The sequence below is a fragment of the Levilactobacillus fujinensis genome (genome assembly GCF_003946335.1).
Taxonomy (GTDB): domain Bacteria; phylum Bacillota; class Bacilli; order Lactobacillales; family Lactobacillaceae; genus Levilactobacillus; species Levilactobacillus fujinensis.
Window position 1 is genome coordinate 1 of sequence record NZ_RHNX01000001.1, and the last position, 57671, is coordinate 57671.

The following is a 57671-nucleotide window of genomic DNA, read 5'->3' on the forward strand; positions in this document are numbered from 1 at the left end:
AACTTTCACTTAGTTCAAATGGCTCTCCGGTCTTTAAATCAGACCCGGGTTCAACTGATGCGCCGGTTCCCCCAAAATACACGTGAATATCGCATTCTTAAGCATTATTGGCGTCTTTACTTGAAGAGCTATAAAGACCTTGAGAAGAACAAAAAGCAGTGGTATTCACACCTTAAGGACCACCTCACGCAAGAACAGCTCGTCCTGGACGGTTTGGATCTTAGCGAAGAATTCGCGAACACTTATTATTCAGCACACGCATTGGTAGAGGCCATCCGAAGCCGTGACTACGACGCCTTTATCGAGGCCTTAGGTGAAGTTGAGAACGTCAGTCCTCAACTTCTAACGACCATCAAAACCTTCATTCAGAAAAAGCAGTTCATTGAGAACATGACTAAGTGTTCAATATCCAATGGGCCTATTGAAGGTATCAATCGTAAAATCAAGCAAATCAAACGTACTGCTTACGGTTATCGAAACTGGATCAACTTCTGTTACAGAATACAAATTGAATTCAACATCAGGGTACAAAAAAGAGGCCCAATTCGTAAATGAATTGAACCTCCGAAATTCCCTCCATCAACACCGGTTGACAAAGAGCCTTTGTTATATTAGCCAGTAACCATATCTGCTGGCGATCTGTTCACTCGTGTTGGTAAAGGTGACGCCCAAAACTAGCCGTTGACCTTCGCAATGGTTTTCGCAATCAGCGACGTGAAGTACTGGTTCCCAGTGTTGTTCGGGTGAACGTGATCGCTCACAAACCAGGTTGGATGGGCCTTCGCCGTCGTGTACCAATCGATCACGTGAACGTTCTTGTACTTGTCCGCCGTCTTTTGAATCCGGTTGTTGACGGAGTTTTGCCACTCACGTGTTGGCACATGGGCCGTGACCCAGAAAATTTGATGGTTCGAGCCAATGGCGTGAATGATTTGATCGGATTGGGCCGGCGTGATGTACCCATTGGTTCCAATATTGATCAAGACATTTTTTGCCAACTGACCGCGTTGGGCCATGCTAGAAATGACACCGGGAACATCTGCAGCTTGCCGACCAACGGCCCCATTGACGATGGCTCCTGGGAACACATCCTGCAAATCACCAGAATCATCCAGTAGCACGGAATCCCCGATGGCCGTCAGTGCCGTTTGCTTGCTGGACTGTAGCTCATCGGCTGTCAAGAAGTAGAATTTCGCCGTCTTCTGATCAGCCGCAGACATCTTGGAGAATGCCACAGCCTTGGCGTGATTCTTCTTTTTCTGCGATGCGGCCTTGGCTAACGCCTTTTGCTTCTTAACGGCCGCCTCGTTTTTCTTCTTCGCCGCAGCCGAACGCGCAGTAATCGTCTTTTGCAACGCCGTTGGTTTTGCAGCGGCCGGCTGTTGGACAAAACCTACAGCCGTTAAACCAAACAACAATGCCGCAACCACGCCCAAGGTGTTCGCGAGTCGGTGCGCCCGTGGTTGACGCAAGTAACGTACCACGTCGTTAGTCAACTGACCATAGTGGTAATGCCGCATTGGATTTTCGATCCAGCGGTAACTGGCTTCCGTGACCAACATGATCAAAACCACTTCTACTAAGGAGTTCAACAACGGATGGTTCCCAATGTTGACCCGTGACTCGTAGAAGATCATGACCGGAAATTGGTATAGGTAGATGCCATAACTGCGTTTACCGACATAGGTGAAGGCCCGGTTCGTTAAAATCCGGTTCATATCACTCCCCGGATGGGCCACCGTTCCGACCAACACGGCGGACAGGGCCGTGAACCAGAACATGCCGCCGCGATATGTGCTGGCTGCCTGACCATTCATGGTAAAGAACATATGAATCAACAAGAGCAGGGACACGATTCCCACCGCATCTAACGTTAGGCGATGGGCACGCGACACATCGGCATTTAGCTTATGTGCCGGCCAAACAAACGCCATGCTGGCCCCCAGTAAAATTGCAAACATCCGGGTGTCAGTTCCGTAGTAGACCCGGTTAGTATTCGCGGGGTCATACATCAGCGCCATCCCTAGCGCCGACAGAACGGCAACCGTTAACAGAATGGTTAAGATCCGTGACCGTTTACGAATAAATAATAACAGTAAGATGACGACGACCGGCCAAACCAAGTAGAATTGGCCTTCGATCGATAGTGACCATAAGTGGGTAAACGGCGACTCCCCGCTGAACCGATTAAAGTACGACTGGCCGTGATTAATTTCAAACCAGTTATAACCATAGATGAGGTTAGTCATCACCGTTGAACGGATATTGACCAACAAGTCACGCTGGAACAACGTGATGTAGGCGGTCGTCCCCAGCAACATGGTGACGAGGGCCGGATATAGTCGCTTGAGCCGGCGCCCGTAGAACCCGAGAACATCAATTGAGTTCTTGGTATCCCACTCTTGAATCAAGAGATAGGTGATCAGGTATCCAGAAACGACGAAGAAAATTGGGACCCCCAGATAGCCCCCCTGTAGCGTTGACGGTGCCAAATGATAGATAATGACCCCTAAAACGGCCAGCGTCCGAATACCATCGAATCCGCTGATATACCGCCGTTTCCCCGCGCGCTGGTTACGCAACAGGGTCCGCGTAAGCCGCGTGTTTGTTTGATTCATATGAATTGCTCCTTCTCTTTAAAAACCAGTAACGCGACTAACTGGTGATACTCCCCCAACGGTTGTACGCCTAGTTATTTAAGTTGTGTTCATAAACCGTACGATATTATTAAATCAGCCGGTCAGTGCCAAGCTGCGTTGCCATTAATTTTTAATGAATCATAGATGACTGATAGTTGGTGGTCTTGATATTCACTATGTTAATCCACCTGACGTAGGAAAACGTCAGCCCAAGCAGACTGCCCCGAATCTCAACGTCAAACCGTCTAATGATTAGACCTATCATATAATGTTTAGCCCCACGAAACAACGTTTTTCACCTAAGTTTCTCATTTGTAAAATTTGCAATCAGAATGTCAAATCCACGCCGGCTAGTTTAGCGGCATTGTAAGGGATTTCAGTCATTTACTGAATGGGATTAATTAGTTTAATTAACATTTATAAACGGTAAGCGCGAAATCATTTCCTATTTATTGCTAACCCCTGGCAAACCGCTGTCAACCTTAACTGATAATGCTAGTGGATTCAGTTGGTTAATTTAGCATTTTAAGACTAGTCGGTAAGCGTTTTCATGATATACTGTAAGGAAGTTATTGAAGGAGGAGTTCAGCAATGTCCCAAGTTAAACCTTTTACCGAAACCGCAGTTCGTCACTATCCCAAGGTTGAATTACACTGTCACTTGGATGGATCCATCTCGCTTGCCGCCCTACGCAAAATGGCGGCAGTCACTGGTGCGACATTGCCGGCAGACGACGCCGATTTACGTCAGCTGGTCACAGCCCCACTAGACACCGTTAGCCTGATCGATTACTTAAAACGATTCCAAGTGGTGACCGACCTCATGCAGACGCCGGAACAACTACGAATCGCCGGCTATGACATGGTCCAGACTGCTGCGGAAGACGGCATCATTTACTTAGAAACCCGCTTTGCCCCAGCCATTTTCACTGAAAAGGGGTTATCGATCAAGGAAGCCCTCGCCGCTACGTTGGCAGGCCTGCATGAAGGAACCAAACATTTTGGTATCCCCGTAAATGCCATTGTCTGTGCCATGCGTGACCGTCCACTAGCCGAATGCATCGAGGTCTTCCAAACGGCCGCAGAGTTCGCCGACCAAGGTGTGGTGGGCTTAGACTTTGCCGGCGATGAGTTCAACCACCCCGCGCTCGAATTAGCTGACGCGGTTAAGGCGGGCCTCGCTACCGGGTTACCATTTACCCTGCACGCAGGTGAAGCCGGTCCCGTCGACAACGTGGCCGTTTCTCTGACCATGGGTGCCAAGCGAATCGGCCACGGCGTCCACATGAGCGGCTTCCCGGCCACCATTCAACAAGCCAAGCGCGCCGGTGCCACTATCGAAATGTGCCCGACCAGCAACGTGCAGACCAAGGCCGTAAACGGTTATGAAAACTTTCCTCTATCCGAGTTTCTCAGTGCCGGCTTAAAAGTGACCATCAACACTGATGATCGGACCGTGTCCAACGTGACGCTGACCGATGAGTTTGTGACGCTCCACGAGAAGTTCGGCCTGAACTGGTCGCTGATGGAACAGCTCACCTTAAACGCCATCGATGGTGCCTTCATTGATGATGCGGCTAAAGCCAAGTTGCGCGAAAAGGTTCATGCTGCCAGCGTGGGAACGAACTAACTTTGTTGGCGTGTTTTAGCTCTCGACGTTTAGTTAATAACTGAGGTTGAAAGTTCCAAAACACACATTACGACTGTTGTCACAACGATACTGGGTCTAAAATTAGGTAACGTTATCCAACCATCGCCTTACCGGCCGGCAGATATGGGCTGAATCGGTGCGAACACGCCTGAACCCATATCTCTGCCGACCTCTCGACTGACGTAGTTGGTCTGAGGCAACACAGATTATGCCTACAGAAACGTTATTGTTTTATGCTTAAACCCTGACAACCACCTGGGATTCAATGATTGGAATTGACGGACACAATCAGATCCGGAGGCGGTCAGGGATGCAGCTAGCCGTGTCGACGATGTTAGTTGGCGGCTTTCAGGCGAGCTGGAAGCCCGTCCTTTGGCTGGAAGCGTTCCCCACAGCAAGCGGAATTCCTGGCAGCCGGAGTGCGGCTGTTTTCACTAATTTAGCCGTGATAATTCCTACTGTCACAAGAGTAACGCAAATATTTTGGCTTTCAATCTTTAGTTAATAACATCTTATCTTAGAGGACGGCTGTTTAGTCAGTTGGCCTCTTATTTTTGGTTGCCTCTTGCTAATCGCCACGAATTTCACCTGCTGTACTCCAACTATCACTGTCAGCCAAAACAATTGACCTGGCTTGCTTAACCCCCAAAACCTGGTGTAAGCGGCTTAACCAGCAGCCCTTGGCACGTTTGGTATAATGAAAGTAGTTATCCGTTACTTAATAGAAAGGAGGCCCCCCATGCCACAACTCGACTATCCCTATCAAGACGCCTTCAACCGCCAGTTGACCGATCGCAGTATGGCCGCCGCCACACGCGACGAGTATACGGCTACGCTCAAGGACTTTTTCAAATACCTTGAGAACTTTAATCCGACCTACCAACGTGACCACCGCGTTAATCAGCTACAGACGACCGATGTGCAGCAATATCTGGCCATGCTGGTCGACGCACGACAGATTCAAAATCAAACTTACAATAAAATTCTGTCGCACCTGAACATCTATTTTAAGTTTCTCTTTTCCCACAATTGGACACCCTACCTGCCCACACTGGACTTGAAAAGTAAACCCAAGCAAGCCGCCCAACCAATCAACTATCGATGGGTCGACCATCTAAGTGACCTGTTGGCAAATCAGCGACTACACTACTATACGCGACTGACCCTCTTACTCATCTCACAAGGCTATCCCGTGCAGGTCTTCCTTCAGCCCCACTTCACGGCTAACTTGACTACCACCGATTGGTCCACAGACGCACAGAAGTTTCTCGTTGCGTTCCGCCAATTTGTTATACCACTACAAGACCGTTTTCAATGTGGCGATTGGTTCTTGAAGCAGCGATCCGCCGCCGATCCACATTTGACCTTACCTGGCCTCCACAAATATTTAAAGCCGGACGAAGCCATCGCGGTATTTGCATTGAGTCCGACCATTTTGTACCAAGGTTACTTAGTTAACTATCTCCGGCGACACCCACAAAAGACCGACAGAGAGGTCATTGCGACCCTTCACTTGGAACCAGATTCCATCGATTACTACCGGCGACTTGCGCAACGGGCGGACTAAATCCACTTAATCCCCTATACTAATAGATGAAATTAATCTATTGGGGGGATTATCATGCTCAAAAAATGGCGGCTCTGGGGGAGCTGTCTGCTGTTAGTCGCACTGATCATGGGCGCAGTGGTGTGGACACAAAGTCGGCCGAGTCGCGTTCAAACGACCCCGGCAACGACCAACCATGTTGCGCAGAGTCCTCAGCACGATTCGGCAACGACCACCCTCGCCGAAAAACCGTGGACCAAACTCAAGCACCCGTTAAAGCTCCCCATCCTGATGTATCACAGCATCTCGACTGGTAACCAGCTCCGCGTGCCCTTGCAACAATTTGACCGAGAAATGACCTATCTGAAGCGACACCATTACCGAACGCTGACTACGGACGAAGCGATTCGCGCACTGACGACGAATACGGTGCCACAAAAGAAGGTCGTCTGGATCACGCTGGACGATGCTTACCGGGATAATCTGAAAATTTTGCCAATTCTCCGAAAAAATCATCAGCACGTGACCATCAACGCCATTACTGGATTTACCACTAAACGTAATCACTTATCGTTGGCCGCCATGCGTCGAATGCGTGATACCGGCCGCGTGGACTTTGACAGTCACACGACCAACCACCTCGACTTGACGACCCTCTCTGCAAAACAGCAACGTACAGAACTAGCCGACTCCAAAAATTGGTTGGACACAAAATTCGACCAAGACACGCGCCTATTGTGCTATCCAGCCGGCCGTAATAACGCCACGACCCGTCACTTAGCGAAAAAAACGGGATACACGCTGGCGTTGACGACACGTGAGGGGGTGGCCCAACTGAGCCAGGGACGCTATAGTTTGGAGCGACTGCGAATTGCGCCGGGAATGAGTCTGGCAGCATTTGCTAGCGTGGTGAATGTCAAAAATAACTAAAGTTGGAATCGGACCCCATTTTTGTAAGCGGTTCCTATTGCTTCACGTCAACCTTCGCCGTACAATAGAGATAGTTAAAACGGTCACAAGGAGGTCTTTCAAATGGGGAGCATTGCAACGCTAGCCACCTGGTCGTTCATGTTGATTTTGATTGGTGCGGAAATTGTCCGGGGAATCTTTATGTTCAGAGGCTGAAATTGAGCTGGACTGCGACTAGTTGCGCAGTCCTTTTTTGTACAAAAATATGTTTTAATCAGAACTGATTAATAGAGAGCTTCATTGCCAGTGTTGACAGTTGTCCTTTTGCCTCATAGAATTAGGACATACCTATGAGGAGGAACCTACTTGAAAACTGTAAACCGTTATCTCACATCACTACTGGTCATTCTCGGCATCGCTACCGGTCTAACCATTACCATCCCCGGTACATCCGTCACAGCCAAGGCCACGGCCACGCCAGCCTGGAAACTTCCCTCGCAAAAAAAGGCCTACCCCAACTTAAAGCGATACAAGCACGCCTACATAAAAGTTTCTATTGCGAAACAACACGTCTACATTATGACTGGCAAAAAGGTTCTTTACACCATGACCGCCTCGACGGGAACGAAATCTTCGCCGACGCCTAAGGGCACCTTCCACATTCAAAATCGGGGGACCCATTTCTACAACTCAGCTTCCGGGGAAGGCGCCAACTACTGGACATCTTTTAAGGACTGGGGGACCTACCTCTTTCACTCCGTTCCGGTCAACGCCAAGGGTAAATACATCGTTAGTGAAGCCCATAAACTTGGCAAACGTGCCAGCCACGGTTGTGTCCGCCTAAGTGTTGCTGACGCCCACTGGATATACAGTCACGTCCCTTCCGGCATGACCGTCAAGATTCACTAAGTATTAATGTTGCATAGCGAGAACGACACTACTTTTTATATGACTAAAACGGGTGACAGAAAGGGGCAACTAACCACCTTCTGTCACCCGTTTTAGTTGTCATCACCATTACGGGTCATCATTTATCGTGTTCCCCTATCCCCTCACGTCTAACTAGGGTAAACTAGAGGAAGTAACCGTTTCTAGTCAGACGCTGACTAGTTGAAGCATGGCTGAGCACCAGCTGACTAGTCCCTCATATAGCCGTCACTGTTTCCATACATAAAAGGAGTTTAGTAATCTATGCTTTTAGTTGCGTTATTCGGAACCCTCACCGCACTAGGAATGACCATCCTGGCTTGCATCCAGCGGCCAAATCGTTGGCAATTACTGGTCGGTACCTACGTTATCTTCTATTTAGTGGCGCTGGTCATTGACTTTGTCAGCCTACCTAGCAAGGCCCTCTACAGTCTAATTACAATGAACCTGATCTATGGTGTCTGCTACCTACCACTGTTGGTCATTAGCAGTCCGCAAGCCAAGGTGGAGGTCGAGCGCAAGTCGAATTCACCATTCAACATTCGTCTCCCCCGCTTAAACTTTGGGACCAAAATTGCGGCGTTGGTTCTGGCAATTCTAGTTGTCCTCGGCCTTTTTGGGTCGCTGCAAACCCGCTTTGGCGTCAAAGCCGTCTATGATTCCCTAAAGGTCAAGACAGTCAAGACCGCGCCTCTGTTGGATAAATCGGCAACGCCCATCGCCATTGCCCCCGAGACCGTTCGAAACAAGATGAACAAGGCGATGAGTACCGTGCCAAACACGTCCTATTACAAATTAGGTGCGCTCCAAACGCAAGTCGTTAAGGGCAAGACTGTCTACATTGCCCCGGTTGAATTTGACGGTTTCTGGCGTTGGCAGCGAGCCCGCAACACCCCCGGTTACTTCATCATCGACGCTACGAACGTCAATGCTGAACCCCATTTTGTGAAGCAATCCATGAAATACACACCGAGTGCCTATCTCTTCGACGACGCCCAGCGGGTCATTTACAACCGCTTTCCGAGTTGGGTCCAAGAAGGTCAGCCGCAGTTGGAAGTCAATGACCAAGGCGAACCTTACTTCATCCAAACCGTCTACAAGGCCCGCGGTGTCTCCAAGCGAATCAATTATCGCAGTCTCCATGTCGTCGTGTTAAATGCTAAGACCGGGACCACTAAACTCTACACGGCCGCTGGTGCACCAGCATTTATCAATGAATCGATTGCCTCATCGACCGCTGCTGAAATGAATGAAATCTTCGGCCGTTATGGCAATGGTTTCTTCAACGCCTACTTCAACAAGACCGGCGTTAAACTACCTAACAGCAACGGGACCGAAGATGGGGTCACACCGGTCGCTGACAAGCATGGCAACATCTCCTACTTTAACGACTTCACATCGCCAAAGACTAGTGCTGACTCGACCATGGGGTACTCCATGATCAATGCTCGGACTGGAACCCTGACCTACTACACCGGTAAGAATATCGGGGTCATGGACAGTGACGGCGCCAAGAAGATTGCCGAGAAGGAATACGTTGCGCAGAAATGGTCGGCGACGATGCCCATCATGTACAACATTGACGGCACACCAACCTGGGTCGTTTCCCTGCTCGACTCCACGGGGGCCTTCCGGAGTTACGCCTACATCAAGGCGGCCGACCAAAGTGTCAAGGCCTATGCCACAACGGCTGCACAGGCCCTCGACCAATACCGGGTACAACTCGCGGCGGCCGGTTCCACTGCAAGTTCAACGGCAACGAAGCTGACTAAGGTCAGTGGGACCGTTTCGCGGGTCGCCATCGTTCCTAATGGCAGCACCCAGAGTGTCCTCTTTACTTTGAAAGGCAACGACGTCCTTTGGTCAGTCGGTACTGGCGACTACCCGAAGGCCGCACTCCTAGAATCCGGTGACAAGGTTAAAATGACCGCCAACGTGAATAAACAAGCGAAGACCGGCGCAGTCCAGTCGTTTACGAATGAATCGTTTAAGTAATTAGAATGGCGAGTGGGCCTAAATTAGGCAACGTTGTCCAACCATCGCCTTACCGGCCGGCAGATATGGGCTGGAACGGTGCGAACACAACTTGAAGCCTCGAAAGGACCGAGTCTCCAAGCTTGGTTTTCTACTAAGCCAGTGGGAAATTCACCCACTAACTAAGTAGAACGACGCGCCTGAGCCCATATTTACCGACCTCTCGGCTGACGTAGTTGGTTTGGGGCGACATGGATCATGCTGCTAGGAATGCTGTTGAATTATGCTTAAACTTTAGCAACCATTTGGGATTCAGTGATTAGAATTGACGAGCACAATCAGAGTCGGAGGCGGTCAGGGATGTAACTAGCCGTGTCGCGTTCTTTCCGGCTTACCTCGTGGGAGGCCCTGAGCTGGAAGCCCGTCCTTTGGCTGGAAGCGTTCCCCAGCAAGCGGAATTCCTGGCAGCCGGAGTACGACCAGTACCACTAATTTAGCGGTGACAATTCCTACGGTTGCAAGAGCAGAATAAGCATTTTGACTTTCAACCTTCAGTTATCAGTTTTAAGCGGAGTCAGCCGCCTTTTGTCCCACGTTTCAGCTATGTAAATTCGAAGATACCAAAGGACTCTGGGGATTTGTGGAGCTGCTGAAAAACTAAATTGCTATTTAAAGATACCCCACTCGAACTTTAAAATAACCAGCAAAGCGGATAAGGTTTCCCACTTTGCTGGTTATTTGACGACATATTCTAGGACTTCATTTTTAAAAATCTTGAATTTCTGACTTTTTCAGTATCCCCGGGCCTGTCCCAAGCTCTTGTTTGACCGAAACATCAAAAGATAGCTAGTTTCGTTTAGAGCGGCGCAACCACCGGAGATTCCGTGTTTGAAGCTGACCTGCACAATCAGAACCGACGTGTGGCCAGCACCCCTAAATTAGTGGAAATGATATTAGCAACCTTTCTTTTCGTCAAAAAAGCACCACCCATCGACTCAGGTGATGCCCCACTGATCCTATTATTAACCGGCTACAACGACTTTACCCTTTAAACACCAAGCCGCCCCGCTGGACCAACGTATCGCCAAATAGTCGTGTTGACCTGGTCTGCGCAACCAGTGTCTGACTATCGGTTTGATATTGCTTGCCTGCCGCCGACTGACCGTGTGCTTGTTCAGCCGCTGCATCCTGAAAGACAGCGAAGATGACCCACTTCTGCGAATCGGTTGCCTCGTGGCCAATCTTAAGTGTTAATGTTCCTGGTTCCGTCGCCAAGACGGCTTGCATGGTGCGCATGATTACTTGCCGATAGGCTGCGGCTTTGCCCGGTTTAACAGACACCTCCAGCAACCACACCACTTGTTCAGCGTTTGTACTGATCCGTAGTGGCTGCGGCTGTTCCAGTAACAGAACCGGCGTTAAATTCACCACTTCTTGTTGGACAACGGCCTGTTTGGCGATTGCCTTGAACGCCGCAAACTGCGGTGAGTTCGCGTGGATATCATAGCTCGGCGCATCGCGATAAACTTCGACAACGTCATTTTCCACGCCCAATTCATCCGCATGTGTTGCGTACATCGCGAGTGTCCCGGGTTCGTTAGCAAGCGACGTCAACAGATTCTGACGGCCCGCCGCGAGAAAATTAGCACGTTGGTCGGCCGTAATTTTTAACTTGAACAGTCGAAAGAGTGGCACTGCTTGTTTTGAATTCATCATCATACCCACCTGCTCTAGTCTAACGGTGCCAACGGCTTGATGACACGTGCCGGCACCCCCGCGACGACCGTATTATCAGGAACATCCTTGGTCACGACCGCCCCGGCACCAACGACCACATTATTTCCAATGTGGACGCCACCAATAATAGTCACGTTGCCACCGATCCAAACGTCATTTCCAATAGCGATTGGCTTGGTCGTGGTGATCAAGTAACGCGTTCCATCTGGCCGTGTACCAAAACGTTGGGTCGCGTCCAGAGAATGGCCGCCGCAATACAATTTCACATCTGGCGCAATAATGACCCGGTTACCCAGCGTAATTCGATTGGAATCTTGAAAGGTACAATTGCCGTTGATAAAGACATCGTCACCGACCAGAATATGGGCGCCATAAACCGCGCTAAACGTCCCGTTGATCGTCAAACGCTGGCCGACACGACCGAAGAGCTGCTGAATAGCTGTGGAACGCTGGCCAACATCCTGCGTGGTATTAATCACCGTCAGCAATTTTTTCCCTTGTGAAATCATTTTTTGTAGCTCGGGGTCCCGGTAATCGTAATCCTGACCCGCCAATAATTTTTCATGTTCCGTCATCATTTGGCTTGACACGCTCCTTTACCATTTCCCGATTAACTGGCTACTTTCGGCCACTTTCGGTCAACAATGCTATACTTGCGAACAGATAGTTTAAATCTGAAAGGAAGACTTTCATGGCGGTATTCACTACTGATCTTAATAATGCACAGAAAAACTTGATTGCGCTGACCGACAACATCGTTGCTCACGACGACCACATCATTGTCCGGAAACCCGGCAACAAAAACGTGGTTATCATGAGTGAAGCCGAATTTAACTCCTGGCAAGAAAGGGTCCGTTCGCTGACTACTGCGGTTAATCGTGAAGTCCTAACGCCGCACTTCGCACAAGTCAGCCATCATCAGACGCCCCTGAGGCCAGCAGAGCGGGCCCACTCGCAGGCTAAGGACTAGCCTAGGCTCGCCAACAATCGTTGCCAATTGCCACTCAAAATTGCCTGTTTTTGTTCCGCCGTCACCGTCATATCGCTGACGGCCTGTTCGATCACCGCCGTTGGCCCAATTGGTGGAATACCAAATGGTGAATCGGTCCCGAACAGGACGTGCTCGCTGCCAAAGAAATCGGCGGCGAGGTCCAGCGCTAACGGATTCCCCAAAATGGCCGTGTCCACGTAGAACTTTTTAAAGTCCGCGTAGTCCTCCGGCGTTTGAATGTACTTGATGCGCTGGCTAAAGTACGGCACCATTGCGCCGGCATGATGGACAATGACCTTTAATTCAGGATACTTTCGGAAATAGTGTGCCGCAACAATTCCCGTCATGGCCTGCGTCAGCTCGTATTCCCAACTGAAAGTCAGGTTGTTATCTGGCTTGCGCGTGTCAAATACGGGATGCAGCCAGATGGGGGTGTTGATCGCTGCCATCTTTGCAAAAATCGGCTCATATGCCGCGGCCGTAATGGGTTCGCCCATGGCCTGCGTGAAGAGCTGGATTCCCACCAACGCATCGCTGCCAGCGACTTGCTCGGCGATGATCTCTAACGCGGCCGGGACATTGTTCATGGGCACCATCGCCACGCCAGCCGGGAAAACATCGCGGTTGGCACGGACCATGGCCGCAATCTCATCATTAGCGGCCCGGCAAAGTACGGCGGCTTGTTTTGGGTCCACAAAATCTTCGGGGTTTAAATTGACCGCCGAAATAATCTGTTGATGATCAGCCGGTAACGACGCACGGTGTTCTGCGACGTCTGTTAACAGCTGATTTTTCATGTACGGAAATTTTGCCAAAATGGCCGGGTGAATCGCATCCATCCGGGCCAAAAATTCCGGTGGTAACACGTGAGCAAAAACATCAACAACTGTCATCGTGTCGCCCCCTTAAAACCAGCTTGGTTGGTCACCAGCGGTCCCCGCTTTATCCAAACCGACGCTAGTATTTTGGAAAGTGGCGGGCGCCTGAATGACGTTGAAAGCAAAGTCCGCGACACTCTGCCGAGAAACTTCAGTCCCCTTAAATCCCTCAGCCACCGTCAATGTCTCGTAATCGACCTCATCGTTATTCGTCAACCAGGCCGGTCGAATTTCGGTATATGTCAAACCGGACTTGGCAACCAGGTCCGCTGTTCTGCGGAATGCTGGTAAATAAGCGCCAATCATCCGTTCATTCCATTCACCAAAGTTACCACCGACTTCGTTCTGGGCACCGAGCGAACTGATGTAAAGGAGCCGTTGCTTCCCCGTCTGACGCATGGCATCGACCACACTCTGTGTCTGGGCGTCGAGGTCCTGACCACCCAAGTTGGAGTAGACGATGTCCGCATCAGCCATCGCCTTTGCGACTACAGCCGTATCATGCACGTCACCATCGACCAAGGTCACACGGTCGTTGTCGTCGTATTGACTCAGGCGGGCAGCATCCCGTAGAAATAAGGTCAAAGTTACATCCGTTTCGTTTAATAAGCGGTCCGTTAGAATACGGGCCATGGCGCCATGGGCACCGAGAATCATAATTTTAGTCATTTTATAAAATCCTTCCATATTTGCTTACTTTAAAAATCACTTTATTGCTATTATCATACTGGTAGTCAATAACACTGTAAAATATTTAGTTCCAACAGTTTGCTATCCGATTTGTGAACACCTTGATGATTGTCTCTACCTTGATTGAAATGCTTGCACTCCGACTGTCAGAGATTCCGCTTGCTGTGAGGAACGCATTCCTATACAGACCACATTCTTTATTTACCTCTGACCGTTCACCTGCAAAGTCTGCGTTGGTAGCCGGGTAATCTTCGTTTCCAATCGTTCCAGGGAATCCTGCAGCTGCGCAATCTGGGCGCGTAATTCGGCGGCCTGCGTCGTTAGGATTTGGCATTGACCCGCGACCGAGTTTTCCGCTTGGAGTTGCTTGATTTCATCAATCGTCACGCCACAGTCACGCAAGTCTAAGATAGTCTTGATTTGGGCAATATCGGTGGCGGTGTAGTCGCGCATGCCACTCGTTCTCGCTACTGGCGCCATAATACCGACCTGTTCATAATAGCGTAGCGTCCACGCGCTGGTGCGTAACTGTTTAGCGGCTTCGTTGATTTTCATTTGGATTCCCCTTCACTTTCTATAATGGCAAAATTTCCACGGTGGCTGACTGTGGTCCCGCTTGGAGCATGGGGTGGACGTAGGCACTATTCACATATTTTTGGCGATAAGCGGTATCAATTCTAGCAGTCAATTTCGGGTCCCCTTGCACTGGGCTAAATCTAACTTTAAAATTACGCCCATCCAAGTGAATTCGACCGGCACATTGGCTGATCGCCGCTTGGTACCACGACGAACGCTGACCATTCCAAGCGCGAACGTACAGGTGGTCACCGACGACCACAGACCAGATCCAGGTCGGCGTGCCATAAGTCTTACCGTCACTGTAAAATGGTGAGACGCGTAGATCATCGGCCGTGGCAAAGGCCCGTAGTCGTTGTGCTGTCCACGTTTTCATGTGACCCCTTCCCTTCTGTTAAACGCTACAAGTCCCATCTTATGGCTTGACTTTTAATATGTCGAATGCTTAGATTAAATTAAATGGTATACAAATTAGCTATAGGAGATGATGACGGTGGAATTACGCGTATTACGTTACTTTTTAATGGTCGTTCAGGAAAAAAATATTAGTAAGGCCTCCGACCGCCTTCACGTCTCGCAACCCACTGTTTCCCGTCAGTTGAAGGAACTGGAGCTCGAACTGGGAACCGTCCTCTTTGAACGGGGTAATCGGACCATTCAGCTCACGCCAGATGGTGAATACTTTGCCAACCAGGCCAAACAAATCTTGTCTTTGACCGACAAAACGCTGGCTAACATTCACCAAGAACAGGAGATCAGCGGGTCCGTCTTCGTGGGAAGTGCCGAAGCGCGTAGCATGTTAACCGTCGCACAGGCCATCGGTCACCTGAATCAAGAACATCCCCACGTTCAAATCAACCTCGTCAGCACCGATGCCAGTGAGATTCATCAGCAGTTAAGCTCGGGCGTCTTCGACTTCGGCGTCGTCATGGAACCCACCGACAAGACCGACTACAACTTCTTACGGTTACCTGGTGAAAGTCGCTGGGGATTACTGGTCCAGGCTCACTCACCGTTAGCACAACAGGCCACGGTAAGCCTTGAAGATGTCGCTCACGCCAAGCTCATTTTGCCGCAACAAGGTGGCAGTCGCCGTATCCACGATCTCTTTGGCCTGGCATGGGATGACCTGAATGTGACCGCAACCTACAATCTACTGTATAATGCGTCCCTACTGGTCTCGGCCGGTGTCGGCAACGCACTGGGGTTAGACGGGATCATCAACACCAACCAATCTGATCTGGCCTTCGTCCCCCTCGAGCCACGGACCTCGTCTGGCTCAAGTCTGGTCTGGTTGCAAGGTCAACGCCTGTCGGTCGCTGCCCAAGCCCTCTTAGAACAAATTCGCGCTGAGTTAACGCCAACTGAAAATTAAAGGAGACGCATGATTTTGGCGGTCTGCAGGCCAGATGGAAGCCCGTTCTTTGGCCGGCGGCGTTTCACCAATGTAAATTCGGAGATACAAAAGAGCCCGAGGTTTTGTCATCTCAGGCTCTTTTGTATCTCCCAGTAGCCGCTTGCATCTAGTTCCGGTACAAATCTACTCTATTCTGCTGAAATTTTGACCACAAATGGGTTGTGCTGTTGGCGGATAATTTTGATGGCTCGTTGGCGCTGATCAAAATGACCGAGCACATGAATTCCCGCATAGTAATCGACGTCTCCCCAGTAAAAGACGAGTCGCGGTTGTGGCGACCAATAGGCAATGTCTCCCGGACGTGGATTCGCGCCATTTGGTGTTTGCTGATAACGTAACGCCTGCTTTAGGTCACTCGTTCGCTCAGGATTACCAGCCCCCATTCCGTTAAATCGAAAGGTAGCTGGTAGGCGTTGCCCTAGTTGCCGTGCGGGTTGACTTTGATTGAAGTGCGCCGTTAAGCGCTGACCAGCAATGGTGACTTGAACACGGTTTGTAGTAGCACGTTTCGACTTGACTGTTGTGTTTGCGGCTGGTTTCGTGGACTTAACTGTTGTTTGTGGTGCCGCACACCCTGCCACTCCTACAACCACTGTCCCCACTAATACCCATATTTTAAGCATCACCTTTGGAGCCTCCCTTCACACGTCGCAGGACCTTGGCCGGTGACCCCACGACGATAACGTTAGCTGGCACGTCTTTAGTCACGATGGCTCCGGCCCCCACGATGGCATTTTCACCAACCGTCACGCCCGGAAGCACCAGCGCGTTGGCACCGATCCAAGCATTCTTTTCAATGTGAACGGCCTGTGCGTACACGTCACGGCGGTGTGCGGGATCTTCAACATGATTGACCGTGATCAGTGAAGCACCAGGACCAATCAACGCCCCATCCGCCAGATAAATACCGCCCAAGTCCACAAACATTACCCCCTGATTGACGTAGACGTTCTCGCCAATAAAAATATGTGGGCCAAAGTCACTGTGTATCGGTGCATTCACCTCAGTCGACTCGGGAACACTGTAGCCCACGACTTGACTGAGCGTCGCACGTCGTTGTGCATTGGTCTGATCACTATGATTGAATTTTTTGAGTAGCTCCTGCGTCCGTTGAACAGTTTGACTAATGCGTTGAAAGTCCGCACCCGTGAAATCTAATGGTTTTCCGGACAAGGCCCGTTGGAAAATTGCTGGTTCGATCATCGCTGTTGCCTCCTTTTACTTATAGTCGTCAGTATAGAAAGCTAGCTCAAATATATCAAATACTTAAATTAAATCATTACCTATAACTATGACGTATAGTAGATTGTCGTGAAACACCCGACTGCATCATCTAAATCGGCCAATATTCACGAAAAAAGGCCAACCGAGACGGGGGAATGTCGGTTGGCCTTTTTCGTGATAGGTAATCCTGTAAGTTCGATTGTTTTTGACTCGTTACTAAATCCTGTTTCTAAGCTTTCATTTAACGTTGAAAATTCGTGTCATCTGAAACTAGCGGCCCGACCAATTCATGTGGCAGGTAAGGTTCTTCCAGGTACTGAACGTCTTCGGAACTGAGCGTCAGGTCCAGCGCCTTTACAGCACCTAGCAAGTGAGAAATCTTCGTTGCCCCAATGATCTGCGCCGTCACAGTCTGCTTTTGCAGCAGCCAAGCCAACGCAACCTGAACGCGATCAACGCCGTGCTTGTCCGCAATCTCACCAACCCGTTGAATGATCGGGAGGTCTAACTGCTTACTGTCATCATATTTCGAACGAGCAACCTTATCCGTGGCGTAACGCTTGGTCTCGCCCGCCCAATCACGGGTCAACCGGCCGGAAGCCAACGGACTATATGGCGTAACTGCAATGCCTTGATCGGCGCACAATGGCAGCATTTCCCGTTCTTCTTCCCGGTACAATAGGTTCAAATGGTTCTGCATGGATACAAACTTCGCCCACCCATGTGCTTCGGCGACGGCCTGGGCCTTTTCAAACTGCCAAGCAAACATCGCGGACGCCCCAATGTAGCGAACCTTACCGGACTTAACCACGTCGTTTAAGGCTTCCATGGTCTCCTCGATCGGCGTGTTGTAATCCCACCGATGAATGATATAAAGGTCGACGTAGTCCGTCTGCAGGCGCTGCAAACTCTGATCGATCTGGGAAAAAATGGCCTTACGTGAGAGACCGGCAACGTTGGGCGCTTTGTTCGGCGTAAAGAACACCTTGGTGGCCAACACAATTTCATCACGGTTAGCTAATTTCTTTAGGGCTTGACCCACAAATCGTTCGCTATCTCCGTGTGAATAAATATTTGCGGTATCAAAGAAGTTGATGCCGAGATCCAAGGCCTTGTGAATAACCTCTTCACTGTGTTCTTCATCGACGGCCCAGGGGAACATCCCCGTAGACGCGTTACCAAACCCCATTGTTCCTAGACACAGGCGCGAGACGTCTAATCCCGTGTGTCCTAATTTCACGTAATCCATCATACTTGGTGCTTCCTTTCTAATCGCCTACCGGATGCCAACCGTTCGCATCACTCAACCGGTTCAAGAATGCCATGTCCTTGTCGTTGATTTCGAAATCGAGTTGGGCATTGGCTTCGACGTGAGCCATCGCCCGGGCCTTAGGTAGTGGTGCAACACCATTTTGGATAACGAACCGTAGTGCAAGTTGTGGAATGGAAACGCCATAATTGCCAGCGACCCGTTCCAGCTCAGGACTATCGACTAAGCCACCGGTTGCCAGTGGCGAGTAAGCTTGAACGACGATCTTATTGGCCTCGGCAGTCTTCACGATGGAAGCTTGCGTGTGCCCAACGTAGTACTGAATCTGGTCGACCGCGGGGGTCACCGTTAGCCCATCCCAAGTTAACAGGTTTTCCAAGTCATGTGAGTTGAAGTTGGAAACCCCAACCGCCTTGGCCCGGCCACTGTTGTAAATGTCTTGCATGGCCCGCCAAACGTCACGGTTTTCGGCATCATGGTTGGACCCCATCTGTGCCCAAGGCCATGGCGCATGAATGATGTAGGAATCGACATAGTCTAGGTCTAATGCGGCTAAACTACTGTCAAAGTCAGCCATGGCTTCATCGTAAGTCTTCGATTCGGCGGGCAGCTTCGTTTGCACAAAGATGTCTTCGCGAGCAACGTCGCTAGCAGCAATGGCTTCGCCGACACTTTGCTCGTTTTGATAGGCCTTAGCGGTATCGATAAACCGGTATCCGGCCTTTAAGGCGTTGCTGACGGCGTCGTAAGTTTCCTTACCAGGGCGCGTCTGCCAGGTCCCAAACCCGACCTTAGGCATCTTTAATCCGTTATTTAAGTCAAACGTTTCTGTAATTGTTGGCATGTGTTCATCCTCCTTAATTGCTTATGTGTCTGAGTATAATACCTTCGTGTAGGACGAAGGCAAGGGGAAAATTTAATTTTTTTTGACTATTTTAGCCGCGTGTCGGCTTACCACACTTTAACTACCAGAAATTATGTCGGCTCAGGACAACCTCGTCAGCGGAGCGGTTGGCAGATATGGAATCCGTGCGTGTCGTTCTACTAGGTCAGCGGGTGTTTCCCCACTGGTTTATTTAGTAGAAAACAAAGCTTGGAAACTCGGTACTTCGCGGCTTCGAGTTGTGTTCGCCCCGCTTCAGCCCATGCCTGCCGGTCAGTAAGACGATGATTGGACAACATCGCCTAATTTTAGCCACAATATCACTGCTGCAACAGATATAAGTGGTATTTTGAAGCTTTTAGTCTTTAACTGAGATTAATTAAGTCTTGTGGTCGCACTTCCCTATAGAGCGAAAATGCACCATCCAAATTCACGACATTGAAGCCCCTTTGCCGCAGAATTCGCTCAGCAATGTAGCTGCGTTGGCCGCTGAAACAACTGACCACGTATGCTTGCTGCGGATTCAACTCATCTAGTCGGTCACGCAACTGGTCTAATGGGATATTCAGACTATCCGGGAACCGGCCATCATCTTTTAACTCATCTGGGTTTCGTACATCCAATAACTGTTTGCCCGCCGCCAACGCCGCCGGTAACTCATGCCACTGAATGGACTTACTCAGGCCCAATGCCAGATTTTCCGCGACGTAGCCTAACATATTCACGGGGTCTTTGGCCGACCCAAACGGTGGCGCATAGGTCAATTCCAGTTCCGGTAGGTCATCAATCGTTAAGCCACCCTTGATGGCGGTCGCCAACACATCAATGCGTTTGTCAACACCCTGGGCGCCCACACCTTGAGCCCCATAGAGTTGCCCCGTCTGCGGATTAAAGACCAACTTGAGCGTCATCGGCGTCCCGTTTGGAAAGTAGCTGGCATGGTTCTGCCCCCGCACGTGGACAACTTGATAAGTAAGTTGCTGTTGCCGAACTTGTCGCTCACTGAGGCCCGTCATCGCCGCCGTTAGGCCAAACGTCCGCACGATGGCAGTTCCCAGACTACCGCGGTTCGGATGAGCGATACCCATCACGTTATCGGCGACCTGTCGCCCCTGTCGATTTGCTGGTGACGCCAGCGGAATTAGCGTGGGGTCTCCGGTTAGCTGTTGTTTGACCAAAATGGCATCCCCGACTGCATAAATATTCGGGTCACTGGTTCGATAATGGGTGTCGACTACGAGGCCACCATGCCAACCTAATTCTAGCCCAGCCGCCTTGGCCAATTCATTGGCCGGTCGCACGCCAACCGCTAAGATCGTCAAATCCGTAGTCACCCGTGTACCATCATGTAAGACTGCCACGTGGCCATCCGCTTTAAATGCTTCAATGGCCTGGTTGGTCAAGACTTGAACGTTGTGACGGGTCAACTCATTTTGAACCATCGCTGCCATTTCTTCGTCTAATGGTGGTAGCAAGTGTGACGTCCGCTCAACGATGGTCACGGCCAAGCCACGTTGCCGCAAACTTTCAGCAACCTCCAACCCAATGAAGCCACCACCAATCAGCAGTGCCCGTTTAGTCGTCGGCGCATTGACCGATGCCATGATGCGATCAAGGTCGGGAATGGTGTGTAGGGTAAACACCGACTTAGCCGTTGCCAACCCAGGGAGTTCGGGCACAATCGGGCGTGACCCCGGCGCCAGAATCAATCGGTCGTAATGAGCGGTCAGAACCTCTCCCGCATGACGGACAACCACGGCCTTTTCAGCTGGGTGGATCGCGATAACCTCATGATTTGGCTGAACGTTTAGGTTAAACCGTTGCTGCAACTTGCCTGCACTCTGGACAATCAAATCATTTCGGTCCGCAATCTCACCAGAAAGATGAAACGGTAGCCCACAGTTCGCAAACGACACGTATGGTCCCTTTTCGTAAACGGTAATCTCGGCTTGCTCGTCTAACCGTCGTAACCGTGTCGCCGCCGACATGCCACCGGCAACACCACCAATAATGATAATTTTCATCTTCACGTTCCTCCTCAATGCCCCCATAGGTATTCACACGGTCAGTATACCAATTTTCATTTCCTAATCGCCATTATTTTCCCAATACCAAGACATCAGCCCAGAATAGGTGGTAACCCGTGCCCCAGCAAGCACCGTTAGCCATCAGTTTTGGATAAATGCGACTGATATTCGGATAATAACTAGCAGATTAGTCATAATGGGTATATTCATTAATAACCTATAGGAATATACTTACAAATCGTAAGTGATAGGTGAGATTTATTTCTCGCCAAGCAAAATGACCGTCAGGAACCCATAAATGGAGGACGTAACCATGGATCAAACCTTAACACAATGGACACCAGAACAATTAAACCTATTTTTAAACGATAAAACGCTAACCATGAAGCCTTATAAGGCCGACATGACGACCTTTGAAGAGGAATCTCCGGTTTGGGAAGTCGTCGTGGACGGCAATGTTTACTCCCGTGGCTGGAACGGGCAGAAGACTAACTGGTACATGGCTGCTGTGGCCCAATGCGCCGGCGAAATTAGCGTGAGCGACCACGACTTTGCTGCTCGCTTTGAGCCTGCCGACCGAACGACAGAGTTAGATGCCAAGATTACCGCCGCCTACCGCGCAAAGTACGACGGTCAACGGTCCCTACCGAAGATGACATCGGCAGATCCAACCACGGCGACGCTTCACGTTTTACCTGCTATTCAAGCTTAATCCGACTCAAAGCTAGCACGTCAATTTGGCGGTGCTAGTTTTTTTCTATTATCCTGTAACCGGTTTCCGTTGTGTTTCCCAGTCCAGCCGTCTACAATTAATGTAAGACTTGGGGCTGATTGGACGCCCCACCACAGAACAGGAGCACACAAATGGCTTACATAGAAGTTAAAAACGAAACCCGTAAATTCGTTCAGGGTGATCAGGAAACCATCGCCAATCACGACATTTCCTTTAGCGTCGAACAGGGGCAGGTCGTCACCATTCTCGGTCCCAGTGGTGCCGGAAAATCTACACTACTCAACATTCTCGGTGGGATGGACAGTCCCACCAGCGGCCAAGTCCTGATTGATGGCAAGGATATCGCACAGCACAATGCCAAGCAGCTGACTACGTATCGTCGACAAGAAGTCGGTTTCGTCTTTCAATTTTATAATTTAGTCCCCAACTTAACGGCCAAGGAAAATGTGGAACTGGCCTCACAAATTACCAGTGATGCGCGTGACGTCGATGAAACGCTAGCGCTGGTTGGCTTGGACCAACGAGCTGGCAACTTCCCCGCGCAACTCTCCGGCGGTGAACAGCAACGGGTCGCTATTGCCAGAGCCATTGCGAAGAACCCCAAACTTCTTTTGTGCGACGAACCCACTGGTGCGCTAGATTACCAAACGGGAAAGCAAGTGTTGCAGGTCATCCAGGATGGCGCGCGACAAACCAACATGACCGTTATCATTGTGACCCACAATGGCGCGATTGCTAAGATGGGCGATCAGATTATTCATATCAACGACGCCCGGGTCCAGTCGATTCAACAGAACCTGCACCCCACGCCAATCGCTGAGATTGAATGGTAGGCGGCTCTTATGACAAATTCATTTTGGAAAGTCCTTTTTCGTGAAATCGGCCACTCTAAGGCCCGTTTTTTCTCGATCATGTTGATCATTTTTCTCGGTGTCGCCTTTTATACCGGGATTCGTGCGACCGGCCCGGACATGTCTCAGGCCGCAACCGACTACTATGCGAAACAAAAATTGGCGACTAACAGCGTTCAGTCCACGGCTGGCTTGACCAAGAGCGACCTCGCCGCTTTACATCAACACCGTCGCCAGATCACCTATCAAACCGTCAACTACTTAGACATTAATCAATTAAATAATAATCAAGTTGTTCGGGTCGCCGAGCTTCCGACGACCCAAAAGCTCAACCGGGTGGCCCTCGTTAGTGGCCGGCTCCCTCACAAGGCTGACGAAATCGTTTTAGATCAGCAAGCGCGCACGCTCCAACCTAAGCTCAAGCTAGGCGCAACTTATCGCATTGCTACGACGCGTCAGCTCAACCGGCAATTCAGACACCGCACATTTAAAATTGTTGGCTTCGTCAATTCACCACGCTACGTGGAAACGACCGACCGTGGGGTGACTAACGTCGGTAAAGGCACATTAGACTACTTTGCCCTCGTCAAACCTGGTACCCTGACCACTAAGGTAGCCAGCCGAATCGATATCGGCTTTAAAAACCTGCGGCACGTGACCCCCTATACGGCCAAATATAATCGGATCAATCGCGCCAACACAACCAAACTGAAGCGTTGGTTGAAACCCCAAGCTGCAAAACGGCAGACTCAGTTGCAAAGACAAGCCAAGGCCCAAGTAGCTCCTCAAGTAATCAAGGTCCAGCAACTGGCGCAACAATTACCAGCTAGCTCACCCATTCTTCAAAAAGCTCAAGCCCAAATCAAACAAGCGCAGGCTAAAATCAGCGCAATCGCCCAACCGACTTACCTCTATACTAGTCGGGTAGCCAATCCTGGCTACAGCGAATATCATGAGAACACGCAGCGCGTCGTGGCCTTATCCACGGTCTTTCCCCTCTTTTTCATTGCGATTGCCGCGTTGATCTGTTTGACGACCATGACCCGGATGGTGGCTGAACTCCGAATTCAGATGGGGACGTTGAAAGCTCTAGGTTATAGCAATACCGTTATCGGGAGTGAATTCTTACTTTATGGTGGGCTGGCAAGTCTACTCGGGACCTTAGTCGGTGTCGGCTTTGGTGTCAATTTCTTCCCCCGCTTCATCGCACAGGCCTACGGGACCATGTACAACCTTCCCCCCATCTCCGCGCAATATATCTGGACGGATATCCTAATTGCGCTAGCCATTGCGTTGATCTGCACCATGGGCAGTGCCCTCATCGTTTTGCGGGTCGACCTGCACAGCTCACCTGCAACCTTGATGCTGCCAAAGGCACCTAAGGCTGGTAAGACGCTATGGTTGGAACACTGGCATGGCCTCTGGAATCGCCTAAATTTCAATCACAAGGTTACGCTCCGGAACCTCTTTCGCTACAAGCAACGCCTGTTGATGACGGTACTGGGCATTGCCGGGTGTATGGCCATGATGATCACTGGCTTTGGCCTGAAGGATTCCATTGGTGACATTAGTCTCAAACAGTTTAATCAACTTTGGCGCTACGACGCTATCGTCGTGCGTAATGGCTCACAGACCGCTAAGCAGCGGCAGGCTCTCCACTCGGAAAAGCTCTATCATAACGATTTGGTGCTTAAACAAGCTCAGGTTACCGTTGAGGAGTCCGGGGTTGCCGACCAAACCGCTACCCTGAGCGTTCCGCAACATCCACAACAGCTGAAGAAGTTTGTCGTCCTGCGTGACCGCCAGACTCATCGCGCCTATCACCTTGGGAATCACGGTGCGATTATTGATGAAAAACTGGCTAAGCTTTACCACGTTAAGGTCGGCGATCAGCTCCCTATCAAATTGGGAAATCGACCTGCTAAAAACGTTCGGGTTGCAGCCATCGCCGAGAATTACATGGCACATTTCATCTACCTTTCGCCGACCTACTATCGGCAGCTGTTTGGCCAACACCTGGTCTACAATGGCAATTTGGTGCAGTTCACCGCCCATCATCAGAAACAGGAGAATACGTTTGCCAATAATCTGCTCAAACATACGGGCATGTTGAACGTCACCCTCCTCAGCACCCAGAAGAAAACTAGTTCCCAAATGCTAGATAGTATGAACCTCGTCGTTTTGATTTTCGTCGTCGCAGCTGGTGCTTTAGCACTCGTTGTGCTTTACAACCTGACCAACATCAACGTTTCCGAGAGAATTCGGGAGTTATCGACGATCAAGGTCCTCGGCTTCTATGACGGTGAGGTCACCATGTATATCTTCCGTGAGAATCTGATTCTAACCGTCATGGGAATCGTTGTCGGTTGCTTCTTTGGCGATTGGCTCCATACCTACATTCTCCAAACGGCTGAAACCAATAACCTCATGTTCTCACCGGGAATTCATCCCTTAAGTTACGTCTACGCAGCAGTCCTGACCTTGGCCTTTAGCCTATTCGTCATGTTCTTCATGCACCGTAAACTGAAACGAATCAACATGCTCGATGCCTTACAATCGGTTGATTGAGCTCCCATTTACTTAAAAAATGGCGTTATCTGGTCTTCTTTTGAAAACGAGATAACGCTTTTCTGTTGCCCTGACACTGCCTAAATTGGTGGAATCAAAATTAACTGCACCACAATCACCAATTTGTGGTTAAATAGTTATGTAAGCCATTTCAAATTACATATTTCGGAGGGGAATCATTAATCATGAGGAAAGCAGCATTATTAACGGCTTTCGCCGCAGCTGCCCTGTTTGTCGGGGGAACCACCACGTTGGCTCAGGCCAAAACGTACACGCAACACGGTAGCGCACTAACTAACTATAACGTGAATAAGTACAAGACTGTTAAGAACCAGAACATGTTTGTCCCACGTTACACTTTCAAACAAAGCTACAGTTATATTTTCCAAACGACACCGACAAGTATTAGCAGTACCAAGGGGAAAAAGGTCACGTTTAAGTCAAACGTCTTCCTTCCAGTCACCTACAAGACCTCTGCTGACTGGGGCAACCCCCAAAGCGAAGTGCTATCTAAAGATGGCAACACGCTCTACGAATTGATTACGACGAGCAGCCAGAGCACCCGTGGCTGGATTGTCCGCTATAACCTTGGTGCACTGCGCAGTAAGTTTGGTATCAGTACCAGTCATATGGATGCCCTACGCCGCGCGACATACGACCACGCCGTTGGCAAGATGACCAGCACTGACAAGGCCATTATGGCTAATGTTAAGATTGGGCCAACGTTCAATACCGGTCATGGTCAATCCCTGACCTTGAACCCAAAGAACGGCCAGCTCTGGTTCATCGGCAAACCCGTTGCCGTAAAGACGAACGTGCAACAGGTCTCCACAAGTTCTCTAAAACCCGTTAAGCAGATCAACTTCACCTTGAAGAGCACGGTCACCATGGGCTCCAATCTGACCTTTGATAAAAACGGCAACGCCTACTTCTTCACCTACTCCAACGGTGGCTGGTCACCTAAGGGCGCCGTTAAGATCTACAAAGGCAAGATCAATAGCAAGTCTGTCAAGTTCCACTTAGTCATGCAAGGACTGCGTTACCGTCCCGGGACAAAACCGCAATCCATGGCCTACAACCAGAAACGTAATCGGTTATACTTCGCCTCTGACAGTAGCATTTCCTCCGTACCCGTTTCCAAGTTGGGCAAGTTGACGCCTAGTCAAGTCGAGGCTACGAATCTTAGTGGTCAACGCGAATTCGAAGGTATTCAGTTCACTTCTAATGGCGCTGGTTACTTACTCGTTAACAAGGGTGCCGAACTTATGCAAACGACTAGCAACAATTTCTAAGATTTTTTCACAAGACGCTATTCCCGTTAAACTGCGGGCTGGCGCCTTTTTTTACCGAATTTTGCTGTCGAAAAACTGCTCAATTGACCAGCACAATGTTATACTTGCCCCGAGGCGAGCTAGAACCCGTCTGAGAAACACACCATAACTCAATCTCCAACAAGGGGAACGCGAATACCGGTCGTGCGGTAGGAACGTTCCCCTTGCTAACGTTTTAAGCGTCAATCACCTATAATTGCACACAGCGAATCTCCCCCAAACGCAAACGCCGGTAGTGCCCGGACACTAACCGTAGAATAATTTGGTCGTCATTGATTCCGCAAACGATGCCATCCACTAGCTTAAGAACTTGATCATCATCCATCACGTTCAGCTGAAGATGCACCGCTTTTTTAGTGTGCCATGCATTTGCTAATTTTCGACTAACTTCAGCAATGTCTTGTTCTGGCAGTGGGGCCTCCACTTGCTCTGCTGCATGCATCTTCGCCAGTGCACTGGTATGGTCAGACAGATAAAACCCTCCCCACTTCAGCATGCCCCGATCTTGATAATCGTGCTGAAAAAAGATTGTTGCCATCTTGTCATCTGGTAGTCGTTTTAAGTGCATCGACTGTCACTTCCTTACCGAATCCACCGCTGACTTTCTGGCCAGCGCACATGGCCAAAATCAACAAAGTTTAGCGTCAACTCCGTCTGTTGCCGCACGCCATTGACAACCTGCTCCAATACCGTCAAGTCCGTCGTCTGTAGACTATGCAAGGGAATCGATCGCTCACGGTGATTCTTTCGCTGAATATCCAAAAAGAAGTTGAACTCCAATCCATATACATTATTGACCACGTCGATTCGGTAGCGACAATGCCACTGCGGTGTGAAATACGCTTGTAACCGACTTCCAATCAGCTTGGCTTCCTGCTCAGAATCAATCAAAACTATTCCCCCCATTGTGTCCGCCAACTAGCGCTGCACGACGTAACATCGTCCCACCGGGCATTAAACTGCTGGCAGGAATGACCGCCGTCTTGCCGAACCGGTCCCGTAACTCATCAATGACCCGATCAAATTGATCATTTTTTATCTGGCGCTGTGGGTCCTGAAACAGGTCTAATTGCAATTGGCGGCTCGCACTTAATCGTGACAGTCCTACCCCAATATTGCGGACTGGCTGGCCATCCCAGTGCTCACGAAACAAGGCTAGCAGCGTGGCAACAATCGTCTGCGCGTTATCTGTCGGGTCAATGCGTCGCGTGTGATTCATCCCACTACGACCATCTCCGGCTTTACCATCCCAAGCAAACCCGATACCTAAACTGACACACGCTGCCTGTTGCCGATGATGCCGCATTCGCGACGTGACCTGTTGACCAATCTCGCGAATAACCAATTCAATCTCACTTTGAACGCTATAATTGCGCGGCAGTACCTGTGAATTGCTCCAACTTTTCTCCTTTGCCGGCCGCAGCTGGTGTAACTGGCTACGGTCGATTCCCCAGGCCAATGCAAATAGTTGATCGCCAATGATTCCCATCTCCTGATGCAACTCGTAGGGATTAATCTTCGCGAGATCTGCCATGCTGTGAATGCCCAACCGCTGTAAATGTGCAGCCGTCCGGTGACCAATACTCCAGACTTTCTCTAAGTTAGTGATGGGCCAAATTCTATCCGGAAAATTCTCATAGGTCAGCCGGCCAATTAAATCGTGATCATGCTTGGCCTGTAAGTCTAACGCCAACTTGGCTTGCACCGGATTTTCACCAATACCGACCGTCGTGTAGAGCCCTAATTCGTGACGAATCCGTAGCTGAATCGTCCGTGCAACGGCTTCCGGCGTCTCTCCAAACAGCCGCCAAGAATGGGTCATGTCTAAGATGGATTCATCGATTGAATACGGAAAACAGTCCGCATCCGCCACAAATTGACGAAAAATGCGATTGACGGCTAAGTTCATTTGAATATAGTGATTCATCCGTGGTGGCACCACTAAAATTCGGGGGTCATCAGGCACTTCATACTGCCGTGATACATTACTAATGCCAAACAGCTTTTTCGCCATGGGTGAAGCTGCCAAAACCAGGCCACTCCCGGTATTATCAGCCTCAGACATCACAACAATCACCGATCTCAGTGGGTTCAATCCCCGCGTCACGCTCTCAACACTGGCATAGAATGACTTGTTATCGATCATGAAAAAAAGTCCATGCGGTTCTTGACGATAATCCATCTTGATGACCTCCTTTCTGTCGTTATTTACATTATACGAACACTTGTTCGATATTGCAAGACAATTTTTAATTTAAATTTTGCCTACAGATTTCAAAAAACAAGTCTCTTATTTTGCCGTTATTTACATTTTTTAATTCACCGGCAAAACCCGTCACTCTTTAAACTAACCGCCCCTTGGGTATTGGTTGATATCACACGTTATTCATTAGGTAAACGCCTAGCGTAACAAAACGATTAGGTTCGCTTTTAACCACGTTACGTGTTAGAATGTATTTGTGAAGTTAGCCCTAGTCAACTAGCTTCCTCAACTTAGAACATCAGAACCAGCCCGACCGTCACTTAAACGCGGTCGAGCTGGTTTTGTCTTTTATCGCTAATTTCAGCTGAAATTATTAAGGTTACAGGCAACTCAATTTGTTACAATTTTACAACTTACATATTTTAACGATTCAGCCCTGAAATCGAAGTCACATAAAAAACCTGAACCGTAATGGCTCAGGTTTTTTGGTTTAATTTGGAGGAGAAATGTTAAAACTTAGTTTGCACCCAAGAAGACTTTCCGGTCCAATTTTGGTGCTTGAACTGGTGTCCCAGCGGCCGTCATGTCCTTGATGTAATTGACGAACGTATCGGTATCAGTCCCAATGGAAGAAACGATCTTGGTATCCTTGAAGGCTGCGAAGTCATCCCCACCACCATGCAAGAAGTCATTGATGACAACGTTGTAAGTGGCATCCATTTCGACTGGATCGCCGTTGGCCTTGGTCACTTGTTCAACCTTGTAAGGCGTGTCGGCCCCACCAGCTGGATTGTTGGTGTAGGTGTACTTCAAACCTGAAATTTGCAGGTAGTACTGTTGCTTTTGGTCGTACTGCTGATTCAATGCGTCCTTGATTTGTTGTCCGGTCATGGAAACGACTTGTAAGATGTTCCCGAACGGTTGAACGGCTGTTGCAGCACCCCAAGTGATGGACTTGTCCGGTTGTACCACGAGGTCTGAACGAACCCCACCGTTATTAGTCATCGCAAAGTCTGCCTTACTACCAACCTTATTGGCTTCGTAAAGTTGACCATCAACGACCAATTCACCGGCTGCATTTTCCATGGTCTTCGAGTTGTTCAAACGACCCGTAATGGTTTCGGCAGTAGCCGCCTTCCCAATCACGGCGTTAACTTGTGGGGCAACCCGCTTGTCAGCGTCAGCTACGATTGCTGAAACCTTAGCGTTATCCTTAACCTTTGGTGCTAAAGTCTTCGGCAGAACAGGGTAAACGTGCGAAACGAGCCGCATAAACTTACCCGTCTTCGGGTTGATGTATCCCTGCGTGTTGTTATAGGCTTTCCCAGTGTAGACGGCTTGAACGACGTGCGTCTTGCCGACCGTTGCGTTCGCGTACTGGTGAGAATGCCCCGCCACGTACAGGCCAATGTTGTTCTTAGGATCGGTCTGGTTGACCTTCTTCAAGATATCGACGGCCGTCCCAGTGGTCTGTTTGCCGTAAGTTGAAACCCCAGTATGGGCTAAGACAACAACCGCCTTAACGCCCTTCTTGTTCAAAATACGATCGTACTTTTTGATGGTCTTGGCTTCGTCCAAAATCTTATAGTCTTGGTAATTTTGGAGTAACGTCAACGTTGGTAAATCAGTCGTTTCAATTCCGATAAATCCAACCTTGGCCGTCTTGCCGTGGGCCTTCACCGTCTTAATAACGTATGGCTTGTACCCATAAGGCCGCTTGTTATCACTCTTCTTAACCACATTGGCAACAACTAATTTAATATTAGAATTTTGATGTGGGTAATCTTTGATCAATTGTGATGCCGTGGCAGCTGGTTTTTGCCCCGTCAGGATGCGGTTAAATTCACCCAGACCGTGGTCAAATTCATGGTTCCCTAACGTCCCAATTTGAAACTTCATGGCGCGTAGTGCGTGCATGGTCGATTCATGAGCCAGTAACGTTGAATTGGCTGGTGATGCACCAACCATGTCTCCGGCTTCCACTCTAAACGTGTTGTTCGAGTGTTGAACTGTCTTGAACTGGTGCTGTGCTTGGTCCAAACCAGCTGCTAGCCGGTTGACCGTCCCAACACCCTGATAAGTGCTCGAGCCAATATTTACATAACCGGTCGTTTCCAAGCCCCCGTGAAGGTCGTTGATCCCTAACACTTGAACTGGAATGGCCGTTTTGTACTTCTTTGGAACCGTCTTGTAGCCTGGTTGTTCCGTTGGCATGGTGTAGTTATCCGACTTGGTCGTAACCTTTGCCGTACTGGCATTGGCCGATAAATCAACCCCACCTGCGATTAGTGCGGGAACTAGAACCGTTCCCATAAGTATATGACGCCAATAATGTTTCCCCATAACTAAAATGCCTCCCTGGAAGATAAGATTATGCACAATCCCAGCGTAGCAATGAAAGCTGTTACAAGCAATCGCTTTTTTTGATTAAATTTGGGTGCCCATTTCAAGACGGCCACCAGTGGGGTTGGTGCCCGTGAAAAACTAATTCAGGGGGTGTTTGACAAGTCAACGAATGAACCGGCAGTAGGGCTTTCACATGGATCGCTATGTTTTGGGTTGAACGTTTTACTTTCATAACTTTTCGATTATATCCTCATTTTTCCCGAAAAAAAAAACGCGACTAACCCATCCGCGTTTTTCGACTTACCGGTGAAGCGCGACCTTTAACGGCCGTTTAAAAATCAATTGGGCGACACCTAACCGGTTGGCGAGCCAAACGTACAGTCCCAACGTCAGCAAGCCGAGCACCCCTACGTATCCCATCGTTAATAGCTTACCGGTAAAGAACACGTGACCTAACAGCCATTGACAACCGTCGACCAGCACCGTAGCCGCCATTGCAAAAACTAAGTTAAGCTTGATAATCGGTAAGATAGCGTCTAATTTGACCGCATAGCTTCGCCGAATCAAACGCCAACTCGCAATCGTAATCCAACCAAAGGCAATTGCCGTGGTCAGCAACGCCCCGTAACCTTGGAACACATAGACTAATGGCAATTGTAGAACGATTTTAATGCCCAGACCAATCAGTAAGTACGTTGTGGCCTTTTTGCTCATCCGGAGCGCCTGCAAGACCGTTAAAAAGTCCAATGCCAATCCTAAGACCAGACTCTGCCACACATTTGCCACCAAATACGTTGCTCCAGCACCATCAAAGTTGAAGAAGATTCCATAAGTCGGGTAGGCAAAAGCGCTGACCATGATGACCAAAGGCAGAAGGACAAACGTTAATAATTGAAAGTTATTCGTTAACAACGCACCGATCTGCGTCCGATTGGCCTTGATATCACTCAGTTTACCGGCCAATAGGGGTAGCGACGTCTCCGCCACCGCCATAGCCAACGACACAATCACCGTGGTGATCTTATTGGGATTAGCCGAGAAGATCGTAAACACGTATTGCGTTATCGCCGCCGACTGGTGCAACAATCCCTGCATGATCTGCTTGAAAAATAACTGATCCACCAATTGGCTCAGTGTAATTCCAGACCCAACGATCACAAACGGAATCGATTCATAACCAATCATTTTCAACAAGTGACTCGCTGCATGTTGCTTGCCAACCTGGCTCTTAGCCGTTAAACGGCGATACTCACCCCGCTGGCGCCACAAGTGACCCAACAGGTACAAGTAGCTCGCAATGGCCCCCACAAAGGCAGCAGCCACACTCACGAAGACCGCCTGCACGTAACCTTGATGGCCAACTTCAATCAGCCAATAGGTGCCGCCCAAAATTACAATGATGCGGATAAACTGTTCCCATAGCTGAGAAATTCCAAACGGCTTCAGGTCCCCATTTCCCTGAAACCAGCCCCGTAAGATACTCATCGACGGTAAAATGACGATAGCTGGTACCAAGCATCGAATCGCAATCGTCGCGTTCGCCACCGAGCTAACGGGACTATTTGCCGCCAAAACTGGTGCTAGTCCGTAAAGTAAGGCGCCACATATAACGCCAGAAACAACCATAAAGCCGAACCCGGCGGCCGCAATGTGTTTTGAATTCATAAAACTGTCTTCACCATTAAAGAACGCGACTCGCCGAGCAATGGCGGACGGAAAGCCCGCAGTCCCCAGCGCAATGAATAACGCGTACGGCGTATAAGCCGTGTTAAATAAGGCTTGCGCCACGGTTTGATGCTGCGGCGATCCAATCATCGCCAACCACGGAATCAGGTAAACTACCCCTAAAATCCGTGAAAAAATGCTCCCAAATGAGAGCCAAAATGATCCTGAAATAATTTTTTTATCCATAAATTGCACTCACATTTCTAGTCTAGTGCGTTAGGCACCACTAGTTAGGATACGCCACTCCTTAGCCGCTGTACATAACCAATGCATCCGTTTGGCGTAACCCCCCTTCCGGCCGCCAAAATTCGACGCTGAAAATAACCGTGTCGACAAACATAAACACGTGCTTAGAGATACCGGCAGATATGCGCTCAGGCATGTCATTTTGCTTAGAGAGTGGAAAGGCAATTAGCCAGCGAGCATTAAGGGCGATAACCGAATAATCTCGGGCTTAGATTATTTAGTTATTAGCCTTAATCGGCGTCAGCTGCCTTTTGTCCCCGCTTTAGCAATGTAAATCCGGAGATACCAAAGGCGTCTGGGGTCCGTCCCAGACTGTTTAAATCTGAGATCTGAAGGTTGAAAGTCCCAAAACACACATTATGACTGTTGTCACAACGATACTGGGTCTAAAACTAGGCAACGTTGTCCAACTATCGCCTTACCGGCCAGCAGATATGGGCTGGATCGGTGCGAACACAACTTGAAGCCTCGAAAGTACCGAGTCTCCAAGCTTGGTTTTCTACTAAGCCAGCAGGGAACCCACCTGCCGACTAAGTAGAACGACGCGCCTGAGCCCATATCCGCCGACCTCTCGGCTACCGTAGTTGGTCTGAGGCGGCATGGATCATGCCGTTTGAAACGCTATTGAATTATGCTTAAATTTTAGCAATCATTTGGGATTCAGTGGTTGGACTTGACGCGCACAATCAGAGCCGGAGACAGCCAGGGATGGAGCTAGCCGTGTCGACGATGTTAGTCGGCGTTTTCCGGCTTACATCGTGGGACGACCTGGGAGACGCCTGATTTTGGCGGCTTTCAGGCGAGCCGGAAGCCCGTCCTTGGGCTGGAAGCGTTCCCCACAGCAAGCGGAATCCCTGGCAGCCGGAGTGCAGCTGTTTCCACTAATTTAGTCGTGATAATTCCTACTGTCACAAGAGTAATGCAAACATTTTGGCTTTCAACCTTTAGCTGAGATCAAGAACTCTTTGACACCAAAAAAGAACCGACTTTTTCAAGTCGATTCCACTTTAGTTTAAAATCAATTTTATATCAACCGCTTAACTGCCGACTAAGATTCGTCTGAATGCGACAATTTCCGCTCATCATTCATAAGCCAATGCCTCGATTGGATCTAGCTTAGCGGCCTGTCCTGCTGGTGCTAAGGCTGCTAGCAAGCTAATGATGACCGCAACGACGATTCCGAAGATCATATAATTGCTGGTAATTTCAATAATCGTGTAACCAATATACTTATTGGCAACGTTATTGGCCAGCAACGCGACAATTTCAGTAAAGATCAACGCTAGCACACTGGAGAATAACCCCAGGAAGAAGGCTTCCGACAAGAACAGGTGCCGAACGTCTTTACGCCGAACACCGAGTGCTCGCAAAATCCCGATTTCCTTGGTTCGCTCGGAAACGCTGATGTAGAGCACCACGATAATCATGATGGCCGATACCAACAGCGAGATACCAGCGATGGCGGCCAAGACGTAGAACGCCAACTGAATGTAGGTGTTCAGCGTTGACACCATGGCCCCCGCCCCGGTCAACTGGTACTGCTTCTTGCCGTTGTCTGTCTTGAGCGCCTTGATCTTATCCTGAACACTGGTCACATTCTTCAGTGAGTCGATCATGACCGTCGCAAAGTTCGCCCTGAAGGTCAACTTTTTACTGCTGTACATGTTGCGAATCGTTTGTAAATTAGTCTGCAGTTGACCCGAACTGTCATCGGTAATCCCACTAACCGTCAGCGACTTTGTCATCACAACGGGTAAGTGCTTACTATTCATGCCCGTAATGGACACCTTGACCTTCTTACCAATCAACTGGTACGGATGTTGCTTATTAAATTTCTTGGCAAAGGCCTTGGATAACATGACCTCACCCGTCTTGGCCTTGGTCCCCTTCTTCACACTCTTTGCCAACATTTGGTCAGTCGTTGTTTGGAAGATAGAAGACGTCGCTGAAGTCCCGCTGCGTTGCACTTGAACACCTTGCCCGTAGTAACCGAGCTCAACCTTCTTCACATGACTGATTTTCTTGATGCGGGCCACATCGGACTGCCCCATCTCGAGTTTTTTCGCATCTTGACCATCCGTGTTCTGCGCTACTTGGACCGCAGTTGGCTTGATCTGCGAGTAAATTTCATGATTGATGTACCCCTTAACACCGCGACCAAGACCCAGCATTAGAATCACACTGAAAATTCCAATTGAGGCCCCAAAGATGATCAACAGGTTGCGTTTCAGGTTGTAGCGCATATGTTTCAGCGCCATCTTGACCATCGCCGTGAAACTCAGATGCTTAGACGGCAACACACTGTGGTCCTTCACTGGAAAAGCGGGTTTGAGCTGCGTATCGTGGTCAATGACTCCGTCTTCCATATGCACGATTCGGGTGCCGTGGTCGGCGACCTCTTGGGAGTGGGTCACACAGATGACCAATTTGCCATCGGCCGCAATCTCATCCATCAGTGCCAAAATTTCCTTGGTGTTCTGCGAATCCAACGCCCCAGTTGGCTCGTCGGCAATAATAATGTCAGGATCAGAAGCCAGCGCCCTGGCGATTGCAACCCGTTGTTTTTGCCCACCGGACAATTGGTTGGGATGCTTGTGGATGTGTTCCTTTAAGCCCACTTGCTCCAGTAATTTTACGGCCCGGTCATGCTGTTCCTTATGACTCAGCCCGGTCATCTGTAACGAAACCAACACGTTGTCCAGGATGCTCAGATGGCTGATCAAGTTGAAGTTTTGGAAAATAAAACCAATCGTCTGCCGACGAAAGGCGTCAAGTTTCTTTGCCGAAATGTTACGGACGGACTCCCCATTCAGAAGCACATCGCCCTCGTACTGGGCGTCTAGGCCACCGATAATGTTCATCAGCGTGGTCTTCCCGCCACCAGATTCCCCCAAAATAGAAACGAACTCACCACGTTCAAACTTCAGGTCAATTCCCTTTAACACGGGGAATGCCGTCTTATTCATGTAGTAAGACTTATGAATATCCCTTAACTCTAAAAAGCTCATAGACTTCCTCCTCATAACTGGTATGCCTTGAACAATACCCCTTTTATAGCTAGGGGACAAGTTCTTCACCCCATAAATTCTTCGTTATTTTAGCGAACTGGTTTGCCTCACCTTGCAAAATTAAGTCGCAGTGAACTTGACGTTTTTCACGCCAAAGAGAGGGGGACAAAAGGCGTTTAGCTGGCGAGCATTAAGGCTGATAACCGAATAATCCTGGGTTTGAATTATTTGGTTATCAGTTTTAAGCGGAGTCAGCTGCCTTTTGTCCCACATTTCAGCAACGTAAATTCGGAGATACCAAAAGTGTCTGGGGTTTTGTCCCAGATGCAACTTTTATTTACACCACGTGCCGAAACGTGGGACATCAGGCAGTCTATTGCGCTTAACCCGCTAGCAAAAATCATGCCAGAATCAGGCATAATTCCTACTATCACGTTAATGTTCGCACACGAACCGCTTGATGTCCCACACGCTCAAACTTCTTTAATTTTTCTGAAATGCCCGCCGCATTGCCGTAACGTCTGCTACAGGTTGCGTGCTGTTGGTCAGTAATGTAATCACCGCTACACCCGCCGCGCCTGCCTGTGCAATCGCTGGCAACGATGCTACGGTCACACCACCAATGGCCACGATAGGCACATTGGCTTGGTCAACTAACCTTGCCAGGCCTGCCGTCCCAATCACGGGGTCAGCATCATCCTTGGACGTGGTCGGGTAAATGGGACCACTGCCCAAGTAGTCGATACCACTAACTTGATTGGCTGCCGAAACTTCTTCAGCCATCGAACAGGATAACCCCACGAAAAGATTTTGCCCAGCAACCGCATCGATCACCCGTTGCACGCCTGCGTCACTTTGACCTACATGGATTCCATCAGCGTGTAAGGCCAACGCCATCTCCACGTCGTCGTCCACGATGAATGGCACGCTGGCCGCACGACATTGTTCACGCAAATCGCGGCCCAGTGCCAGCCGTTCGTCGGCGGTCAACTGACTTGCACCCTTGTCACGGAACTGATACGCCGTGATGCCAGCTTTTAACATGGTTGCCAACACGTCACGTAGATCTCTACCGGGAACGTCTTGACTCCCCGCAACGAAATATGCGCGTAGTAATCCGGATTCAAATGTTACTGACATTATTCAGCGCCTCCTTGACGATAAGCCCAATGGTTCAAGGGTCCATGACCGTGACCGACCGCGATTGGATTGGCAATTGCCGCCGTCACATAATCTTTGGCCACGCGAATGGCAGACTCAAAGTCCGCTCCCTTCGCCAATTCGGCCGTGATACATGAGGATAGCGTGTCCCCCGTCCCGTGTGTCCGCACCGTGTCGACCCGTGGTGCCGTCAGCCAAAACGACCGGCCATCGGCCAACAAGACAAAGTCACTGGCTTGGTCTGGCGTCGCCTCGTGGCCCCCTTTGATGACCACGTTACTGGCCCCTAAGTCTTGCAGGGCTACGGCCGCTTGTTCCATACCGACCGCGGACGTAATCTCCTGGCTCGTTAATCGCTCTGCCTCAGGTAAGTTGGGTGTCAATACATCCGCTAGGGGTACCAGTTCATTACGTACTGTTTCCACGGCATCATCCGCTAGCAGAGCCGCGCCACCCTTGGCAATCATTACGGGATCGACCGTTAACGGGCCGAAATCATAACGTTTTAAATTCTCCACGACCCCGTGCACGTGCTCGGCATCCGCCAACATTCCGGTCTTGCACGCCCGAACTTTTAAATCGGCCGCTAATGACGCGAATTGTTCATCGATCAGTTTCTGCGGCAGAGCCATAAAGTCCTGCACACCGAGCGTATTTTGTGCGGTAACTGCGACGATGACCGCCGTGCCGAAAACATTACGTTCCTGCATGGTTTTTAAGTCCGCCATGACGCCGGCGCCACCACCACTATCGGTCCCCGCTATCGTTAAGGTCTGTGGAAATTCATTTGCCATATTGTCTCATCCCTTCTACCTACTGATACGCTGCCACCGTTTTAATCTCGTCGACCGTGGTCAGTTGTAAGCCGTCCAATAGCTGCACTGTAAAACTCCCCGCAGCTAGATTCGGCGTTTTTTTAGTAATCAGTTCACCAATGGCCGCAAAGACCAGGCAAGCTGTTTGAGCTGCTTCAAAATAGTCGTCTTCAACCGCGCAAAATGCCGCGACGATACTCGACAACATGTCACCGGAACCCACGTGAACTTGAAAGAGCGGCGTGCCGTTCATGACCTTGACCGTCCGCGTGCCATCGGTAATAACGTCAGTTGGGCCGGACAGAATGACCGTGCAAGCTAATTTCTGCGCGCAGGCCTGAGCAATTGCAACCAAGTCGCCGTCGCCCTCACCAGCGTCGATGCCCTTCGCCTGCCAAGACACGTCGGCTAACGCAGCGATTTCACCAGCATTTCCGCGAATCACATCCGGATGAAATTCCTGCAGTAGCTTCGTGGCGACTTGCTTTCTGTAGGCAACGGCCCCCACCGCTACCGGATCGATCACAAGTGGCCGATGCTGCTCGTTAGCCAGTTTACCGACCGTTTCGATCTGTTCGACCTGCCGCTGCGTAAAGGCCCCCAGATTCAGACAAACGGCACTCGCCAGTCCGACCATTTCATCGGCTTCAGCCACCTCTTCAGACATGATCGGTGACGCGCCCAACGCATTCAATCCGTTGGCAACATCCTGAACCGTAACGAAGTTGGAAATGTTAAAGACGATTGGATTTTGCTGCCGTAACTCATTCAACAGAGCTAATTTCATGGTGAATCCCCCTTATGATTGCCGATTTCTCAGCATTTCCCAAGTCACTAAAAAACGGGCCGTCAGTTCACGATAGAACTAGCGACCCGAGATGGGTGCCACGACACGTTCCCTTCGCAAGTCTGAACTTGACAGGTTCCAAGGGATCGCGATTGCTCGCATCTCAGCCCGGTCACGGACACCCCTAGTGTTCTTGGTTACTTCAAGCATAACAGGTTTTCCACCAACGTCAACGACTCTTAGATTACTCAATAATCCGTTGAGCAACTTCACCAATTAGCCGCCAGCCCCGATCAATGGTCTTGTCGGACAAGAACCGCCGAAGATAGAGAACTTGGCTCCCGGAACCGGCGTGATACCGGGTCTTTGGTCGGCGCGAAAGGGCAGCCCGGTCGACTAATCGCGCAATCACCTGTGGCCTACTGGAAAACTGCTTAACGGCCTTCAAAATGGCCGTAGCTCGGTCGGCAGTTTCCTGGTAAGGCCCCTTGGCAGAGGTTGCTTGCAAGTGTTTAGCCGCAATATCGGCCCACTCGGACTGGATACCACCGGGTTCAATAACGACTGCATCGATGCCAAGCGGTTGGAGTTCCAGTCGCAGTGAATCGGACAACCCTTCTAAGGCAAATTTAGACGCAACGTACCAGCTAGCCATTGGCTGAGCGATTTTACCATCAACAGAGGTAATATTGATGATCCGCCCAGCGTGCTGTTGGCGCATCATAGGCAGGACGGATTGAATCAGCCGTGCCGCACCAAATAAGTTCACGTCAAATTGATCCTGTGCCTGAGTCAACGGCACGTCCTCCAACGCGCCCATCAACCCATAACCGGCGTTGTTGACTAGAATGTCGATACGACCGGTCTCACTGACGATGCGGTCGACGACGCGCTCCACACTATCCGGGTCTGTCACGTCCAAAGGCAACGTGGTAATGCCCAGATCGTCGAGGTCGTTCATCCGACTGACCCGCCGTGCCCCAGCGTAAACGGTGACACCATTACGATGTAGACTCCGTGCAATAGCGTTTCCAATTCCGGATGACGCCCCAGTAACCAACGCAACTTTTCGATGAGCCATAAGTATTTTCCTCCTTGAATTATCTGTTTATTTCGAGTATTTCAAACCCGGTTCATGTAAAATTATCACACTTTGGCTTCAGCCATCCCTTCCTGGACAAATAAGCCTAAGCTACCACAGGCGAAGGGCCAGCTAAATCGTCAACTGCTTGCGCTCGTTGTAGAAGCCACGGTAGGCCCAGTAACAGGCGAGGACGGAACCGATGCTGGTCGCTGACATTAGCATAAAGGTCACCATGATCTGATATTTAATCGCGCGCACAGGGTCGACACCGGCAAAGATCAAACCGGACATCATCCCTGGTAAGCTCACGATACCCACGGTCTTCGCGGAATCAATCGTCGGCTGCATACCGGTTTTGATGCTATCGCGCACAATTTCTCGTGAGGCATCCTTCAGGTCGGCACCCAACGCTAATTTTTCCAAAACGGCCTGCCGCTCTTGCTTGAATTGCGCGTTTAAATTGCGGTAACACAGACCAATAGCGACCATCGAATTAGACGCGATCATCCCCGAAATTGGAATCATCTGGGCCGGAATAAACTTGATGGCGCCCGCCAACATCAGGACCCCTAACGTGACGCCCGTGCTAATTAGAATAGCCCCGATAGAAATTGGCAAGGCGCGTGGAATCCCATCACTACGCTGCTTAGCATTATACCCAGCGTTGAAAATAATGATTAAAATCAAAACAGCCGTTAGCCAACCGCTGTTGAGCCGGAACACATATTTCAATAGGTACCCGACCACAAATAGCTGAATTACCGCGCGGATGACGCCGATGATCATGTCGCGGTCAATACTTAATTTTTCGTGCCAGCCAATGGCTAACGCAATCATGACTAACCCCAATGCGAACACCAATGACTGATTATTTACGGCAAGATTCATACGTTTCCTCCCACAAGTCGACCATTTTCAATAGTGATCAGCCGTTTAGCCGCGTCAATTTCCTCTTGATCATGCGTAATGGCGATGATCGTCAGACCGTCATCCTGATTAAAATGCTGGATCATAGACCAGACAAACGCCTTATTCTCGGCATCCAAACCAGCCGTGACCTCATCTAGAATCAGCACTTCCGGATAGATCATGACGTTGCGTAGTAAGGCGACCCGCTGGCGTTGCCCACCAGACAGGTCGTTCACAGCCTTATGCAGGTCACTTTCGGTGAGACCCACATACTCCAGGCCAGTGACAGCCCGTTGTTCGTCAAATGCCAATTGCCGAATTTCATAAGGGAACGCAAGATTGTCACGAACCGTATTCCCGAACAAGGTCGGTTGCTGAAAACTATATGAGACTCGCCGCCGATAAATGATGGGGTCGTAACTCTCGATCGGTTGACCGTCAAAAATCAGCTCACCACTAGTTTTGCTCAGCAATGACGCGACAATCCGCACCAACGTTGACTTCCCACTACCGGAGGGTCCCGCAATCGTCACCCACTCACGCGCGTCGACCGCTAAGTTGATGTCAGTCAAGATCGACGTCTGATCGACCTGATATCCCACATTTCTCAACGTGATCAAGCTCATGCTACTGCCTCCTCCGTAAAAATTGTCTACACGTTCTTATTGTACCCAAATCGCTTAGGATTGCCTATGGAAACGGCTTCATTTTAGAGAAAAATGTTTTTTCTGTAATCATTCGTTCGCCCGTTCAGCCGGCAACCGTACGTGAACACCCCTGTGACCAGAAAAATTTGGTATACTAGTCAGGACCGTAACTACTGAACGACTTAATAATAGGAGAAAACATGGCAAACTATGAATCCAGAAACACCCGTGGGAGTGACAATCGCAACGACCGCAGTTCCCACAGCAACCAACGTGACCGCAATACTGATCACCGGAGCTATAGCGATCGTAATAATCGCGATAATGACCACCGCAGCTACAATGACCGTAATGATCGGAGCAACGACCACAATCATCGCAACAATGACCACCACAGTTATAATGACCGCAATAGTCGCGACAATGATCACCGCAGTTATAACGACCGCAATAGTCGCGACAATAATCACCACAGTTATAACGATCGCAATGACCGCAATAATGACCGCCGCAGTTATAATGACCGCAATAGTCGCGACAATGATCACCGCAGTTATACTAGCCGCAATAGTCGCGACAATAATCACCGCAGTTATAACGATCGCAATGACCGCAATAATGACCGCCGCAGCTATAATGACCGCAATAGTCGCGACAACGACCGTCGCAGCTACAACAACCGCAATAGCGATGACCGGCGAGGCAGCTTCAACAACGACCGCCAAGCCGAAGGCGTTCAGGTTGAAGTCGGACAACGTTTCCCATTGACCATCAAGCGTATGGGCATCAATGGGGAAGGCATCGGCTACTATAAGCGTATGGCTGTCTTTGTTCCAGGCGCTTTGACCGATGAAGAAGCCGTGGTGGAAGTCACCAGTGTTGCCACTCGCTTCATGCGGGCCAAAGTTCACCGTATTCGTAAGGCCAGCCCCCATCGTGTGGAACCACGTGACAGTTATGCCGATCAAGTTGGTGGTTTCGAGTTAGAACATTTAGACTACCCTGAACAATTGAAATTTAAACAAGATATCGTCGCCCAATCTCTAGAACGCTACCAACCAGAGGGTTACCGGCACTATGATTTACGGCCGACGCTGGGCATGGACGACCCTTACAACTACCGCAACAAGGCCCAATTCCAAGTTCGCCGCAATGCCGAGGGGCAAATCGAAGCTGGGCTTTACACTGAACGGAGCCACGACCTAGTTGACTTACCAACGTGTTCGGTTCAGATGCCCGTCACGATGACCGTCATGCGGACCGTCGTTGCTATGCTGCAAGATTTGGACATGCCAATTTACGACGAAGAAGCCAAATCCGGAATCGTCAAAACGCTGGTTGTCCGTGCGGCTGCTCACACCGATGACGTGCAGTTGGTCTTCATCACCAACTCCCAAAAGTTACCGCACAAGCATGAGTTGCTGGAACGGATTGCTGCGGAGCTCCCACAAGTTACTTCCGTCATGCAAAATATCAATCCGGGCGAAACTTCCCTGATTTGGGGCGATGACACGCGCCATTTAGCAGGCGAAGAAACGATTACAGAAAAATTAGACGGCTTAGCATTCAAGCTCTCCGCCCGCGCTTTCTTACAGTTGAACCCCTACCAAGTAGAAGTGCTGTACGGCGAAGCAAAGAAAGCCCTCGACTTACAACCGGGCGAAACGGTCGTCGATGCTTACGCTGGTATCGGCACAATTGGACTGTCGCTAGCTAGTGTAGCCGAAGAGGTTCGCGGAATGGATATCATTCCCGAAGCCGTCAGCGATGCAAACGAAAACGCCGCAGCTAACAATATTACCAACGCGCACTACGAATTAGGTACCGCTGAAGAACTCTTGCCAAAGTGGATCATGAGTGGCTTTCGGCCGGATGCCATCGTGGTCGATCCACCCCGCACAGGTCTGGATGGCGAACTGATTGAAACCATTATGGCTGTGCGTCCTGAGAAGCTGGTCTACATCTCCTGCAACCCATCGACGTTAGCTAAGGACTTGGTCGAATTAGCCCACGATTACCGGGTCAACTACATTCAGTCCGTAGACATGATGCCCCAAACCGCCCGCTGTGAAGCTGTGGTTAAACTAACTCGGCGCCAATAGATTAATAGGCAGTCGCGACTTTTCGTGTTAGACTTTTAACTAACGATTAAGGAACGAATTCCGTAGAAAGTTGGCAAATGACATGCAAGATCCTTTTAAGGGCTTTAACGACGACGATGATCAAAACAACCAAAATGGTAACGGCCCTCAAGGACTCCCGCTACCCCCGAACTACGCCACCGTCGTTAACGCTGATGGGAATATGCGTATCGCAAAGGTCGGATTTTCATGGACCATGTTGGTCTTCTCTCCCTTCCCAACAATTTTTCGGGCGGACTGGTATAACCTCCTTTGTATTCTAGGTATTGAACTTGGGGCATCCATGTTGCTGGTCATGACCGTCAGCGTTAATCAATTAGCTCAAGTAACGCCAGTGCTTCAATTGGTCTTCTACGTGCTATGGGGATCGATCTATAATATGATGTACTTTAAGCACCTTTTCAATCGCGGCTTCGTGCCAGCAGATGACCGATCACGGGACTTGTTGACACAAGCACACTACTGGACACAGCCTAAGGAAAAGTAGGTTGTAACGGTTTAAGATGATACGAAAAACCCCACTACGATTTTTTTAGTAGTGGGGTTTTGTTGACGTTATTTGCTGCCATTTTAATCATTTAGGTGTCAACCATCAGCGACAGTCTCTCTATCTGAATAACTAGGCCTGTTTCGTTGGATAAATCGTAAATTCGTTGACATTAACATCTTCCGGTTGATCGATGGCAAAGTTTACGACCCGGGCAATCGCATCTGGTGTAATCCCGACCGCATTGTATAATTGGTCCATTCCTTGCTTGGCATCTTGGTCGGTAATCGTGTGCAACAATTCCGTATTAATTGCGGCTGGGTAAAGCGTCGCGGTCCGAATATTGGTTCCTTCTTGTGCGCTTTCAGTCCGAATAACTTCCATTAGATTCCGAACGGCAAATTTGGTAGCCCCGTAGACACCAGCTCCAGGAAAACTCTTAATCCCCGCCACAGAGGAAGTCGTCACGATTTGACCGTGTTTTTGTTTGGTAAAATCGGGCATAACGGCAGCTACCCCGTTCAAAACACCACGTAGGTTAATGTCGATCATGTCGTTCCACTCTTGAACGTGCAACGCGCTAATCGGTGACGATGGCATGATCCCAGCATTGTTAAAGATGACGTCAATGCCGCCAAATTCAGACTTCGCCAAATCTACTAACCCTTGCACTTCAGTGGCATCCCGCACATCGGTTACTTGGTAAACCGCCTGTCCACCTGCAGCTTTGATTTCGGTAACTAGCCGCGTTAAGCGGTCTTCACGCCGAGCACCCAAAACCAGCTTGGCACCATTGCTGGCTAACAACTTAGCGGTCGCAGCCCCAATTCCTGAGGAAGCCCCGGTAATTACAACAACTTTATTTTCTACTGACATTTCTGAATCGCTCCTATCTCTTAAGTGATGATGCCAGTATAAGAGGTTCGAGCGACTCGAAGTCAACTAGTAAATGCCATTTTTTTAAATAAATGACGCCATCCCTAAAATCCATTAGCCAATGATATTTAAGTTATCCTAGCATTCTGGCCAGATAGATTGTCCCGTTGCGCCAATTCTGGTATGTTAGGGAAAATGAGTCAAATAAGGAGAATCTCATGCAAACAACTCGCTCCGATGGCCCAATCAAACGCTTTTTTAAGGGCGTTATCATTGCCTTGGGCTTTATATTACCTGGTGTTTCTGGTGGTGTACTAGCCGCCATTCTTGGCATTTATGAACGCTTGTTGGGCTTTATGGCCCACTTTCGACAAAACTTCAAACGCGACTTCTGGTACTTTGTGCCGGTCGGACTTGGTGGTATTGTCGGAATTGCCTTACTTTCGGCACCACTAGAGTACCTGCTGGCCCATTGGCAGGTTATCGTCCTGTGGGGATTTGCCGGCGCTATTGTTGGGACCTTACCTGCATTGACCCAAACGGCAAGTTCCAAGACGCCTCGCGACAGTATTGACTACCTGTGGTTCTTTGGCACTCTGTTGCTCAGCGGTGGCCTTCTCTATTTCATGAGTGACATCTTCGGCACCCTGCCAGCTAACTTTACTGGTTTTATGGTAGCCGGTGCCCTGATTGCTCTCGGCGTACTGGTTCCCGGTCTCAGTCCGTCCAACCTGTTGCTCATATTGGGACTGTTTACTCCCATGCTAACTGGCTTCAAGAACTTTGATTTAGTTGGCGTCTACCTGCCGATTGCGCTTGGCGGGAGTCTATCCATGATTCTATTTTCAAAAGGAATGGACTACCTCATTCACCGTTACCATTCGCGTGTCTACCACTTTATTTTAGGTATCGTGACGGCCAGCACCGTCCTTATCTTGGTGCCCAACAGTCATGCCGCCGAAAGTATCTCGTATGCCAACGCAACGTGGGCAACGTTTGGTTTTAGTGCTCTAGCCCTTGTGGTTGGGATTGCCCTGGGGTACTGGATGAGCCAACTAGAAGAAAAATACAAATAGCCTAGCCAAACCATACCAAGGCTTATTTACGAGAGTGGGACAAAAGGCGATTAGCTGGCGAACCTTAAGCGGAGTCAGCTGCCTTTTGCCCCACGTTTCAGCACTGTAAATTCGGAGATACCAAAGGCGTCTGGGGGGTGTCCCAGACCCTTTAGATTCTATCGTCACTACGAACTTTTCCTGTCATAGTACTGTTCTCAATCGAAGATACCGATCGAATGTAAATACTTCTGACTGATCTTCGTATACTTGATTGTTGGCCGTTTCGCGTGTAACCGCTCATGCGCTGCCACCGGTTTTGTATTAAATTTTCTGGGGTTGCTTGACCCCTGAAAGAACAAGCTGGTTTGTCCCTTCTTCGTCTTCAAAGCGTAGCGCCCGGTAATATAATTTCTATCACCATTCTCTGCTACAAATAGTGCGTGTTGATTCCATCGATTATGACTGACTCGATAGAACGTGTTCGTCCGGTTGGCTTTTAATTTTTGAGTGATGGGTGACCCTGGATTAAGATTCAGACTATTAAATGTCTGTAATCCCAGTTTCATTGTCTTACGAGAAATAACACTGCTGTCAATTTCATGTGCCGTCACGTGGAGGTAGACGAGGTCACTCGCATGGCGATTCTTTGTCTTGGTCCCATAGGTATACCAATACCCTTGTAGTTGCTTGGGAATTGCTGTGAGTTGTTTTTGCGCCGCCTGTGCATGTGTTGCGGGGATCATTAAAAACATTGCAGCGAGTGATAGTGTTGCCAATAACCCCATCATCGCTTTTTGCCAGTTACTCGTCATCATATCTGCCTCCCGTCGTCCGTTCCGGTCATCACCCAATCTGATTGCTGACTAAAGTATCACTTACCGGTGCGTCCTTGTCAATCTAAAGCAGCAAAAGAATGGTTATGATAAGGATTCCATAAATGCTGACATATCGGGGATTTCGACCATTTAGCATGGTTGTGCGTCCTATTTTATTGCAAAATTTATTGACAAAAAAAGACTGTGATTGAAGTTTCGTCACAGTCGCACTTTTAGTTTATATTGTCGAAACGAGCGTGTAGCAGCGGGTGCTTAACTGACGAGCATTAACGATGCTAAGCGGAATCGACTACCTCTCTTTTTACTCTTGATCCGGCTTAAACGCCCTAGTCGCCGCCACAGCCTGTTGCCACCCAGCGTATAGGTGATTGCGATGATCTTCGTCCATGTTCGGTGTGAACAGGCGCCCGGTCGTCCGAATCTCTTTGACTTCATCCAGATTCTTCCAGTAACCCACAGCGAGTCCAGCCGTAATCGCGGCACCCATGGCCGTCGTTTCCTCATCAGCGGCCCGTTGCACTGGTGTGTTTAAAATATCCGCTTGGAACTGCATCAGATAGCGGTTCCGCGAAGCCCCACCGTCGGCCATCAGCTCGGAAATATCGATACCGGTATCCTGCTTCATCGTTCGCAAGACGTCCCGCGTCTGATAGGCAATCGACTGCAAGGTGGCTTTTACGAAGTCATTGCGGTTCGTTCCTCGCGTCAGGCCAAACACAGCCCCTTTGGCATCCGGATCCCAGTACGGCGCTCCCAACCCGTTAAAGGCTGGGACCACGTACACTTCATCCTCATCCGTCGAGGCCATCGCTGCCTGGCGGGATTCTGGCACGCTACTGATGATCTGCATGCTTTCGTGCAACCAAGCCAGCGCGGTTCCAGCAACTAGAATAGACCCTTCCAACGCGTAAGTCACTTCACCGTTGAGTTGATAAGCAATCGTGGTCAACAAGTTGTGTTTAGAAATTTGGGACTCATTTCCTGTGTTCATCATGACGAAGGCCCCGTCCCCGTACGTGTTTTTCACCGTCCCTGGGGCCAAAGCCAGTTGACCGAGGAGGGCGGCAGATTGGTCACCAATAATCCCAGCAATCGGCACTTCTACCCCGTAGAACTGGAAGTTTTGCGTGACGCCGTAGACTTCCGAACTGGATTTGACCTCTGGTAACATGGCTACCGGAATATTCAACCAGCTCAAAATGTCCGCGTCCCACTGTAACGTGTGAATGTTGAACATCATGGTCCGACTGGCATTACTGTAGTCAGTGACGTGAATCTTACCACCGGATAGCTTCCAAGCTAGCCAACTGTCAACGGTCCCAAACAGGAGCTCCCCATTTTCAGCACGCTCCTGGGCCCCTGGCACGTGGTCCAAGATCCAGCGAACCTTGGTCGCACTAAAGTAGGCGTCAACAACTAACCCGGTCTTTTCCTTAATAGTCTCCGCACGCCCTGATGCGACGAGTTCTTTGGCAAGACTAGCCGTCTGTTGACTTTGCCAACCGATAGCATGATAGATGGGATCGCCGGTGACTTTATCCCAAACGATCGTGGTTTCCCGTTGGCTACTGATTCCAATAGCCTGGATGTTTTCTGGATGGATCGACGCGTCGATCAGAGCACTCGCAATCACCGATAACACACTGTTCCAAATCTCATTCGCATCGGATTCGACCCAGCCCTTGTGTGGATAATATTGTGGAACTTCTTTATAGCCTTCGATCACCTTACGACCGGTGTGATCAAAGATCAGGGCCCGCGTGCTACTGGTCCCTTGGTCAATAGCTAAAATGTAATCTTCCGGTTTTTTTAGTGCCATATGTAAAACTCCCTCCAAAATATCCCCGTTTACGAAAACGGTTTCAAATTCACTTCGTTCATCATAGCACGTCCCTTGTGAAAAACGCTAAATTTTGTCCCCGCCCACTTTCGCCTTGAAAGTTTCTTAACCTTTATATCACCAACTTTTTGTCAGCTAGGAAGGACTGATCAAAGTCCGCGGTTGATTTCACTTGTTTGCCGAACTCATCGATCAAGGCGTGAAATTCCTGGCAATCGCTAAGTCCCAAGGGAAATTGGACTAAAACCTTTTTCTGAAACGCCGGATAGGTCTTAGGCATGGTCGCGTCCAGCCACGTAAACAACCGGCGGGCATAGGTATCGACCATGAACGTCCCATGGTCCAGCGTATACATCAAAATGTAATCGGCCGTCTCATTCCCAATACCCGTAATGCCCAACAAGTCACGGCGCAAGCTAACTCCATCTTGCTGCTTTAGGACGTCCAAGTCATCATCGACGGTCCCCAAGAATTCGGCTAAGGCTAGAATGGCTGCTCCCTTGCGGTGATAGAAACCACTAGTCTGGATCAACGGTAGTAGGTCATCTAAGGACAACCGCCGCAACCGTTCAGGATCGAAGCCCGTTTCGCGTTTCAAATTGATCAAGGACGGCTCCACATTACGCCAGTTGGTGTTCTGCACCAAGATAGCACCCAACATGATTTCCACGGGTGTCTCGGCCCAAGGCGTTCCGGGTCGTAACCAAGGTTGTGGCCCCATCTTCCGCGCCATCAGGTGATATAACTCTTCAATGGTCACGCAGCACGTCTCCCTTCTATTTTCCGTTCCGATACAAGACAAAAGCCAGCCGCGTTTGCCGTGACTGGCCATTAGCCAACTCTATTGCGCTATTCAGCGTCGTCGTTACGCTTGATAACCAAGCGAATATCGTCATCGACACCTTCGGGATTTAACTCCTCTTGGTAGTCAAAGTTGGCGCTTTCAAAATATTTCTTGATTTCGTTGTTCAACGTTTCCACGGCGCGAACATCCTGGTCCTGCCGCTTTAATAAAAGCGTGTATTCCTTAGAATCCTCATCGACATTCTCGAACTTGTATTCAATCGCTTCGGAATTCAAAATTTCTTGAATCAACTGCCGTTCTGTCATCATGTTTACCTCGCTTAAATTTTAGTCTACTACCCTACTATAGAGTTATTCACGAAAATTGTTAATTATTTCATCAAGTTATTTCACTGGTCTAGCCAAACGGCCTTTCTCGACAAGCTTCGCCGCGAACGCGTATACTGAGTTTTAACTAAAATTTTGATTACGTGCTCTGAAAGGATGCGACGCTATGCGCCCACGAATTGCTTTACCCGCCGACACGCTCGACGAGGCTACAAACATCATTAACGAACGAAATGCCGCCTTTGCGCCCCGACCTGCCGTTGAGGCCATCGTCAAGGCTGGCGGTCTCCCAATCATTTTACCTAGCGTCGATCCAGCCGACGTTGCTGATTACCTGCCGTTATTTGACGGGGTCATCTTCTTAGGTGGCGCCGACGTTGATCCCACCTTTTTCGGCGAAGAACCCCACATGCGGTTAGGAAAAACCTACCGCAAACGCGATTTATTTGAAATTGAATTGTTAAAACAGGCCGTCGCCGCCAACAAGGCCATCATGGGTATCTGTCGGGGGCTCCAGCTGATCAATGTCGGTTTAGGTGGCACTCTGTATCAAGACCTCAGTGAGGACCCTAACGCCACCCTCAAGCACAGTCAAGCGGCCATGGGCAACCAACCTAGTCATCACGTGACCGTTGTCTCTGGTAGCACGCTCGCCACCTTGACCGGTGATCGCCCTTACGTCAACTCGCGCCACCACCAAACGGTAAACGCCGTGGCACCAACGTTAACCGTGACGGCTCGTGCTGATGACCAGGTCGTCGAGGCCCTAGAATCCAAGGATAGTGACCAAATTCTCGCTGTTCAATGGCACCCGGAAAATATGTACAAGCACCACAACGAATCGCGCCAACTTTTCAAAAACTTTATCGATCGCGCAGCAAAGCGAATCGACCGGCATTAGTATTGCTTTCTGAAGGTTGAAAGTTCCAAAACACTCATTATGACTGTTGTCGCAACGATACTGGGAGACGCCTGATTTTAGCGGCTTTCAGGCGAGCCGGCAGCCCGTTCTTTGGCTAGAGGCGTTCCCCACAGCAAGCGGAATCCCTGGCAGTCGGCGTGCGGCTGTTTTCACTAATTTAGCCGTGATAATTTCTACTATCACAAAAGTAACGCAAACATTTTGGCTTTCATTCTTTAGTTGCTTTGTAATCAAGTGCCCTAACGCCAAGCTCATCATTCCATCGGATAAGCCATTCGAACGTTAAACAACTGACGTTATCATGACGAATCCCTTGTAAATTTGTTGTAAAAGACCTTTTAATCCATCCCATCTTCGACTAAACTAAGAAATAGACTGAAAAGAGAGGGATGAGTGGTAGTGGCGAAAATGCAGGACTTTGGACAACGGATGCGTTTTTTAGGGTTTTCTATTGTCCTTAATTCCGCCGCTAACGCGTTAACCATCTCAACTAGTTTGGGAAGTGCCGTTTGGACCGGGTCATCTGTTAACTTGGCCAACTGGATTCACGTCCCCTTGGGCTCGACCTTATTTATGTATGGTATCGTGATTACCCTGCTAAACCAGGTCCTTCTGGGACAATTTGACCGGCGCCGCTTCATCTCAAATTTACTGTATATTATTCCGTTTAGCTATCTGGTCGAATGGATCGGCTACTTCTGGAACTGGATCGGTGTTGGTCAACTCGGCCTACCTTGGCGGGTGGTGGTCGATATTATTGGGCTCTTTGGGGTGGCGTTTGCCGTCTCCATTTACAACCGCTGCAATATTATCATGCATCCCAACGACGACTTGGCCTACATCTTGCGTTTCAAATACCTGCGCGGGTCCGCTGTCATTGCCCAATGGGCCAGCTATACACCACCACTGATCATCATCATTTTATCGTACCTCTTTACCGGTCAGCTCCACGCTATCGGCTTTGGGACGGTGTGGGCGCTGGTCACTCAAGGTATCGTAATGGCCTGGGCAGATACGCACGTCTTCCCACAACTCAAGCATCATGTTGATGTTTAACTTAAAATATAAAACCGGTACCCTAACCACTGATAGTCTAAGCGGTTAGGGTACCGGTATTTTTGACTCATTTTCACTTAAATTCCTGTGCCAATTTATCAAAATCGACGGTCCCTAACCCAGCAGCTTGATTGTACGTCTTGCCGGGCTGACCAACATAGTAGAGGTTGCTATTTCCCGTTGAAGAGTCCAGCCGCGTAAATGGTGAGTCAGTTGATTGTGCCAGGCTATACAATTGTGGATTCCACAGACCGACACGTTGACTGCGATCGCTGTTGATATCCGCCGCCAGTGCTGCGAACTGTGGCGCCACAAAGCTCGTACCGCCCATGGTCTCCCAGCCATCCGAGCCGGTATAAACATCATAACCCGTCAGTGGATCAGCGTCAGCCACCACATCCGGATAATTCCGGCCGCTGGCTGTCCCTTGAATCAGGTTAGGATGCAATCGTGGCAGACCAGCACTCGTCAAATACTGCCGGGCCGCGTACGTGTTTACCCCAGAAACGCCTTGTTGATACTTAGGTGTCGCATACAACGTGGAAATCCCACCACCACTGCCGCTTTGTAGCATCGACAGCAGATCAGAGCTCTTCATAAAGAATGATCGGTCCTGCTGATAAGCGTTGAATAAGGCATCTCCGCCCCAAGTTCGTTCCTGAGAAATATCGACCGTCGCACCATCTGACAACCGGCCGGAAATCGGTAACGTCGTTCCACCAGTCGCCGTGACCCACGGGTTATTCGCTGGAAAGTTCGTGTAGATGCCGTAACCTATGGAACCATCCCGCGTTAAATCTTCGCTATACGCGCCGGAATCACCGGTCGCCGCGAAGGTTGAAATTCCTTGTGTTGCCCCCTGCACCAATAACGTATTCATAATGCTCCCATAAAGTGGTGTCAACAGGTGAGCGCTATTCATCTCTTGCAAAATACCTTCCGAAATTCCCCAGCTCAAGGATAGTGAGCCGGCCTGATTCTCACCAAACGCACTGGCAAAGGCGTTGATCCAGCCCACATCACTCAACGCTGCGGTATAGACACGAATCTTAGCCTGTGGGGCCAATGCCCCGGCCTGTTCCACGTCCAGCGCCGTTTCGGTGTTTCCTGGATCGACGTTCCCCCAAACGTTAGCCCCACCGGTCGCCGCGACACTCAGCCGATTAGTATTAGCTGGAACCCCTTCAGCTGACCAGAAATGGGTGATATCACGGGTGTCAACCTTACTAAAGCTAATGATCCCAATGGTTTGTCCTTTCCCTTGATTCTGATTAGCCACCGTGGTCGCGTGGTACTGCGTCAAAAAGTTTTGTGGTGCCCCGGTCTTGGTCGGTCCATTCGTCGAAGTCCCATTGGTTGCCAAACTGGCCATTTTAACCAGGTTCGTCATCCCCACTACCGCTTCGATTGGCTGTGCCACGGTCTTAGGCAATCGCGGTTGCTTAGCCGAGTACTGCAGGCGCGTCCCACGATACCGCGCCGTTTTGAGATTAGTCGCAAACGTCTTATCTACTGCCGACGCGGACCCCTTTAACTCCATGAATAAGCCATCATTAAACGTTGTAACGGTCAGATGTTGTTTTTTAAAATATTTAGTCAGGCGCTGTGTGGTACTCGCCGATTGGCCGAACCGTTGCCGAAACCGTTGTGGTGTTAGGAAATCCTTAAACGTAGAACTTCCTGGCGTATTCACGGCCAATGCCGTCTGCGTCAACTGTGCCGAATTACGGGGCTTCAAGACTAAGTCTAAAGTGACCGTCTTTCCCCCAGCCACCTTCTTTATTTTCTTTAAACTAGTTAATTGACTTGCCCGATAAGGCGTCGCTAGTGGTGTTGTCGTGGCAGCATTGGCAACCACGCCAAAACTCCCTAACCCCACCAGCAGGCTTGCCATCAACACTCGAATCTTCATGTCGCATCCCCCCATCAGCATTATTATAGGCGCGTCCCCCAAAAAGTAACGCGCCACTCGCTATTTCCAATCAGTATCGTTACTCAAGTTAACAAAAGGAGCCAATCTAGCAACGGATTGGCCCCTTAAAAGGTTTATTTAAGAATCATTAAAACTGATAGACTTTTGCTTCATACGGCCGCAAGGTATCGCCCTGGTCGTCCGCGTAATTTTCGATTAGAACTTGCGCATCAGCTGGCACATCATAATGCCGACACAGTGTTTCTTGCGTGTCATTGAGAATCACGAGTAACGTCGTTGTCGCATTCTTCCGTGTATAGGCGTAGACCTGGTCATCATCCTCATTACCGGCGACCAGCGCATAGCTCCCATCCGTGATAACGGGAAGCGTATGCCGTAGCCGAATCAATTTTTGATAATAGTAGAAGATCGAGTTCGGGTCTGCCAGCGCTTTTTCAACATTAATTGTCGGATCGCTCGCGTTGGTCTTCAACCACGGTGTATGTGTTGAAAAACCAGCGTTAGCGCTCGCATCCCACTGCATTGGTGTCCGCGCGTTGTCTCGGCTGCGCATTCCCAAGTACTTCAACATCTGCTCGCCCGTCAACACGTGTTGGTCATCTACTAAGACGTGGTAAGCATTAATGGCATCTAGGTCGCGATAGTCGTCCAAGCTTGCAAAGTGGGCATTGGTCATACCAATCTCTTCCCCTTCGTAAACGTATGGGGTTCCCTGTTGCAGATGCAGCATCGTCGCTAACATCTTGGCACTCAACACACGATAGTTTTCGGTCGATTCGTTACCGAACCGGGAGACCACCCGCGGCTGATCATGATTATTCCAGTATAGAGAGTTCCACGCCGTCCCCGCTAGACCCTTTTGCCACTTGGTCAGGTTAGCACGTAAGTCCTTCAAGGACGCCTTACGGTCAGTCCACCGCCCCAGAATGGGATTGGTACTTTCATCAAGACCCATGTGTTCAAATTGAAAAACCATGTTGAGCTCATCACCGTCAAGGCTGGCGTACTTTTTGGCTTCCGCAATGTTAACCGCCGGTGCCTCACCGACCGTCACCATTTTATGTTGGCGCATCACGTTTCGATTCATTTCTTGTAGGAATTCGTGAATCCGTGGTCCATTAGCAACAACTGAACCAGCATCACCATAGACTGGACCGGCTGTCTTTTTTGCGTCCGGTAATCCCCTGGGTTTGGAAATGTAGTTGATCACATCCATCCGGAACCCATCGACCCCCTTAGCCGCCCACCAATTCATCATATCGTAAACAGAATGGCGGACGTTGGGATTCTCCCAGTTTAAATCAGGTTGTTGTGGCGCGAACAAATGGAGGTAGTACTGACCGGTCCGCGCATCTAATTTCCACGCAGAGCCCGTAAAAAAAGCTCCCCAATTATTAGGTGTGTGACCATCTTGACCATCCCGCCAAATGTAGTAGTCTCGGTACGGATTGTCTTTACCTTGCCGCGATTGCTTAAACCACTTATGCTCGTCGGACGTGTGGTTAACAACTAGATCCATCATGATCTGCAATCCCAGACTGTGAGCCTTACGTAGCAAGGCATCAAAATCAGCCATGCTACCGAATTCCGGGTTAATCGCCCGGTAGTCAGAAATGTCGTACCCGTTATCAACTTGGGGCGACTGATAGATTGGGCTCAACCAAATAATGTCGGCGCCGAGCCTCTTGATGTAGTCCAGACGTTGTGTGATTCCCGGTAGATCACCAATCCCGTCGCCATTACTATCTTGATAGCTCCGCGGATACACTTGATAAACAACTGCATTTTGCCACCATTTTGCCAAGATGAATTCACTCCTTCACGTCTAATCGCCCTTTAACCCTAATGAAATCTCGCATCAAAGGCTATCCCTGAACTTATTCGGGAAACATTCAATAACGCCATTAAATAGCACAAACGTTTGTGTGGCCTTGATGTAATCTCTTTCGTTTTGTTTGTCAATGCCCTTTCAACCCGATTTTTTTACCCACCTAGCGCTTAAATTTTCCTGCACCAAAAAAGGACCCAGTCTCCTAGGTCCCTACGCTTGCTAGTCAAGTTCACCAGTCAAGATAAACTGTTTGATTTCCTTTAATGTCCGCTTGGATTCCGGTAGTTTAGACCACAAAATGTAGTCATGCAGCATCGATTTCATCCGGTGGGTTCGAAACGGTGTCCCATTGGCCATCTGGAACTTTTGTAATAGCCGCTCATCATCGGCAACCAGTAATTCATTGGTCCCATAATACAATAGGACAGGCCCCAGGTCATCAAACGTCCCGTAAATTGGGCTCACCACGGGATCGGTCACCGGATGCTCACCCGCGTATTCAAATCCAATCTTTTTCAGCGTCGCCAACGTCAGGTACGGATCGTGTTTCGCCGCAGCCTGAAGGTCCGGATTCATCATACTGAGATCCGTCCATGGCGATACCAGAATGGTTCCGGCAGGTAGCGGTTCTTGGTGCAACTTCAGTTGTTGTAGCAGAGTCAAGGCAAGGCCGCCACCGGCCGAATCGCCCATCAAGAAGAAGTGGTCATCAGGATACTGTGCACGCAGGTAACTATAGGCGCGCATTGCAAAGACCACCGTTTCGTCCACGGTCGCCTCGGGCACCAGCGGATAATCTACATAAGTCACACGTAAATTAGCCTCATTGATCAATGTTTCCATGAGTTGCCGGTGACTATCGATGCCTTGCATAGTATAAGCGCCGCCGTGAAATAACAACACGTGTTGCGGCAATAGCGCACCGGAAGCAGCCGTCAATAACCGACCACCGAAAACCCGGCGTTCCTCCGTCACAATGTTCGCCGCAAACTTTTCGGGCACAACGGCACGATTCTGCCGACTAGGCTGTAGAAATGCTTGCTGGATCTGTTGTTTGAGCTGACTGTGTTGGGTCTTGAAAAGTAACCATTTCCCACGCAAACTCACGACTATCACCCTATCTTTTTGCCTTCATCAAATCCTTGGTCTCTCTTAAGCCGCCTAATCGTCTGTGTCAAAAGACGAAACGTATAAAGATAGTATACAGCGTTTTATCGCAAAACACCCCCCTCAGAATCAATTACTAGGTAATTTCTGCGAAAACCGTTAGAATAGAAGTCATGACAGTTGCTATTGAAAGGTGGATAAATTGATGACAAATAACCGAATTTTAAACGTGACCGGCGGCCGGAACTTCCGTGAGCTCGGTGGGTACCCAACAGTCGACGGCCACACGGTTAAGTGGCATAAGTTACTGCGGACCGCGGGACTTGCGGACCTCACCCCCACTGATCAACAAAAACTGACCGATTATGGCGTAGTCGCTGACGTTGATTTCCGTTCCAAAGACGAGCAAACGCAAGCACCCGACCGTGTCCCGGCTGGGGCTACGTACCATTTTTTACCGGTCTTCCCTGCCGACGACCAAACGGATGCTTCGGCTACTGAAGATGAATTGGAAAAACGTTTCTCGGTCAACGGTCAAGCTGGCCACGACCACATGGTAGAAGTTTACCAACAAATGGTGACCCTACCGTCTGCGCAAAGTGCCTATCATGACTTTTTTGCCACGATGTTGGCAGCGGACCAACCGGACCAAGCGGTACTCTTCCATTGTACGGCCGGTAAAGATCGAACCGGCATGGGCG

49 protein-coding genes, 1 pseudogene and 1 riboswitch (1 of these 51 running past the window's edge) are annotated in these 57671 nt (G+C 49.6%); of the genes and pseudogenes, 18 read left to right on the top strand and 32 right to left on the bottom strand.

Annotation, left to right across the window (positions count from 1 at the left end):
* Positions 1-555: transposase (locus tag EKM89_RS00005; protein ID WP_164510454.1), on the top strand; the 555-nt coding region annotated here is incomplete at its 5' end.
* Between the two features lie 119 nt (positions 556-674).
* Here the strand turns inward: EKM89_RS00005 and EKM89_RS00010 are convergent.
* Entirely contained in the window at positions 675-2618 is a 1944-nt protein-coding gene (locus tag EKM89_RS00010) for an acyltransferase family protein (protein ID WP_125685108.1), read from the bottom strand.
* Positions 2619-3230: 612 nt separating this feature from the next.
* Here EKM89_RS00010 and add point away from each other — a divergent pair.
* The 5 genes from add (at position 3231) to EKM89_RS00035 (ending at position 9666) form a co-directional block, all read left to right on the top strand.
* Positions 3231-4268, top strand: a complete 1038-nt coding sequence (gene add / locus EKM89_RS00015; RefSeq protein WP_125685109.1) for an adenosine deaminase — start codon at positions 3231-3233, stop codon at positions 4266-4268.
* A 760-nt stretch (positions 4269-5028) separates the two neighbouring features.
* Entirely contained in the window at positions 5029-5856 is an 828-nt protein-coding gene (locus EKM89_RS00020; protein ID WP_125685110.1) for a site-specific integrase, read from the top strand.
* Between the two features lie 54 nt (positions 5857-5910).
* On the top strand, positions 5911-6765 hold the full coding sequence (locus EKM89_RS00025) for a polysaccharide deacetylase family protein (RefSeq protein WP_125685111.1): 855 nt from the start codon (positions 5911-5913) through the stop codon (positions 6763-6765).
* 345 nt (positions 6766-7110) lie between these two features.
* A complete protein-coding gene (locus EKM89_RS00030) occupies positions 7111-7653 on the top strand; it encodes a L,D-transpeptidase (RefSeq protein WP_125685112.1) in 543 nt (180 codons plus the stop codon).
* Positions 7654-7935: 282 nt separating this feature from the next.
* Positions 7936-9666, top strand: a complete 1731-nt coding sequence (locus EKM89_RS00035) for a hypothetical protein (RefSeq protein WP_125685113.1) — start codon at positions 7936-7938, stop codon at positions 9664-9666.
* A 1020-nt stretch (positions 9667-10686) separates the two neighbouring features.
* Here the strand turns inward: EKM89_RS00035 and EKM89_RS00040 are convergent.
* Together EKM89_RS00040 and EKM89_RS00045 are read right to left on the bottom strand one after the other, a co-directional pair.
* Complete coding sequence (locus tag EKM89_RS00040; protein ID WP_164510455.1) at positions 10687-11358, bottom strand: putative quinol monooxygenase; 672 nt, start codon at positions 11356-11358, stop codon at positions 10687-10689.
* Between the two features lie 17 nt (positions 11359-11375).
* Positions 11376-11960: a DapH/DapD/GlmU-related protein gene (locus EKM89_RS00045; RefSeq protein WP_125685115.1), complete on the bottom strand. Its 585-nt coding sequence runs from the start codon at positions 11958-11960 to the stop codon at positions 11376-11378.
* A gap of 113 nt (positions 11961-12073) precedes the next feature.
* Here EKM89_RS00045 and EKM89_RS00050 point away from each other — a divergent pair, with 113 nt between their 5' ends.
* Positions 12074-12352, top strand: a complete 279-nt coding sequence (locus tag EKM89_RS00050; RefSeq protein WP_125685116.1) for a type II toxin-antitoxin system Phd/YefM family antitoxin — start codon at positions 12074-12076, stop codon at positions 12350-12352.
* On the opposite strand, the gene EKM89_RS00055 is transcribed toward EKM89_RS00050, so the two are convergent.
* The 4 genes from EKM89_RS00055 to EKM89_RS00070 form a co-directional block, all read right to left on the bottom strand.
* Positions 12349-13266, bottom strand: coding sequence for an amidohydrolase family protein (locus EKM89_RS00055; protein WP_125685117.1), 918 nt, complete (start codon positions 13264-13266; stop codon positions 12349-12351). The genes EKM89_RS00050 and EKM89_RS00055 overlap by 4 nt on opposite strands.
* A 12-nt stretch (positions 13267-13278) precedes the next feature.
* The gene (locus EKM89_RS00060) at positions 13279-13920 is read right to left on the bottom strand and encodes an NAD(P)H-binding protein (RefSeq protein WP_125685118.1); all 642 of its coding nucleotides are present in this window, start codon (positions 13918-13920) and stop codon (positions 13279-13281) included.
* A gap of 222 nt (positions 13921-14142) precedes the next feature.
* Positions 14143-14496, bottom strand: a complete 354-nt coding sequence (locus tag EKM89_RS00065) for a MerR family transcriptional regulator (RefSeq protein ID WP_125685119.1) — start codon at positions 14494-14496, stop codon at positions 14143-14145.
* A gap of 19 nt (positions 14497-14515) precedes the next feature.
* Positions 14516-14893, bottom strand: a complete 378-nt coding sequence (locus EKM89_RS00070) for a DUF2255 family protein (RefSeq protein ID WP_125685120.1) — start codon at positions 14891-14893, stop codon at positions 14516-14518.
* 117 nt (positions 14894-15010) lie between these two features.
* Here EKM89_RS00070 and EKM89_RS00075 point away from each other — a divergent pair, with 117 nt between their 5' ends.
* The gene (locus tag EKM89_RS00075; protein ID WP_125685121.1) at positions 15011-15892 is read left to right on the top strand and encodes a LysR family transcriptional regulator; all 882 of its coding nucleotides are present in this window, start codon (positions 15011-15013) and stop codon (positions 15890-15892) included.
* Between the two features lie 170 nt (positions 15893-16062).
* Here the strand turns inward: EKM89_RS00075 and EKM89_RS00080 are convergent, their stop codons facing one another.
* The 5 genes from EKM89_RS00080 to EKM89_RS00100 form a co-directional block, all read right to left on the bottom strand.
* A complete protein-coding gene (locus EKM89_RS00080; protein ID WP_225421778.1) occupies positions 16063-16557 on the bottom strand; it encodes a cyclophilin-like fold protein in 495 nt (164 codons plus the stop codon).
* Positions 16550-17137: a sugar O-acetyltransferase gene (locus tag EKM89_RS00085; protein WP_125685123.1), complete on the bottom strand. Its 588-nt coding sequence runs from the start codon at positions 17135-17137 to the stop codon at positions 16550-16552. The genes EKM89_RS00080 and EKM89_RS00085 overlap by 8 nt, the downstream gene beginning before the upstream one ends.
* A 262-nt stretch (positions 17138-17399) precedes the next feature.
* Entirely contained in the window at positions 17400-18407 is a 1008-nt protein-coding gene (locus tag EKM89_RS00090) for an aldo/keto reductase (protein ID WP_125685252.1), read from the bottom strand.
* Positions 18408-18426: 19 nt separating this feature from the next.
* On the bottom strand, positions 18427-19272 hold the full coding sequence (locus EKM89_RS00095; protein ID WP_125685124.1) for an aldo/keto reductase family protein: 846 nt from the start codon (positions 19270-19272) through the stop codon (positions 18427-18429).
* Between the two features lie 404 nt (positions 19273-19676).
* Positions 19677-21335, bottom strand: a complete 1659-nt coding sequence (locus EKM89_RS00100; protein ID WP_125685125.1) for an FAD-dependent oxidoreductase — start codon at positions 21333-21335, stop codon at positions 19677-19679.
* A gap of 316 nt (positions 21336-21651) precedes the next feature.
* Between EKM89_RS00100 and EKM89_RS00105 the strand changes: the two genes are divergently transcribed.
* The 4 genes from EKM89_RS00105 to EKM89_RS00120 all read left to right on the top strand — a co-directional run bounded on the left by EKM89_RS00105 (position 21652) and on the right by EKM89_RS00120 (position 26782).
* On the top strand, positions 21652-22050 hold the full coding sequence (locus EKM89_RS00105) for a DUF2255 family protein (protein WP_164510456.1): 399 nt from the start codon (positions 21652-21654) through the stop codon (positions 22048-22050).
* A gap of 152 nt (positions 22051-22202) precedes the next feature.
* Positions 22203-22904 (top strand): ABC transporter ATP-binding protein, encoded by a 702-nt coding sequence (locus EKM89_RS00110; RefSeq protein ID WP_125685127.1) that lies wholly within the window; start codon positions 22203-22205, stop codon positions 22902-22904.
* A gap of 9 nt (positions 22905-22913) precedes the next feature.
* Positions 22914-25490, top strand: coding sequence for an ABC transporter permease (locus EKM89_RS00115; RefSeq protein ID WP_125685128.1), 2577 nt, complete (start codon positions 22914-22916; stop codon positions 25488-25490).
* A gap of 185 nt (positions 25491-25675) precedes the next feature.
* Positions 25676-26782, top strand: a complete 1107-nt coding sequence (locus tag EKM89_RS00120) for a hypothetical protein (protein ID WP_125685129.1) — start codon at positions 25676-25678, stop codon at positions 26780-26782.
* Between the two features lie 229 nt (positions 26783-27011).
* Here the strand turns inward: EKM89_RS00120 and EKM89_RS00125 are convergent, their stop codons facing one another.
* From EKM89_RS00125 to EKM89_RS00180, 12 genes are all read right to left on the bottom strand, one after another.
* Positions 27012-27389, bottom strand: coding sequence for a hypothetical protein (locus EKM89_RS00125; protein WP_125685130.1), 378 nt, complete (start codon positions 27387-27389; stop codon positions 27012-27014).
* A 14-nt stretch (positions 27390-27403) separates the two neighbouring features.
* The gene (locus EKM89_RS00130; RefSeq protein ID WP_125685131.1) at positions 27404-27712 is read right to left on the bottom strand and encodes a hypothetical protein; all 309 of its coding nucleotides are present in this window, start codon (positions 27710-27712) and stop codon (positions 27404-27406) included.
* On the bottom strand, positions 27705-29009 hold the full coding sequence (locus EKM89_RS00135; RefSeq protein WP_382333231.1) for a Y-family DNA polymerase: 1305 nt from the start codon (positions 29007-29009) through the stop codon (positions 27705-27707). Before EKM89_RS00135 ends, EKM89_RS00130 begins: the two co-directional genes overlap by 8 nt.
* Positions 29010-29540: 531 nt before the next feature.
* A complete protein-coding gene (locus tag EKM89_RS00140) occupies positions 29541-31367 on the bottom strand; it encodes a bifunctional metallophosphatase/5'-nucleotidase (protein WP_191988734.1) in 1827 nt (608 codons plus the stop codon).
* A 303-nt stretch (positions 31368-31670) separates the two neighbouring features.
* Complete coding sequence (locus tag EKM89_RS00145; RefSeq protein ID WP_125685133.1) at positions 31671-33281, bottom strand: polysaccharide biosynthesis protein; 1611 nt, start codon at positions 33279-33281, stop codon at positions 31671-31673.
* A gap of 1142 nt (positions 33282-34423) precedes the next feature.
* Entirely contained in the window at positions 34424-36349 is a 1926-nt protein-coding gene (locus tag EKM89_RS00150; RefSeq protein ID WP_125685134.1) for an ABC transporter ATP-binding protein/permease, read from the bottom strand.
* 483 nt (positions 36350-36832) lie between these two features.
* A complete protein-coding gene (gene thiE / locus EKM89_RS00155; protein ID WP_125685135.1) occupies positions 36833-37489 on the bottom strand; it encodes a thiamine phosphate synthase in 657 nt (218 codons plus the stop codon).
* Entirely contained in the window at positions 37489-38304 is an 816-nt protein-coding gene (gene thiD, locus EKM89_RS00160) for a bifunctional hydroxymethylpyrimidine kinase/phosphomethylpyrimidine kinase (protein ID WP_125685136.1), read from the bottom strand. The genes thiE and thiD overlap by 1 nt, the downstream gene beginning before the upstream one ends.
* 19 nt (positions 38305-38323) lie before the next feature.
* Complete coding sequence (gene thiM / locus EKM89_RS00165) at positions 38324-39112, bottom strand: hydroxyethylthiazole kinase (protein WP_125685137.1); 789 nt, start codon at positions 39110-39112, stop codon at positions 38324-38326.
* A gap of 91 nt (positions 39113-39203) precedes the next feature.
* Positions 39204-39308: riboswitch (TPP riboswitch) on the bottom strand.
* A 48-nt stretch (positions 39309-39356) separates the two neighbouring features.
* Positions 39357-40193 carry an oxidoreductase gene (locus EKM89_RS00170; RefSeq protein ID WP_125685138.1) on the bottom strand — a complete coding sequence of 279 codons (837 nt, stop codon included), beginning with the start codon at positions 40191-40193 and terminating at the stop codon, positions 39357-39359.
* Positions 40194-40325: 132 nt separating this feature from the next.
* On the bottom strand, positions 40326-41084 hold the full coding sequence (locus EKM89_RS00175) for an ABC transporter permease (protein ID WP_125685139.1): 759 nt from the start codon (positions 41082-41084) through the stop codon (positions 40326-40328).
* Complete coding sequence (locus tag EKM89_RS00180) at positions 41081-41731, bottom strand: ABC transporter ATP-binding protein (protein WP_125685140.1); 651 nt, start codon at positions 41729-41731, stop codon at positions 41081-41083. The genes EKM89_RS00175 and EKM89_RS00180 overlap by 4 nt, the downstream gene beginning before the upstream one ends.
* A 689-nt stretch (positions 41732-42420) precedes the next feature.
* Here EKM89_RS00180 and rlmD point away from each other — a divergent pair.
* A pseudogene (gene rlmD, locus EKM89_RS00185) lies at positions 42421-43854 on the top strand (23S rRNA (uracil(1939)-C(5))-methyltransferase RlmD); the annotation flags it as partial.
* Positions 43855-43936: 82 nt separating this feature from the next.
* Positions 43937-44380, top strand: coding sequence for a DUF2628 domain-containing protein (locus EKM89_RS00190; protein WP_125685141.1), 444 nt, complete (start codon positions 43937-43939; stop codon positions 44378-44380).
* A gap of 132 nt (positions 44381-44512) precedes the next feature.
* Here EKM89_RS00190 and EKM89_RS00195 read toward each other — a convergent pair whose 3' ends face one another.
* On the bottom strand, positions 44513-45256 hold the full coding sequence (locus EKM89_RS00195; protein WP_125685142.1) for an SDR family oxidoreductase: 744 nt from the start codon (positions 45254-45256) through the stop codon (positions 44513-44515).
* Between the two features lie 218 nt (positions 45257-45474).
* On the opposite strand from EKM89_RS00195, the gene EKM89_RS00200 reads away from it, so the two are divergent.
* On the top strand, positions 45475-46332 hold the full coding sequence (locus EKM89_RS00200; RefSeq protein ID WP_125685143.1) for a DUF368 domain-containing protein: 858 nt from the start codon (positions 45475-45477) through the stop codon (positions 46330-46332).
* 197 nt (positions 46333-46529) lie between these two features.
* Here the strand turns inward: EKM89_RS00200 and EKM89_RS00205 are convergent, their stop codons facing one another.
* From EKM89_RS00205 to EKM89_RS00220, 4 genes are all read right to left on the bottom strand, one after another.
* Positions 46530-47129 carry a hypothetical protein gene (locus tag EKM89_RS00205; protein ID WP_125685144.1) on the bottom strand — a complete coding sequence of 200 codons (600 nt, stop codon included), beginning with the start codon at positions 47127-47129 and terminating at the stop codon, positions 46530-46532.
* A 322-nt stretch (positions 47130-47451) separates the two neighbouring features.
* Complete coding sequence (glpK, locus tag EKM89_RS00210) at positions 47452-48969, bottom strand: glycerol kinase GlpK (RefSeq protein WP_125685145.1); 1518 nt, start codon at positions 48967-48969, stop codon at positions 47452-47454.
* Positions 48970-49102: 133 nt separating this feature from the next.
* Positions 49103-49750 (bottom strand): endonuclease III domain-containing protein, encoded by a 648-nt coding sequence (locus EKM89_RS00215; RefSeq protein WP_225421773.1) that lies wholly within the window; start codon positions 49748-49750, stop codon positions 49103-49105.
* 89 nt (positions 49751-49839) lie between these two features.
* Positions 49840-50100, bottom strand: coding sequence for a hypothetical protein (locus EKM89_RS00220; protein ID WP_125685146.1), 261 nt, complete (start codon positions 50098-50100; stop codon positions 49840-49842).
* Between the two features lie 187 nt (positions 50101-50287).
* On the opposite strand from EKM89_RS00220, the gene EKM89_RS00225 reads away from it, so the two are divergent.
* Positions 50288-51022 (top strand): gamma-glutamyl-gamma-aminobutyrate hydrolase family protein, encoded by a 735-nt coding sequence (locus tag EKM89_RS00225; protein WP_125685147.1) that lies wholly within the window; start codon positions 50288-50290, stop codon positions 51020-51022.
* Positions 51023-51442: 420 nt separating this feature from the next.
* A complete protein-coding gene (locus EKM89_RS00230) occupies positions 51443-52099 on the top strand; it encodes a hypothetical protein (RefSeq protein ID WP_125685148.1) in 657 nt (218 codons plus the stop codon).
* 73 nt (positions 52100-52172) lie between these two features.
* Here the strand turns inward: EKM89_RS00230 and EKM89_RS00235 are convergent, their stop codons facing one another.
* The 3 genes from EKM89_RS00235 to EKM89_RS00245 all read right to left on the bottom strand — a co-directional run bounded on the left by EKM89_RS00235 (position 52173) and on the right by EKM89_RS00245 (position 56970).
* Positions 52173-54011, bottom strand: a complete 1839-nt coding sequence (locus EKM89_RS00235) for a S53 family peptidase (RefSeq protein ID WP_125685149.1) — start codon at positions 54009-54011, stop codon at positions 52173-52175.
* 148 nt (positions 54012-54159) lie between these two features.
* Positions 54160-55836, bottom strand: a complete 1677-nt coding sequence (locus EKM89_RS00240) for an alpha-glucosidase (RefSeq protein WP_125685150.1) — start codon at positions 55834-55836, stop codon at positions 54160-54162.
* Between the two features lie 246 nt (positions 55837-56082).
* On the bottom strand, positions 56083-56970 hold the full coding sequence (locus EKM89_RS00245) for an alpha/beta hydrolase (protein WP_125685151.1): 888 nt from the start codon (positions 56968-56970) through the stop codon (positions 56083-56085).
* A gap of 205 nt (positions 56971-57175) precedes the next feature.
* On the opposite strand from EKM89_RS00245, the gene EKM89_RS00250 reads away from it, so the two are divergent.
* Positions 57176-57671 carry the 5' portion of a tyrosine-protein phosphatase gene (locus EKM89_RS00250; protein WP_125685152.1) on the top strand. 299 nt of this gene lie beyond the right edge of the window, so the window shows 496 of its 795 coding nt (coding positions 1-496); its start codon is at positions 57176-57178; its stop codon lies off the right edge, out of view.

Coding starts and splice junctions, on each gene's coding strand:
- EKM89_RS00080 (WP_225421778.1), bottom strand. CDS start 16,557: ATGCTTAAAATATGGGTATTAGTGGGGACAGTGGTTGTAGGAGTGGCA.
- EKM89_RS00070 (WP_125685120.1), bottom strand. CDS start 14,893: ATGAAAACGTGGACAGCACAACGACTACGGGCCTTTGCCACGGCCGAT.
- EKM89_RS00115 (WP_125685128.1), top strand. CDS start 22,914: ATGACAAATTCATTTTGGAAAGTCCTTTTTCGTGAAATCGGCCACTCT.
- EKM89_RS00055 (WP_125685117.1), bottom strand. CDS start 13,266: ATGACAGTTGTTGATGTTTTTGCTCACGTGTTACCACCGGAATTTTTG.
- EKM89_RS00175 (WP_125685139.1), bottom strand. CDS start 41,084: ATGAATCTTGCCGTAAATAATCAGTCATTGGTGTTCGCATTGGGGTTA.
- EKM89_RS00010 (WP_125685108.1), bottom strand. CDS start 2,618: ATGAATCAAACAAACACGCGGCTTACGCGGACCCTGTTGCGTAACCAG.
- EKM89_RS00190 (WP_125685141.1), top strand. CDS start 43,937: ATGCAAGATCCTTTTAAGGGCTTTAACGACGACGATGATCAAAACAAC.
- thiD (WP_125685136.1), bottom strand. CDS start 38,304: ATGGCAAATGAATTTCCACAGACCTTAACGATAGCGGGGACCGATAGT.
- EKM89_RS00095 (WP_125685124.1), bottom strand. CDS start 19,272: ATGCCAACAATTACAGAAACGTTTGACTTAAATAACGGATTAAAGATG.
- EKM89_RS00020 (WP_125685110.1), top strand. CDS start 5,029: ATGCCACAACTCGACTATCCCTATCAAGACGCCTTCAACCGCCAGTTG.
- EKM89_RS00050 (WP_125685116.1), top strand. CDS start 12,074: ATGGCGGTATTCACTACTGATCTTAATAATGCACAGAAAAACTTGATT.
- EKM89_RS00120 (WP_125685129.1), top strand. CDS start 25,676: ATGAGGAAAGCAGCATTATTAACGGCTTTCGCCGCAGCTGCCCTGTTT.
- EKM89_RS00060 (WP_125685118.1), bottom strand. CDS start 13,920: ATGACTAAAATTATGATTCTCGGTGCCCATGGCGCCATGGCCCGTATT.
- EKM89_RS00100 (WP_125685125.1), bottom strand. CDS start 21,335: ATGAAAATTATCATTATTGGTGGTGTTGCCGGTGGCATGTCGGCGGCG.
- EKM89_RS00085 (WP_125685123.1), bottom strand. CDS start 17,137: ATGATCGAACCAGCAATTTTCCAACGGGCCTTGTCCGGAAAACCATTA.
- EKM89_RS00045 (WP_125685115.1), bottom strand. CDS start 11,960: ATGATGACGGAACATGAAAAATTATTGGCGGGTCAGGATTACGATTAC.
- EKM89_RS00035 (WP_125685113.1), top strand. CDS start 7,936: ATGCTTTTAGTTGCGTTATTCGGAACCCTCACCGCACTAGGAATGACC.
- EKM89_RS00170 (WP_125685138.1), bottom strand. CDS start 40,193: ATGGCTCATCGAAAAGTTGCGTTGGTTACTGGGGCGTCATCCGGAATT.
- EKM89_RS00110 (WP_125685127.1), top strand. CDS start 22,203: ATGGCTTACATAGAAGTTAAAAACGAAACCCGTAAATTCGTTCAGGGT.
- thiE (WP_125685135.1), bottom strand. CDS start 37,489: ATGTCAGTAACATTTGAATCCGGATTACTACGCGCATATTTCGTTGCG.
- EKM89_RS00180 (WP_125685140.1), bottom strand. CDS start 41,731: ATGAGCTTGATCACGTTGAGAAATGTGGGATATCAGGTCGATCAGACG.
- EKM89_RS00200 (WP_125685143.1), top strand. CDS start 45,475: ATGCAAACAACTCGCTCCGATGGCCCAATCAAACGCTTTTTTAAGGGC.
- EKM89_RS00145 (WP_125685133.1), bottom strand. CDS start 33,281: ATGGATAAAAAAATTATTTCAGGATCATTTTGGCTCTCATTTGGGAGC.
- EKM89_RS00195 (WP_125685142.1), bottom strand. CDS start 45,256: ATGTCAGTAGAAAATAAAGTTGTTGTAATTACCGGGGCTTCCTCAGGA.
- EKM89_RS00235 (WP_125685149.1), bottom strand. CDS start 54,011: ATGAAGATTCGAGTGTTGATGGCAAGCCTGCTGGTGGGGTTAGGGAGT.
- EKM89_RS00125 (WP_125685130.1), bottom strand. CDS start 27,389: ATGCACTTAAAACGACTACCAGATGACAAGATGGCAACAATCTTTTTT.
- EKM89_RS00220 (WP_125685146.1), bottom strand. CDS start 50,100: ATGACAGAACGGCAGTTGATTCAAGAAATTTTGAATTCCGAAGCGATT.
- EKM89_RS00140 (WP_191988734.1), bottom strand. CDS start 31,367: ATGGGGAAACATTATTGGCGTCATATACTTATGGGAACGGTTCTAGTT.
- add (WP_125685109.1), top strand. CDS start 3,231: ATGTCCCAAGTTAAACCTTTTACCGAAACCGCAGTTCGTCACTATCCC.
- EKM89_RS00225 (WP_125685147.1), top strand. CDS start 50,288: ATGCGCCCACGAATTGCTTTACCCGCCGACACGCTCGACGAGGCTACA.
- EKM89_RS00150 (WP_125685134.1), bottom strand. CDS start 36,349: ATGAGCTTTTTAGAGTTAAGGGATATTCATAAGTCTTACTACATGAAT.
- thiM (WP_125685137.1), bottom strand. CDS start 39,112: ATGAAATTAGCTCTGTTGAATGAGTTACGGCAGCAAAATCCAATCGTC.
- EKM89_RS00205 (WP_125685144.1), bottom strand. CDS start 47,129: ATGATGACGAGTAACTGGCAAAAAGCGATGATGGGGTTATTGGCAACA.
- EKM89_RS00040 (WP_164510455.1), bottom strand. CDS start 11,358: ATGAATTCAAAACAAGCAGTGCCACTCTTTCGACTGTTCAAGTTAAAA.
- glpK (WP_125685145.1), bottom strand. CDS start 48,969: ATGGCACTAAAAAAACCGGAAGATTACATTTTAGCTATTGACCAAGGG.
- EKM89_RS00065 (WP_125685119.1), bottom strand. CDS start 14,496: ATGAAAATCAACGAAGCCGCTAAACAGTTACGCACCAGCGCGTGGACG.
- EKM89_RS00090 (WP_125685252.1), bottom strand. CDS start 18,407: ATGGATTACGTGAAATTAGGACACACGGGATTAGACGTCTCGCGCCTG.
- EKM89_RS00025 (WP_125685111.1), top strand. CDS start 5,911: ATGCTCAAAAAATGGCGGCTCTGGGGGAGCTGTCTGCTGTTAGTCGCA.
- EKM89_RS00105 (WP_164510456.1), top strand. CDS start 21,652: ATGGATCAAACCTTAACACAATGGACACCAGAACAATTAAACCTATTT.